Genomic DNA, 57,671 nt, shown 5'->3' with positions numbered 1-57,671 from the left:
CGATGAGCTGGACATCTCAGGTGGCGGTGAAGTGACGGGCGGCCCCGTTCAGAATTTGGCGCTAGTTCACGAAGGGGATGTCGCCTTCGGCATGACAACCATGGGACCGGCCGCCGAAGCTGAAGCTGGCGAGAGTGACCTGGCCCCCGGGATGCCGCTAGACAATGCCTGCGCCATGTTCCCGATGTATGAAACGCCGTTCTCCATCACGGCGCTGAGCGATTCGGACATTACTTCCATCAGCGAAATCCCGGATGGTGCCAGCATTGGCTTCGGTCCCTCGGGCTCGACGTCAGACACTTATTTCCCCGAAATCCTGGAAACTCTGGGTGTCGACTTCGAGCGTCAGAACGGCGGATGGAATGACCTGGGTGGCCAGCTTCAGGATGGCCTGATCGATGTCATCGCGTTTGCCGCCGGTATTCCTATTCCGGCCGTCAGTCAGCTCGAAGTACAAACCGACGTCAACATCATCGAATTCACCGAAGAGGAACAGCAGAAAGTCCTCGAAGAGTTCCCGGTCTCTGAATTCATGATTCCGGCTGACACCTACGAGACCCTCGAGGAAGACGCACGTGCCGTTTCCATGTGGAACTTCGCCATCGCCGGTTGTGATCTGCCGGAAGACTTCGTCTACGAAGTGACCCGCATCACCATGGAAAACAACGACAAGATGCGTGATATCCATCGCAGTGCCGAATTCACGGTTCCCGAGAACGTGAAGTACAACGAAGTGCTGCCTTTCCATCCCGGAGCGGCGCGTTGGTTCAATGAAAACGGCTATGACATCGACGATGACATGATTCGTTGATTCGACCCGCTTCATTGCCCAACACCATGCCCTACCTGGTAGGGCATGGCCGTTTTACCTTTGCCAGTTCATTCCAGGGGTAATGCACCCATGAGCAACACACCCGACAAGGGGACCTCGGCCGATACGGACATCCAGAAAGCGGCCACTGAAACGGTTGCCGAGAATGTCGACGACGAAATCATCGAAGCCAACCGACGGGTTTTCAGCGGTAGGCTTTGGTTCGCGTTCGGCGTCCTGGCCATCCTTTATTCGTCGTTTCACCTCATTTCTCTCAACGTGCTACCGATGGAAACCTGGTCGTTTCGCATCATCCACATTTGTGGCGCGTTGATCCTCGGCTATGGAATCTATGCCGGTACCCGATTTCATACCGACACGCCGCCCCACACGCCCTCTCATTGGCTGAACTGGATGGGATATGCCCTGCTGATTCCTGCCTTTTACACATTAGTGCAGGTCGCCTTGATGAAGCAGACCATCCTCGGTGGAGCGATGCGCATCGAGCCTCACGTCGAGGCTTGGCACTACGGTTATCCACTGATATTGACCACATTGGCCGCCATTGTCCTGTCATGGTTTAACCGCCATGAACGTGCACGCCTACCGGCATCCGACCTGGTTCTCATGCTGTGTGCCCTGTCCAGTGCCGGCTATCTTCTCGTGATCTACAACACCCCCTTACGCATGTCGACCGGGACATCAATGGCGCCAATGGGCATCTCGTATGCAGCCATTGCCGGATCCTTGCTGATTCTGGAATTGACGCGTCGGGTTGCAGGCATGGCATTAATCGTCATCGCCGCCTGTTTTCTGGGCTATGTATTCGTCGGACCGTACCTGCCCGGCTTCCTTGGGTATCCCGGCCTCTCGGTTGGCCGTTTCTTCAGTCAGATTTATACCGACGCAGGGATATTGGGTCCCACGACTGCCGTATCATCGACCTATATCATCCTGTTCATTATCTTCGCTGCGTTTCTGCAAGCGTCCAAGGTTGGCGATTACTTTATCAATTTCGCCTTTGCCGCTGCCGGTCGGGCACGTGGTGGACCAGCCAAGGTCGCGATCTTCGCTTCCGGGCTGATGGGAATGATCAATGGGACCTCGGCAGGCAATGTGGTCTCGACCGGATCACTGACCATCCCGTTGATGAAGAAGGTCGGCTACCCCAGCCGGAGTGCCGGAGCCATCGAAGCGGCTGCCTCGACCGGCGGGCAAATCATGCCGCCTATCATGGGTGCGGGCGCATTCATCATGGCGGAGATTACGGGCATCCCGTATACCGAAATCGCGGTAGCCGCTCTGATTCCCGCCGCGCTGTACTTCGCGTCGGTCTATTTCATGGTCGATTTCGAAGCCGCCTACAAAGGCATGCGTGGCATGCGGAAGGATGAAATCCCGAAATTCCGCCGACTGGTCAAGCAAGTCTATCTCTTCGCACCGATCATCATCCTGATCGCCGCTCTGTTCATGGGATATTCGGTCATTCGGGCCGGTACGCTGGCTACCATTTCGGCCGCTGTGGTCAGTTGGATCTCCCCCAACAAGATGGGCATCCGCGAGATTCTGCGGGCATTGGGGCTCGCCGGTAACATGTCCATCCAGATCATCGCCGTCTGTGCCTGTGCCGGTATCATCGTCGGCGTGATCTCACTGACCGGCGTGGGGGCACGTTTCTCCTCCCTGCTGCTCGGACTGGCGGGATTCAGTCAGTTGCTGGCGCTATTCTTTGCCATGTGCATCAGCATCCTGCTGGGCATGGGGATGCCCACGACAGCGGCCTACGCGGTTGCCGCTTCGGTCGTCGCACCCGGTCTTATCAACATCGGGATCCAACCTCTGGTCGCGCACTTCTTCGTGTTCTATTTCGCTGTCGTCTCGGCCATCACCCCTCCCGTCGCACTGGCCTCCTATGCCGCTTCCGGCATCTCGGGCGCCAATGCCATGGAGACCTCGGTGACGTCCTTCAAGATTGGCCTGGCAGCCTTCATCGTGCCGTTCATGTTCTTCTACAGTCCGGCTATGCTGATGGAAGGTTCATGGCTGCAAATATTGCGTGTTGCTTGCACGGCGATACTGGGTATCGTGTTGCTGGCGGCAGCCGTTCAAGCCTGGTTCTTCGGCCCGGCCAAACCCTGGATGCGTCTGGTCATGCTGGTAGGTGCCATATTCATGATTTATGGCGGCATTTACACGGACCTGGCTGGACTCGCCATTGGGGCAATACTGTTGGTTCTTCAGCGCCGCCCGTCATCGCCAATAGGCAAGATGACGGAAAAACCCTGAAGGGTTTCTTGCTTTATCAAAAAGACCGCCGGCGGAATCTCGCCGGCGGTCTTTTTTCATGCATGCTCGGCTGTCAGGAAGACAAGTCAATGACGCCACAGGCAATACGGCTACCGCCGCCCCCCAGGGCGTCGGGGTCATCGGAATAGTTGTCGCCGCCTGCATGAACCATCAGACTGCGACCGTCCAGGTCGTCAACGGACAGACGCGGTGCCAGTACCGGCGTAACAGCCTCGCCATTGTCATTGACCGTCAACAGCGGCAAATCACCGAGGTGACCGTCCCCATAAGGGCCTTCATGGCTACCTGCCTCATCAGGGTCATAATGCCCCCCGGCAGACAAGGCTGGCGTCATTTCCCCACTGTCGTTTTCACCAGGTTCGCAGCTCGGATTCTCGTGTACATGGAATCCATGACCGCCTGCCGGTAAATCGCTCAGGGAAGGCGTCAACAACAAGCCATGTTCGCTATCCTCGACCTGCACTGTACCGATCGGCTCACCCACACCATCGGCACTCACTTCATGCATTTCGATTTGCTGACTCTGCTCGGCCTGAAGGGTGCTGCTCAACAGCAATGATGCAGCAATGGTACCCAATACCATGACATTTCGTTTCATGATGTCTCTCCTTTCCAGTTCCATGGTGGGAGCACTATTCAGGCTAGACGTTATGCCGCCGATTGACCAAAGACGGATCAGGAGAGATTGTCCAGGACCTTGAGCGTGGCATCGGCCTGGTTGAGCGTATAGAAATGCAAGCCCGGCGCGCCATCATCGAGCAGACGCTGACACAGCCTCGAGATGACCTCCTCGCCGAAGGCACGAATGCTCTCGCTATCATCACCGTAGGCTTCCAACTGTTTGCGAATCCAGCGGGGAATATCGGCACCGCAGGCATCCGAGAAGCGTGCCAGCTTTGTATAATTGGTTATAGGCATGATGCCTGGCACGATGGGCACCTCCACCCCCATGGCTGTCGCCCGCTCGACAAAATGATAATAGGCCTCGGGATTGAAGAAGTACTGAGTGATGGCGACATCGGCCCCGGCCTTGACCTTGCGTACGAAGTTTTCCAGATCCCGCTCGAAACTCGGGGCCTGCGGATGGCTTTCCGGATAGCCGGCAACGGCAATCTCGAAGTGATCGCCGGTCTCCTCACGGATGAACTCCACCAGTTCATTGGCATAGCGCAACTCGCCCGGAACCCCCATTCCCGACGGAAGATCACCACGTAATGCCACCAACTTCCGGATACCGGTCTGGCGATAGTCGGCGAGCAGCTGGCGGAGCGTCGACTTGTCGCTGCCGATGCAGGATAAATGCGGGGCCGTATCGATACCGCATTCCCGTACCGCCTGGACCGTCTGGGTGGTTCTCGCCTGTGTCGAGCCCCCCGCACCATACGTCACCGAAAAGAAACGGGGATCACGCTCGGCCAGGGCATCACGGGTACGCATCAGTTTCTCATGTCCCGCCTCGGTGCTGGGCGGAAAAAATTCGAAACTGATATCAAGCGATGATACATATGAACTCATTGACGCTACTCTCTTCGGTGCCCTATTGCTTGTTCAGGAAACGGACCGACAATACAGCACGGACGTTTACAGGCAGGCATTTTGCCGATTCCCGACCCGAATCACCAATGAAAGTTTCCCCGCCGGATCTTCGATTTTCATCAAGTTGCGATCCTCTCGCGACCTGTCAGTATTATCCGGAACAGGCAAGATCAGCATTTCTTTCAGGGACGAGACGCCATGGCCGAATCCGATTTCAGCACCACGCTTCTGGTACCACTATGGACGCTACTCGCTTTTGTCGGCCTCGGTTGGCTATGCACCAAGCGCCTGTCCATCGACCCTCGTCCCATCGCCACGTTGCTGGTCTATATCATCGCGCCACTGACCTTCTTTCGTAGCCTGACACTCGGGGGGCCGACAGTCGATTATCTACTTTTGACGTTGGGGCTCTTCATCACCGCCAGCCTGATCGGACTACTCACGCAATATCTGACTCGCCACTGGTTTGCCCCGCAGGAAGCCGCCCTGCTGGCTTTTTCCGCGGGCACAGGGAATACCGGCTATTTCGGACTGCCGATTGCCATGGTGTTACTCCCCCCCGAAGGGGTCACCCTCTATCTGTTCAGCCTGCTCGGCATTACACTCTATGAGTTCACCGTTGGCTTCTATATCAGTGCACGCGGCCGCTTCTCGGTTCGTCAGAGCCTGACAAGAATCGTCAGACTGCCCTTGATCTATGCCTTCCTTGCCGCCTTGCTGGCAAGCGCACTGCAGATCGACATACCTGAGGCTGTGCTGGATGGAATGGAAGTCTTTCCATCCACCTACACGCTGCTCGGCATGATGATCATCGGAATGACACTGGGGAATGTTGCCATCCGGCAGTGGGATGCCCGTTTCATTACCGCATGTGTGGCAGCGCGTTTTCTTTTGTGGCCTCTGGTCAGCCTGATTGCAGTGCTGGTTTTGCAGCCGTTCGGTATCAGTGAGCATTTGCAGACCACGCTGCTGCTGTTGGGTGTCGTGCCCATGGCAGCCAATGTCGTCGTCGTGGCCATGGAACTGGAGATTCGTCCCGAGAAGGGCGCGATAGCGGTGCTCGTGACGACACTGGCAGCCCCTTTGGTGGTCCCCATCTACCTTCAGACACTGTCACGGCTGGTGGGATAGCGTGCGGGCATTTTTTGCTTTGCAGCCAGGGCCGGTCGTTCTAGATTGTTAGAGTCTCCGTTCTCTCAGGGGTGCATGCCATGAGACAGTGCCGACAGATTTCCATTTTCACACTCTGCGCTCTCTTCAGCCTGCTGCTCGGGATACCAGCACATGCGCATCATGGCTGGACCGGTGGCGATACCATCGAATTGTCAGGTGAAGTCGTCGACGTCGAACTCGGCAATCCACATGGCGAATTGGTCCTGGATGTCGAAGGCACCGCCTGGACGGTCGAGGTTGGCCAGCCCTGGCGTAACGAAAGAGCCGGGCTGGCAGAGGGTGATCTCGCTACCGGTGTCGAGATCCGGGTCTCGGGAGAGCATTCCGGAGAGCACCTGCTCAAGGCGGAGCAACTGTGGATCGACGACCAGCACTATGTGCTCTATCCGGATCGTATTTGAGTGACAGGATTGCTCGAACTACTGGCGCAAACAACGCTGGCGGAATGGATACGCTTGTCGCGTTGGGGCTACGCCATCGTCAACACCCTGCATGTGTTGGGTATTGCTCTTTTGGTGGGGGCCATCGTACCGCTGGACTTGCGATTGATGGGGTGGCGCCGCGGTATCGAACCCCACGAGCTGGCCGGGTTACTACAACCGATCGCCATCATCGGCCTGGTGGTGGCTATGGCCATGGGGGGACTGCTTTTCCTGGCCGACCCAGTCGATTACGCCGCCATGCCGTTGTTTCAACTCAAACTGGTGTGTATCGGCCTGGCACTGATCAATGCCCTGGTTCTCAACCTCGGCCCCGGTCTCACCGGGGCCTCGGCCGCCTTTCTAGCCAGAGCCGGCACCGCGTCGTTGCTATTATGGCTGGCAACCTTGGGAGCCGGACGTTTTCTGGCCTTCGTTCAGTAACGATACTCGTCGGTCTTGTAGGGACCTTCCAGTGGTACACCGGTATATTCGGACTGATCCGGTGTCATCTTCGTGATCACGCCACCGAACCCTTCCACCATATAGCGGGCCACCTCTTCATCGAGATGCTTGGGAAGCACGGACAGCGTGACCGCTTTCGCCTTCTCCGCTGCCGGCAGATCAGCGAAGCGACGTTCGTACAGGTGAATCTGTGCCAGGACCTGGTTGGCAAAGGAGCCGTCCATGATGCGTGAAGGATGGCCGGTAGCATTCCCCAGGTTGACCAGACGCCCTTCGGACAACAACAGTAGATAATCGTCGCTATCCGGACTGTAGTCTCCCGGCGTGCTGTCCCGATACACCTTGTGGACCTGCGGCTTGATCTCTTCCCAATGCCACTGCTCGCGCATGAAGGCGGTATCGATCTCATTGTCGAAGTGGCCAATGTTGCAGACGACCGCGCCTTTCTTGAGCGTCTGCAACATAGGTGCATCGCAGGCATTGACGTTACCGGTCGTCGTCACGACCAGGTCGATCTTGCCCATCAGGTCGGCATCGATGCTTTCCATCCCCTGATTGATCCCATCACGATAGGGAGAGACCACTTCAAAGCCGTCCATGCAGGCCTGCATTGCACAGATCGGATCGATCTCGGTCACCTTGACGATCATGCCTTCCTGACGCAACGACGCCGCCGACCCCTTGCCGACGTCACCATAACCGACCACCAACGCCTGCTTGCCTGCCATCAGATGATCAAGACCACGCTTGATGGCATCGTTAAGGCTATGGCGGCAGCCGTATTTATTATCGTTTTTGGATTTGGTGACCGCATCATTGACGTTGATAGCCGGCACCTTGAGCGATCCGTCACGCAGCATGTCGTGCAGACGGTGAACCCCGGTCGTGGTTTCTTCGCTGATGCCGTGAATTGCATCGAGCAATTCGGGATGCTTGTCATGCAGCAATTGTGTCAGGTCTCCACCGTCATCGAGCACCATGTTGGGTTTCCAGCCCTCTGGGCCTGATACGGTCTGCTCAATGCACCACCAGAACTCTTCTTCAGTTTCCCCTTTCCAGGCGAACACCGGAATGCCGGCATCGGCGATCGCGGCAGCCGCATGATCCTGAGTCGAGAAGATGTTGCAAGACGACCAGCGCACACTGGCACCGAGCTCGACCAGGGTCTCGATCAGCACGGCTGTCTGGATCGTCATGTGAATGCAGCCGGCAATACGTGCCTCTTTGAGAGGCTGCTGCTGACGATACTTCTCACGAATCTTCATCAACGCCGGCATTTCCGTTTCGGCAATGCGAATCTCGCGACGCCCGAGTTCGGCCAGCGAGATATCGGCCACACGGTAATCCGGGGCCATCGTATCGGCGGAAGCCAATTGACTCATGTTTCCACTCCTGATCAGGAATGGGCGCCGTTATTCATTGATTGAGTCCATTCGAGCCTCGCTCTCGCAACATTGCCATGTCGCCAGAACTGCAGCGCCCCTCGAACGGCCAGTATCGATGCCGTGTATCCACTGCAACCTCATCGATTGCCGATACACCGCCATTCATCTCTCGAGCCGGGGAGCCATCACACTCCCGCAGCATCTTTCAGTGCTTGCACCTTGTCAGTCCGCTCCCACGGGAACGCAGTGAAGGTCTCGGTGTGCTTCTCCCCGTTGACATCGCTCCACGTATAAGTCGTCTCAAACGGCTCCCGGCCGAAGTGACCATACGACGCTGTCAGTTGATACATGGGATGTAACAGATCAAGCATCCGGGTAATGGCATTGGGACGCAGGTCGAAGTGTTCGCGCACCAACTCGATGATGCGGTCATCCCCGACCTTGCCGGTGCCGAAGGTATTGATCGATACCGAGGTCGGCTCGGCGACGCCGATGGCATACGACACCTGAATCTCGCATTTATCGGCAAGCCCTGCGGCCACAATGTTCTTGGCCACGTAACGGCCTGCATAGGTCGCGCTGCGGTCCACTTTCGAGGGGTCCTTGCCCGAGAAGGCGCCGCCTCCGTGGCGCGCCATACCGCCGTACGTATCGACGATGATCTTGCGCCCTGTCAGGCCACAATCACCCACCGGACCGCCGATCACGAACTTGCCGGTCGGGTTGATATGGTATTTGGTGCTCGCCGTCAGCCACTCGGCAGGCAGCACTGTCTCGATGATCTCGCGCTTGACCATGGTGCGCAGCTGGTCCTGGTCGATCGACGGATCATGCTGGGTCGATAGCACTACTGCGTCCACGGCCACCGGCTTGCCGTCGTCGTCATAACGGAAAGTGACCTGACTCTTGGCATCGGGGCGCAACCAGGGCAGCATGCCGTTCTTGCGCAGTTCGGCCTGTCGTTCGACCAGGCGATGCGCATAATGAATCGGCGCCGGCATATAGGACTCGGTTTCATTGGTCGCATAACCGAACATCAACCCTTGATCACCGGCGCCCTGGTCTTCGGGCTTGCTACGGTCGACACCCTGAGCGATGTCGACACTCTGCTTGCCGATCAAGTTGAGCACACCACACGTCTCGCCATCGAAACCGACATCCGATGAAGTATACCCGATATCCCGGATCACCTGACGCACCAACTCTTCGAGGTCGACCCAGGCGCTGGTCGTGATCTCGCCGGCAACGATTGCCACACCGGTCTTGACCAGTGTCTCGCACGCCACGCGCGCCTGCTTGTCACGTGCGATGATGGCATCGAGCACGGCATCGGAAATCTGGTCGGCGATCTTGTCCGGATGACCTTCGGACACGGATTCGGAAGTAAACAGGGAATAATCGCTCATAGCGTTATCGACCGTCTGGCTCTTGCCCGCTAGATGCGGATCAAGAAGGGAACACAAGCGCCTCGACAATCACCACTCGTGGCGCCACGACAGCCCGAGATAGGGTTGGGAGTGGGATTTTACACGCTGCTGGCGCCGGTTCCTAGAATCTCACCTGATTGACCCGAAGAACACGCATCATGATTTGATGCAGAAGGTCAAGTCGGCGACAATAGGCGCTTCGATTCAACGGTGTCGCCGTTTACGCGACACTTCCCAGCCAGAAGATCGTGCCGGCGGGGGTTGCCAGAGCGCCACCGATCGCCGCACTGCTGATATTACGTTTGCTGCAGGCGAGGAGCTACGCAATGCCATCCCGTTTCGAACTGGCCAACGCCATTCGGGCCCTGTCCATGGACGCCGTCCAGAAGGCCAACTCCGGCCACCCCGGTGCCCCCATGGGCATGGCCGACATCGCCGAAGTGCTGTGGAACGATTACCTCCAGCACAACCCCGCCAACCCCGACTGGCCCAACCGCGATCGCTTCGTGCTCTCCAACGGCCATGGCTCGATGCTGCTCTATTCCCTGCTCCACCTGACCGGCTATGGCGTCAGCCTCGAGGACCTGCAGCACTTTCGCCAGCTGCACTCCAGGACACCGGGCCATCCGGAGTTCGGCTACACGCCGGGCGTGGAGACCACTACCGGGCCGCTCGGCCAGGGACTGGCCAATGCCGTCGGCATGGCCATCGCCGAGAAGACCCTGGCGGCCCAGTTCAACCAGCCCGGGCATGCCATCATCGACCATTACACCTACTGTTTCGTCGGCGACGGCTGCCTGATGGAGGGCATTTCCCATGAGGTGAGCTCGCTGGCCGGCACCCTGGGGCTGGGGAAACTGATCACCTTCTACGATGACAACGGCATTTCCATCGATGGCGAGGTCGAGGCCTGGTTCACCGACGATACCGCCAGGCGCTTCGAGGCCTATGGCTGGCATGTGGTGCCGGCAGTGGACGGCCACGATCCGGACGAGGTCAAGGCGGCGATCGAGCTGGCCCGTCAGCATGACGATCGGCCGTCGCTGATCGTCTGCCGGACCGTGATCGGCTTCGGCGCGCCCAACAAGCAGGGCACCGAGGCCTGCCACGGGGCGGCGTTGGGTGACGAGGAGGTGGCGGCGGCCCGCGAGCGGCTCGACTGGCCGCATGCGCCCTTCCATGTTCCGGAGGCGCTGTATCAGGGCTGGGATGCCACGGCCCGCGGCGAGCAGCGTGAAGCCGACTGGCAGGCCCGTTTCGCCCGCTATGCCGAGGCCTATCCCGAGCAGGCCAGAGAGCTGCAACGTCGGCTGGATGGCGAGTTGCCGGTGGACCTGGGCAGCGAAGCGCTGATCGAGGCGACCCAGGCCGACGGCGGCGATACCGCCTCGCGCAAGGCCTCATTGGCCTGCCTCAACACCCTGGGCCCGCAGTTGCCGGAACTGTTCGGCGGCAGTGCCGACCTGGCTCCGTCGAACCTGACCGTCTGGGACGGGGCCAGGGCGATCTCCCGCGAGGACGCTTCGGGCAACTACCTGCACTACGGGGTGCGCGAATTCGGCATGGGGGCCATCACCAACGGCATCGCCCTGCACGGCGGGTTCATTCCCTACGCCGCGACCTTCCTGATCTTCATGGAGTACATGCGCAACTCGGTGCGCATGGCGGCGCTGATGGGCCAGCAGGCCATCTATGTGTTCACCCATGATTCCATCGGGCTCGGCGAGGATGGCCCGACCCACCAGCCGATCGAGCAGCTGGCGACCTTGCGTTCGACCCCCAACCTGTCGACCTGGCGGCCGGCGGATGACGTCGAGACCGCCGCCGCCTGGCATGCCGCGCTCAAGCGCCAGGCCGGCCCGACGGCGCTGGTGCTGTCGCGCCAGGGCCTGCCGCATCAGTCGCGGGACAAGCAGCAGCTGGCCAACATCCTGCGCGGCGGCTACATCCTTCAGGACAGCGAGGGGACCCCCGAATTGATCCTGATCGCCACCGGCTCCGAGGTGGGCCTGGCCATGGATACCGCCGCGGAACTGGCAAGCGCCGGTCGCGCCGTGCGCGTGGTCTCGATGCCGGCCACCGATGTCTTCGATGCCCAGGACGCCGACTACCGCAACAGTGTGCTGCCACCGTCAGTGACCCGGCGCCTGGCCATCGAGGCCGCCCACCCCATGCCCTGGTATCGCTATGTCGGTCCCGAGGGTGACATCATCGCCATGGACACCTTCGGCGAATCCGGCAAGGCCGGGGATCTGTTCGCCCACTTCGGCTTCCGCGTCGACAACGTCGTCGAACGTGCCAGGGCCTTGCTGGACTGAGTGTCCTCTGAATACGGGGCAAATCATAAAAAGGGGGCCTGAATGGCCCCCTTTTTATCGGTCTACGACCGGGTATTACTGCTCAAGGACGAACGGATCTGTATATTGATCCACGTTTTCCGAGGTGATCAGGACGCAATCAAACAGCTGTTTTTCACTAGAAACGCCCGTTTCGCCAGTCCGGATAAACTTGTCCGCTTGTTCGACCGCCGCTTTGGAAAACACGGCAACCGGCTGGAGCACAGTATAATCCAGTTCCCCGGCCTCGACGGCTTCAACCGCATCGGGACTACCGTCGAAACCGCCGACCACGACGTCATCGAGCTTGTCGGCCTTTTTCAACGCCGCAATGGCTCCGAGCGCCATCTCATCGTTACCGCTGATCACGGCATCGATATCGGGATTGGACTGGAGCATGCTTTCCATCTTGTTATTGCCCTCGGTGCGATCCCAATTCGCCACATCCGAGGCAACGCGTTCCAGATCCGGATACTGGCTGAGAACCGTTTCATAGCCATTGGAGCGGGTCGCCGCATTATTGTCGGAAGGAGCGCCTTCGAGTTCAACGTAATCTGCCGAGTCGCCGACAATCTCGACCCACTTCCTGGCGCCTAACGCCGCCCCTTGTGCGTTGTTGGAAACGAGCTGCGCCTCGGCCAAGTCTTGCTGGTTGATCTCCGCATTGACAGTGAAGACAGGAATACCGGCATCGACAGCTTTACGAACGGCACCGATGGAGCCATCCGCATTGGCAGGATCAAGGATGATCGCTTTGGCCTCGTTCGTGATTGCCGTATCGACCTGGTTACTCTCGGTATTGGTGTCCCCTTTGTGGGCACTGACATCCGCTTCATAACCAAGATCTTCAGCGGTTTCCTCGGCTATCTCCCCCTCGGTGAACCAATACGGATTCGAGGTATCGTTGACGATGATGGAGATCAGCCCCTTGTCGTCCTGTGCCATGGCACCGCCGGCAAACAGCGATGCACTTATGGCCAGGGTTGCGATCAACTGGCGCTTTCCGTTCATGAACATAATGGATCACCTTTACTCTTATGATTGTGATGCCGGCTTACCGGCTGCGCTTTCCACGGCAGGAGCCTCCATTGCAGAGGGCGTTGCCTGCTGTGAGGAAGAGGAATCGTCTTGGGAAGAGTCGCCACGTTGCTTCCTTCCACGGTACTGAATACCGTTGAGCAGAACGGCGAGAACGATGACAGCCCCGGTAAATACCGTCTGCCAGTATGAAGAAACGCCGACAATGACCAGCCCGTCCGACAGGAACCCGATCACGAAGGCACCAAGGAGGGTTCCACGTACCGTACCGCGCCCTCCGGTCAAGGCCGCGCCACCGATAACCACGCCGGCGATGGCCGTCAACTCATACGTTGTTCCCGCGGTAGGCCCTGCCGAAGTGAGCTGCGAGGACAACACCAGTCCGGCAATCGCCGCACAGATCCCCGACAGGACGTATACCGACACCTGTACACGCTTGACCGGTACGCCGGAGAGTTCAGCAGCACGCGCATTGCCCCCGGTGGAATAGACCCACCGGCCAAATGGAGTCCGACTAAGCGCCAACAGGCACAAGATCGCGACGACCGCCATGATCAACACGCCCACGGGAATCCCCAGAAGCTTATTGAACCCCAGCCAGTCGAAACCGGTGTTACCGAACTCCGGGCTCCCCCCCAGGTTGTTGTAAGTCAGCCCGTCCGTCATGAGCAACGCCACACCACGAGCCACATAAAGCATACCCAGCGTCGCCACGAACGCCGGCACCTTGAAATAGGCGACCAGCACCCCATTGATCGCCCCCACAAAAGCGCCGAGGGCGCCGGTCAGGATGGCAATCACCCATACAGGGGGATAGAGCACGACGCCGAATATCTCGAGTGGCACACCCTGCAGAAGAAAGCCGGCAAAGACGCCTGCAAAGGCCATCGTCGAACCAACGGACAGATCGATTCCCCCAGTGAGAATGACCAGCAGCATACCAAGGGACAGCAAGGCGAAAATCGACACATGCGACGACATGGTCAGAAAGTTATTCACCGTGAAGTAGGACGGCGACAGTATCGAAAAGACCACGATAATCGCGATCAGGGCGAAGAACGCCCGACCTTCCAGCAAAAGGCGTATCAAATCGAATCTGCCGTTCGCTCCGTTCGTTGCCTGGGAGTTGGCAGCAGCTTGGCTGGTATCAGACATTGTTGTTCACTCCGCTATTGCAAGTGGATCAAGCGACCACGGCTTCGCCTGAGGCAGCCATAATCTCTTCTTTCATCACGTCGGGCCCGAATTCCGCCACGATCCTGCCACGACTCATCACCACGATCCGGTGGGCAATGCTCAAGCATTCACCGACTTCAGACGTCGAAAAAACCACGGACAACCCCCGGGAGGCGCCTTCACTCAATAGCTTGAAGACCTCGGCCTTGGCGCCGACATCGATGCCGCGACTGGGCTCATCGAGCAGGACAGCCTTCGGATGCGTGGCCAGCATCTTGCCAATCACGACTTTCTGCTGGTTGCCCCCGGACAACGAGCTGATCGCCGCCTCCCCACCATCGGTCTTGATGTGGACATTGCTGATGGCCTCGTCGACAACCGCTTGCTCACGCCGTCTTGAGGTCAGAAGCCCCTTGGTGAAGGCACCGATGCTGGCAAGGGACAGGTTCTGGCCAACCGACATCGTCTGAACCAGACCATCACGCTGCCGATCTTCCGGCACCAGCACCAGACCCTTGGCAATACGCTCGGCGATGCTCAGGCGTGAGATATCCTCACCTTCGAGCAGGACTCGGCCATCCGCCGCATCGAGACGTCCGGCCACACTTTCGAGCAGTTCAGTACGTCCCGCTCCCATCAACCCATAGATACAGACGACCTCCCCCGCACGAACATTCAAGGACACCTGATCGACCAGCATACGACCGGGTACGCTGGCATCCGGCACGGTAATGCTGTCTAGCGACAGGGCGACATCGCCCATCGTGTATCCGGAAGGCGGTGACCCCAGATCGAAATTGTCCCCGACCATGTTGCGAACGATCCATTCCAGGTCGATGTCTTTCCGTTCGGCGTAGGCCGTCATGATGCCGTCTCGCAGCACGACGGCATGATCGGTGATCTGCAGCGCTTCTTCGAGGTGATGGGAGATATAGACGATCGAGACGCCACGACTTTTCAAGTCACGTATTACCTTGAACAGAACCTCGACCTCCGTGGCACTAAGTGCCGAGGTCGGCTCGTCCATGATCAGAATGCGGGAATTGACGGAGAGCGCGCGCGCAATCTCGACGATCTGTTGCTGTCCCAGGCGCAAATCCTCCACCGGGGTCAACGGATCAATCGGTTCATCCAGTTCTTCCATCAGCAAACGGGTCTGACGCGTCTCTTCGGCATAGTCAATGCCTGTTGCGTTCCCCAGTTCGCGCCCCATGAAGATATTGTCACGAACGCTCAGGTTGGGAGCGAGACTCAGTTCCTGATGAATGATCGAAATACCCAACCTCTGTGCATCGGTGGTCGAATCAAAACTCACGGGCTGGCCATCGAGAAGAATCTTCCCGGACGTTGGCCGTATCACCCCGGAGAGAATTTTCATCAAGGTCGACTTGCCGGCTCCATTCTCCCCGAACAGAGTGGTGACCTTGCCACGATGCACATCAAAATCGACGGTTTTCAGGGCGTGAACGTTACCGAAGGACTTGGCGATATGGCGTGCCGAAAGTATGGCTTCATCAGTCACCCGTTCTCCGGAAGTCCGTTCCACCTCATGCTCATTTATCATAGGAACACTCCACTCCCGTTCACTGCACGCTCATATCGACAGGCGTGACGAGCCAGTTGTTGGGATTGATCAACTGGAAAACCCCCGTGACTTCAATGGTTTTCCCTGTCAGATCACTGGTGTCGATATCCGCAAGCACTTCCGCCTTCATGGCCTCGTTGAGTGCCGACCCGGCATCCTGATACTCAATTTGATTGGTAAACTGGCCGAACTCGATATCTCCCGGGGCATCGCGCAGATCAGTTCCATTGATCGCGGGGCCTGTTTGCAACCTGACTGTCAGATCCTCAGGCAGCCCATCCACATCTACCTCATAGGCACCGGAGCTTCCCTCGCCCACAACCCCGGTAAAGGTCACCGGCATCACCGGTCCAGCATCGCCAGGTACACCATATTCTTCACCCGCTGCCGCCTGATCTTCAGCAATGGCCGATGCCAAGTCTGGCGCCGCTATAGCGCGCTCCTCGACATCCCGTTGAATCCGGGAAAATTCCTCGTTGGCGTGAAACTGGTCACCCTGGACCTCTGAGCCGGCATCGATCGGTACTACCGTGGTATCCCATGCCATCACGCCCACAAGAATGAGCACTGTTACACCAGTCGCAACCATGCCGAATCGTCTTGGAGGCCGTTGCACTGACCTCATATCGGCGTGTGAACTCATATCGAACGACCTCTTGTTCTTCGCAATTGTTGATGAGTGAATGGATATGCCATGTCAGCCATTAGCTGCCCTGTGCAAGCTAACTCATTCACATATGGGTATGTTGCTCGCAGGCCGATGGCACTCAGGGTGTGTCCGTCAAGGAATCAGGACGATCTTCAGTGACTTGGAACCACTCTTCATCAACTCGAATCCCTCTTCATATTGCTCAAGCGGTAACTGGTGTGTCACCACACCCTCGGTCGGGAAATCGCCATTGCGGATTCCTTCAATGACCAGGGGATAGCAATACGGCCCCAAGTGCGACCCCAGCACATCAAGTTCCTTGCGATCCGAGATAATGCTCCAATCCACCGCGACAGGATCCTTGAATACGCTGAATTCGACGAATCGCCCAAGCTTACGGATCATCGACAACCCTTGCTCCACCGATGACGGGTGGCCGGTCGCTTCGATATAGACATCGCAGCCATATCCTCCGGTCATGTCCTTGATGATCGATACCACATCATCACGGCCAGGATTCAGAGTCATGTCCGCGCCGAATTTCTCGGCCAGAGCCAGGCGATCATCAAAGAGGTCCAGAACGATCAGTTTTTCGGCACCGGCCTTCTTCGCCGCACCGACCATACCCAGCCCTAACGTTCCAGCACCCGAGAGCACCACGACATCCCCCAGTTCGATTTGCGCACGTTGCACGGCATGCAGCGAACAAGCATACGGTTCGATCAGAATCGCTTTTTCCAAAGGCAACTCTTCTGGAACGTGGTAATTGATCGCCTCCTTGGTGAACTTCATGTACTCGGCCATGCCGCCGTTGACATTGTTCTGGAAGCCATAAAGGTCGTGCTTCTCGCACATCCAGTACTGGCCGCGTCCGCAAAAACGGCAGTTCCAGCACGGTACGATCTGTTCAGAGATCACCCGTTCGCCGACCCGGTAGTCCGTGACTTGCGCCCCCACCTTGACGACCCGACCGATAAACTCGTGCCCCGGGATCATCGGTGCCTTGATATACGGCGGTTGGAACTCATCCCCCCAAAAACTGGGCGCACCATCATAGGACTTGATATCACCGGCACAGATACCGCAGCCCTCGACCTTGATCAGTATTTCCTGCTCATCGATCTCGGGCACTGGCACTTCCTCGTAGCGGTAGTCGCCAGGAGCGTAAGCGACAACGGCATTCATCGTTTTGGGAATCGTTGCGTCCGGGGAGGATGACTGAGTGAGGGTGTCGTTCATGAGAGCCTCCATTGAGCTGGCGTCGTCTTATCATTTGATCTGTTATTGCTCAAATGAATTAACGCTTTTCAGTATAGTCAGGTCAATGAGTTTGGCCCCATTTTTGACTTATACTTTAGGAGCACTTTTTATCTTGTTGAAAAATATAAACATTCCCATACAAGCCGACTTTACCAAGACGGCCGTAGTAAATAACGGGCTTGCAAAGCAATGTTCATAAAAACATGCATATGAACATATGTTCACATAGGCTATTGATGGACATTCGGTAGACGGCAATGCGCTCAGCCATCGATGGCCGGGGTCGCCTCATCCAGCCGCAGTATCGTGTGCGCATTAGTGACACTTGTCGCAAGCGTGTCAATGACACCGGTACGCAGTGCCCCAAGGATACCCGCAGCCTTGGTATTCTCGCTGGCAATGGCGATGACATCGGGAATTCGCGCCAGGTCGCCGATTGTCAAACCGATGACCCGTCCCTGCATCGGCGTTTCCGAAGGCCTTCCATGCAGGTCGATGAAGTCATATCCCATCATGTCCCCCACCGTACCGGACAAGCGGGCTTCCGCAATCTCTTGAGGCGAAAACCACCCCATTCGCACCATATTGCTGTCTTCGCTGAGATCGCCCACCCCAATCAGCGCGACATCGGCACGGCGAGCCCGGTCGAGGGTCTGCCGCACGGTGGGATTCTCATACATGGAATCCCGCAACTCAGGGTTCTGCACCAAAGCCGGGGCATACAAGGTTTCGCTATCTCCACCAAACTTCATGGCCAGGCGTCTGCAGATATGGTCGGGATTCATGTACTCTCCCGCACGTAGCGACCCCCCTATCGCGCAAACGAACGAGCACTTGCGCTCGCCTTGCTCAAAAACATTGTCCGCGACCGCCCCGACATTACGCCCCATACCGATAGCGACAATCGATCCATCGTGCAGCGATCGCGACAAATGATCGGCAACCAGGCTCGCCACCCCGGAACGCTGAACATCCGGGTCGGCATGATCGAGCGAGATCAATGCACGCCTGACACCGAATCGACGTATCAGCTCCTGTTCGATCTCCGCGCTGACAGACGGATGCTGCCGGACACGGACATCGACGATACCTTCGGCATGAGCGCGTTTGAGCAGACGCCCTACTTTGACCCGAGAGACGCCCAGTCGATTGGCAATCACTTCCTGGGTTTCACCTTCCACGTAATATAACGTGGCGATCTCTGTCATCAGCGCGATATCGGCATTCTCAGCGCGCTCACTCATGGTATAAGCCTCATGCGGTCAGTTATTGGACGACCAGCACAAGATACCACAGCGATCAGGCGAACCCTCACCGATCAGACGCTCGGCGGATCGCGAAAGAACTGTCGCTCGTAGTCCGCGATACGCGCCACTTTCTCAGTGGAACCACCGCCACCAAAATCGGCCCCAAGGAATGCCGTGACGATACTTTTCGCGAGTTCAGGCCCGACAACACGCGCCCCTAATGCCACGATCTGGGCATCGTTACTTGACCGGGCCTTGGCCGCCGAATAGGTATCGTGCGCCTGAGCCGCCCGTATTCCCGGCACCTTATTGGCAGAGATCGCCACTCCGATGCCCGTGCCGCAAACCAATACACCACGCTCAACCTCACCCGCACCAACGGCATTCGCGACACGAACCGCCACATCGGGATAGAGCACAGGCTCGGCATTGTAGGTACCAAAGTCCACCGCCTCGAAGCCCAGGGAGCGCACGTGCTCGATCAGCAGTTCCTTCAGCGCGAATGCCGCCTCATCTCCTCCCAGGGCGACACGCACTTTCTGGGCAGCCTTGGTTGGATCCGACATGGATAGGCCTCCTGTATAGTTTGTCGTTGACCCTATGCCAACGATGCGTCGATGTTCAAAATATCACTATTCGATCATTTGTAAACCAAGAAAATATGCATCCACTCACTTCATCATGCGCTGCATTAACGAACATAATCCTGAAAACAACAATAAATATCATTTAATTCAGATAGTTAATGAGAAATCGTGAACAAGACAGTCTGACAGGGAGACCAAAGTCGCATCCCGACACCTTGTCTTCCCCTTGACATTATGGAGACAGGCGCTTAAACATCTGATCAACACTCGATCATTTATAGATCAAGCCCATACCAACCCTCTGCCCTAGCACTGACAGCGTTACCACCCCATTACCCAACGATGGGTCGGCACGCCGGAGGACACAGGACAACAATCCATAAGCGGTGAGGAATACGCCATGCAACGCATAATCAATGATCCCGATAACGTAGTGGATGATGCAGTTCGCGGTTACCTGCGAGCATCGCCCAATCTGTATGCAGCAACCGATCATCCCCGGGTACTCAAATATGCCATTGAAACGCCGGCTAAAGTCGGTGTCGTGACCGGCGGGGGCTCAGGACATGAGCCTGCCTTTCTGGGATATGTCGGCGACGGATTGTGTGATGCCGTCGCGATTGGCGAGATATTTTCTTCTCCCACTGCTGACGCTTTTCTTGAAGCATTTCGTGCTGCCGACCGAGGCCAAGGGGTGGCCTGTCTGTACGGCAACTACGCAGGCGACAACATGAATGTGAAGATGGCTCGCCAGATGGCTGAGATGGAGGGCATCCAGGTCAAGACGGTGATTGCCCGCGATGATGTTGCCTCGGCGCCTGCAGACCAACGCGAAAAACGCCGAGGCGTGGCCGGTGAAATCATGATGTGGAAGGTGGGAGGGGCTGCCGCTGCCCGCTACGACGACCTTGATGAGGTGATTCGCCTGGCACAGAAGGCAGTCGATGCCTGCTCGAGTATCGGTGTGGGATTGAGCAGTTGCACCATTCCGGCCAATGGTAAGCCCAACTTCACCATTGAGCCAGGTCATATGGAGCTAGGCATTGGTCATCACGGTGAGCCAGGTATCGAAGTGGTCCCACTGCCCAACGCCGAAGCCATGGCCCAGGCCATGTGCGACCCCATCCTCGCGGATCAGGACTTTACCGGCAGTGATGTTGCGGTGCTGATCTCAGGACTGGGGGCCACACCAGTCATGGAGCTCAACCTGCTGTACTCCCATGTCGCTGACCGCCTCGAGACCGAAGGTATCACGGTTCATCGCGCTGATATCGGCAACTACTTCACATCGCTGGAAATGATGGGAGCCACGCTGACTGTGATGAAGCTGGATGAGGAACTCAAGCCCCTCGTCGATGCACCGGCCCAGTCACTGGCGCTCACACGCTAACGACGGCAATCGTCGATCAACATGCAGGAGTCAAAACAATGCAGTTCCTGGACACATCCTACGGTTCCGAGATCCTCAGCGAGCTGGTCGAGGTCATCCTCGACAACCGCGACTACCTGAGCGAAGTCGATGGTTCGATTGGCGATGGCGATCACGGCATCAACATGGCCAAAGGCTTCAGGCTCTTCAACGAATCCATCCAGGGCCAATCCTTGAGCCTCTCCAAAGCCCTCACCACATTGGCCAACACATTGATGGGCTCGATCGGCGGCTCCATGGGGCCTCTTTACGGCAGCCTGTTTCTCGGTATGGGAAATGCCGCCAAGGACCGCGACGAGCTCGATGCCGGCGCATTCGGCGATATGCTCTCTGCCGGGCTGACGTCCCTTCAGAGTATCAGCGATGCCAACGTCGGCGATAAGTGTCTACTGGACACCCTGGTCCCTGCAGTCAATGACTATCGGCATGCCGTCGACAATGGCCAAGGGTTCGCCAGCGCGTTGCAATCGCTACGCGATGGCGCCAAACGCGGTTGTGAATCGACTCGAGAGCTCGAGGCGAAGATCGGACGTGCATCCCGTCTCGGAGAGCGCTCCAAGGGACACCTGGATGCCGGCGCCGTCTCCTGCCAGCTATTGCTGGTACGCCTCGCCGACAGCACGGAACGTCACCTCGATAAAGCCGCCGCCTGACGTGGCCTGCTGACCGGCCGACCTTGTCCATTGCATATCTACCAAGCCCGGGAGGTGAGCTAACACCTCCATGGGCACTGATAATTCATTGTTAAGCGGATTTCCCATGACATCACGACTCGATGCACTCAGGCAGCACTCTCTCGTCGTTGCCGACACCGGCGACCTGGACGCCATTGAGCGCTACCGCCCCCAGGATGCCACCACCAATCCTTCACTTCTGCTCAAAGCGTTTGACCTGCCCGGTTACCAATCATTGATCGACGAGACCCTGGCTGCCGTCGCCGCCGAAGGAGGAGACAGCGAACGAGCCGTGGACCGATTGGCCGTGGCGATGGGAACGGAGATTGCCCATCGTGTCCCCGGACGCGTCTCGACCGAAGTGGCCGCCCGACTCTCGTTCGACAAGCAGGCCAGCATCGCCAAGGCCCATGAGCTGATCGAGCTCTACGACTATCACGGCATCGGACGCGATAGAGTGCTGATCAAACTGGCATCCACCTGGGAGGGCATTCGCGCCGCCGAGGTGCTGGAACGCGAGGGCATCAACTGCAACCTGACGCTGCTGTTCAGCGACGCTCAAGCCCAGGCCTGTTTCGATGCCGGTGTCTTTCTTGTTTCCCCGTTCGTCGGCCGAGTCACCGACTGGTACAAGAACGCGACGGGGCAGGAGTTCAGTGCAGAGGTCGACCCCGGTGTGCAGTTCGTTCGCGGTGTCTGCCAACGTGTCAACCAGGGTGGGTTTTCCACTGTCGTGATGGGTGCCAGCTTCCGCACGACCGGCCAAGTCCTGGCACTGGCAGGCTGTCCTCGGTTAACCATCTCCCCGGCACTGCTCGAGGAGCTCGACGGCATGGAAGGCGACGTCACGCCGCATATCAGCATGGACAAGAGCGGAGGTGGCCGACCAGCACCCCTGGCCGAAGCCGAATTCCGTTGGGGACACAATGGTGATGCCATGGCCAACGACAAGCTGGCCGAAGGCATCCGTCGCTTCGATGAGGATCAACAAACGCTGGAGGCGCGCATTGCCGAGCGCCTCGATGCTCGACATTGATCGGAGGTTTCGAGATGCCGTCACGTTTTCAACTGGCCAACGCCATTCGGGCCCTGTCCATGGATGCCGTCCAGAAGGCCAACTCCGGCCACCCCGGTGCCCCCATGGGCATGGCCGACATCGCCGAAGTGCTGTGGAACGATTACCTCCAGCACAACCCCGCCAACCCCGACTGGCCCAACCGCGATCGCTTCGTGCTCTCCAACGGCCATGGCTCGATGCTGCTCTATTCCCTGCTCCACCTGACCGGCTATGGCGTCAGCCTCGAGGACCTGCAGCACTTTCGCCAGCTGCACTCCAGGACACCGGGCCATCCGGAGTTCGGCTACACGCCGGGCGTGGAGACCACTACCGGGCCGCTCGGCCAGGGACTGGCCAATGCCGTCGGCATGGCCATCGCCGAGAAGACCCTGGCGGCCCAGTTCAACCAGCCCGGGCATGCCATCATCGACCATTACACCTACTGTTTCGTCGGCGACGGCTGCCTGATGGAGGGCATTTCCCATGAGGTGAGCTCGCTGGCCGGCACCCTGGGGCTGGGGAAACTGATCACCTTCTACGATGACAACGGCATTTCCATCGATGGCGAGGTCGAGGCCTGGTTCACCGACGATACCGCCAGGCGCTTCGAGGCCTATGGCTGGCATGTGGTGCCGGCAGTGGACGGCCACGATCCGGACGAGGTCAAGGCGGCGATCGAGCTGGCCCGTCAGCATGACGATCGGCCGTCGCTGATCGTCTGCCGGACCGTGATCGGCTTCGGCGCGCCCAACAAGCAGGGCACCGAGGCCTGCCACGGGGCGGCGTTGGGTGACGAGGAGGTGGCGGCGGCCCGCGAGCGGCTCGACTGGCCGCATGCGCCCTTCCATGTTCCGGAGGCGCTGTATCAGGGCTGGGATGCCACGGCCCGCGGCGAGCAGCGTGAAGCCGACTGGCAGGCCCGTTTCGCCCGCTATGCCGAGGCCTATCCCGAGCAGGCCAGAGAGCTGCAACGTCGGCTGGATGGCGAGTTGCCGGTGGACCTGGGCAGCGAAGCGCTGATCGAGGCGACCCAGGCCGACGGCGGCGATACCGCCTCGCGCAAGGCCTCATTGGCCTGCCTCAACACCCTGGGCCCGCAGTTGCCGGAACTGTTCGGCGGCAGTGCCGACCTGGCTCCGTCGAACCTGACCGTCTGGGACGGGGCCAGGGCGATCTCCCGCGAGGACGCTTCGGGCAACTACCTGCACTACGGGGTGCGCGAATTCGGCATGGGGGCCATCACCAACGGCATCGCCCTGCACGGCGGGTTCATTCCCTACGCCGCGACCTTCCTGATCTTCATGGAGTACATGCGCAACTCGGTGCGCATGGCGGCGCTGATGGGCCAGCAGGCCATCTATGTGTTCACCCATGATTCCATCGGGCTCGGCGAGGATGGCCCGACCCACCAGCCGATCGAGCAGCTGGCGACCTTGCGTTCGACCCCCAACCTGTCGACCTGGCGGCCGGCGGATGACGTCGAGACCGCCGCCGCCTGGCATGCCGCGCTCAAGCGCCAGGCCGGGCCGACCGCCCTGGTGCTGTCGCGACAGGGCCTGCCGCATCAGTCGCGGGACAAGCAGCAGCTGGCCAACATCCTGCGCGGCGGCTACATCCTTCAGGACAGCGAGGGGACCCCCGAATTGATCCTGATCGCCACCGGCTCCGAGGTGGGCCTGGCCATGGATGCCGCTGCGGAACTGGCAAGCGCCGGTCGCGCCGTGCGCGTGGTCTCGATGCCGGCCACCGATGTCTTCGACGCCCAGGACGCCGACTACCGCAACAGTGTGCTGCCACCGTCAGTGACCCGGCGCCTGGCCATCGAGGCCGCCCACCCCATGCCCTGGTATCGCTATGTCGGTCCCGAGGGTGACATCATCGCCATGGACACCTTCGGCGAATCCGGCAAGGCCGGGGACCTGTTCGCCCACTTCGGCTTCCGCGTCGACAATGTCGTCGAACGCGCCAAAGCGTTACTGAGCTGAGCGCCGCACCCAGCCGAAAAAAACGGCCCCAGCCATTAGCTGGGGCCGTGAACCATCGACATCCCGCCGACAGTCGTGGCGAAGGAACGCATTCAGGCAATCGTGACCTGCGGGTCGAGATAGACATCCTGAATGGCATGCAGCAGTTCGATGCCTTCTGCCATGGGCTTCTGGAACGCCTTGCGTCCGGAAATCAGTCCCATGCCGCCGGCGCGCTTGTTGATCACTGCCGTGCGCACGGCCTGCGCCAGATCGTTGGCCCCCGAGGACGCTCCCCCTGAATTGATCATACCGGCACGCCCCATGTAGCAGCTCGCGACCTGATAGCGTGTCAAGTCGATGGGGTGCTCCGACGTCAATTCACTATAGACCTTGTCATGGGTATGGCCGAAACCGATGGCACGATAGCCGTTGTTGGTCTCGGCCTGCTTCTGCTTGACGATATCGGCCTTGATCGTTGCGGCCAGATGGATGGCCTGGCCGGTCAGGTCAGCGGCGACATGATAGTCGGTCCCTTCGTGCTTGAACTGAGGGTTGCGCAAATAAGCCCACAAGACCGTCACCATACCGAGTTGATGCGCGCGCTCGAACGCTTCACTGATCTCGGTGATCTGGCGTCGACTCTCGGGCGAGCCGAAATAGATGGTTGCCCCGACGGCGACACACCCCATCTCATGCGCCTGTTCGACCTGAGCGAACAGCGTCTGATCGTACATCGACGGCAGCGTCAGACTCTCGTTGTGGTTGAGCTTGAGCAACATCGGGATCTTGTGGGCATAGCGACGAGCGACCGAGCCCAGGACGCCCAGCGTCGAAGCGACGGCATTACAGCCACCCTCGATGGCCAGCTCAACGATATTGGCGGGATCGAAATACTGCGGATTGGGCGCAAACGAGGCGCCCGCCGAATGTTCAACGCCCTGATCCACCGGCAGGATACCCAGATACCCCGTTCCACCAAGCCGGCCATGGTCGAACAGGACCTGCATGTTACGCAGCACTTGTGGGCTGCGATCGCTATCGACCATGACCCGGTCCACGAAGTCGGCCCCCGGAATATGAATCTGCTCCTTGGGAATTCCCCGGCAGGTGTGACCGAGCAGGCTATCCGCCTCTCCGCCCAGCAGCGCGGCAATATCCGTCATCGTCATGTCCTCTGTTGCAAACGCCTCTAGGGTGAACCTTTCATCCTAGAGCATGCTGCTTTGCAGGCAATAGCCAATACGCGCAAAAAACGGTACTCCCCGGAACGAACCCGGAGAGTACCGCGGCTCAGGGCGGGTATCACGCCGCCTGAATCTCGATACGTCGGCGGCGATGGGTTTCCTTCTTGGGTAGTCGAACGTTGAGCACCCCATTCTCGAGTCGCGCTTCAATCGCCTCACTATCGATTTCATGACTCAACGTGAAGCGACGTGCAAAGCGCTGTCCACGCAACTCGGCATAGATCGCCGACATCCCTTCAGGCATGTCGAGACTGATCTCGCCTTCAATGCTCAGGACGTTGTTATCGACTTCGAGTTGCAGTCCGTCGTGGGGAACGCCCGGCATATCGGCGACCACATACAGTGCATTGTCCTCTTCATAGATATCCACTGCCGGCCACAGCGTGACTGTCTGACGACTCTCGGTGGATACATCGCGACGAGAGCTGTCATGCTTGACGACATCGTTCATGGTCAATCACCTCCTCATCTCAACAGAGGGCTCATCATCTTGCTCCATGAGAGTCAGGCTGCCTGAATCTCGACCCGACGCGGCTTGAGCTCAGCACGCTTGGGCAGATGAATGCGGAACACGCCGTTACTGAATTGCGCCTCGGCACGATCGGGATCCAGCCCTTCAGGCAAGGCGATGGTTCGTGAGAACTCGCCACTGGCCCTTTCACGCCGATAGTGTGAACGCGCCTTCTCCCCGGCGTCATCCTCATCCTGAGTGCCGCGCTTACCCTGCAGGGTCAAGACATTGTCCTGAATGCTGATTTCCAGATCGCCAGCCGTCAGGCCGGCGCCGAAGACATAGACATGCACGGCGTCATCGGTCCGCCCGACATTGATCAAGGGAAAACTGCCTCGCGGAACAGAACGGATATCGGCAGCGCCGGTATCGGGAAACAGACTATCGAACAGTTGCTGGAACCAGTCAGGCTGGTACTGATGGGTATCAAAACGCTTGAGATCTCCGAACATATCGAACACCTCCTCACGCTAGGTTGTATCGGAGTCACCGGGCCGAGCGGCCCACCCCGGATACGCTGTCGATACTGACAGGTTTTCCGTATTCTGCAAAATGGGGACATCGACGAATATTTCAAGGGGACGAAATCATCATGCCGGTATTGCGCGGTTTCCTCTGGCTACTGGGTTTCCTGCTTCTCGGTGAAAGCGTGGTCGTGCTGGGCCAGATCCCGGTCTCGGGCGGTGTCGCCGGCATGCTACTGATGACGGCCTGGCTGCTGCAGCGCGGTTGCCTCAACCCGGATATCGCTGCCGCCAGCCAACCCCTGATCCAGATGCTGGCCATGCTGATCATGCCGGGCGTGGTCGGCGTCTTCTTCATCGTCGATGACTTCGCCGGCCAGTGGCTGGCTGTCGGCGTGGCACTGATCGCAGGTACGCTGCTCAGTGTCCTGACGACGTTCTGGCTCATGTGTCGCTTCATGCCACGCAATGGAGATCAGGATGACTGAGACTGTCATCGACCTGCGCGACCATTTGCTCGCCTCACCATTGCTGGCAATCACGGTGACGTTGGCAGCTTATCTTGCAGGCATGAGGATTTTCGAGCGCCTGGGTCGTCCAGGATGGTGCCCAGCGGTATTGGTCGCCGCCCTGCTCGTCGCGACTTCTCTGGCATTACTCGGCATCAGCTATGACGAGTATCGCCAGGGGGCTGCCTGGCTGATGTTGCTGCTGGGCCCGGCAACCGTGGCACTGGGCATACCACTCTACCAACAACGTCATCACATTCAGGCACTGTGGAAACCCATTCTGCTGAGCCTGCCGCCCGCCGCCATGCTCGCATCGCTCTATTCCGTCGCCCTCGCCTGGATACTAGGCGCTCGCCCTGATGTCATGGCATCTCTTGCCCCCAAGTCCGTCACTGCGCCGATCGCCATCGGTATTACGGAGCAGTTGGGCGGGTCGGTTGCGCTGATGATGGGCGGACTGTTGATCACGGGTGTCATGACGACGCTCACCGTCGGCCCCCTGGCGGCATGGCTGGGTATCAAGGACCCACGTATCATCGGCTTCGTACTGGGCGTCAATGGGCATGCCATTGGCACGGTACGCGCCTTTGAACTCGGCTCTACCGCCGGTGCCTTCGCCTCCCTGGGCATGAGCCTGACGGGAATCCTGACAGCTCTCCTGTTACCTCTGGCATGGCAATTGCTGGGCTTATAGCCGGTAAATGCGGTAGAATCTCCGCCTCCCGAATTTCTGAATTCAGTTGGGCACCCATGGCCTATCGCATCGCCATCAACGGTTATGGCCGCATCGGTCAAAGCATCCTGCGCGCCTTGCACGAGCGGCAAGACGGTGACACGTCTCCCTCGCTCGAAGTCGTGGCAATCAACGAGCTTTCCGACCTGGACACGATTGCCTACCTGACACGCTACGATACGACGCACGGGCGCTTTCCCGGCCACGTGTCAGCCGAAGACGGTCACCTGATCATCAACGACCAGCCGATTCGCGTGATCAATCGCCCCGACCCGGCGGATCTCCCCTGGGAGGAACTCGACGTGGACCTGGTTCTGGAGTGCTCCGGCAGTTTCAAGGACCGGTCCACCGCCGAACGCCATCTGGCAGCCGGGGCCCGGCGGCTGCTCTTCTCGCAGCCTGCCGAAAGCGATGTCGACGCCACCATCGTGTGCGGTATCAACGATCACGAACTTGAGGCCTCCCACCGCATCGTCTCGGCAGCATCCTGCACAACCAACTGTCTGGTACCGATTCTAACGGTACTCGACGAGGCTCTGGGCATCGAACACGGCGTCACCACCACCATTCACTCGGCCATGAATGATCAGCCCGTCATCGATGCCTATCACCAGACCGACCTGCGTCTGACACGTTCGGCCATGCAGTCTATCGTCCCGGTCGATACCGGGCTGGCTCGGGGGATCAATCGCCTGATGCCACAACTCAGCGACCGCTTCCAGTGCTTGCACGTTCGAGTTCCGACGATCAATGTCTCGGCCATGGATATGGCGATCTGCGTCAAACACGACACGACGGCTGACGAAGTCAATCACTTGCTGGCCACCGCCTGCCGCGAGCGACTGGCCGGATTGATTGGCTACACCGAGGAACCGACCGCCTCGGTCGACTTCAACCATGATCCACGCTCCGGTATCGTGGATGCCACTCAAACGCGGGTCGCCGGTCAGCGCCTGATCAAGATGCTCTGCTGGTTCGACAATGAGTGGGGCTTTGCCAATCGCATGATCGATGTGACGCGACGACTCGCTCGGCTGGCCCCCGAAGCCATCTCTCACTCCGGTTTGCCAACGCGAGGACGTGCCCGATGAATGTACGCAAGATGACCGATATTCCCCTCGCCGGTCAGCGAGTCCTGATCCGCGAGGACCTCAACGTTCCCGTCAAGAATGGAAGCGTAACCAGTGACGCCCGCTTGCGGGCCTGCTTGCCGACAATCAACGCAGCGGTCGAGGCCGGCGCCAAGGTCATACTCATGAGCCATCTCGGGCGACCGACAGAAGGCGAGCCGGCAGACGAGTTCACATTGGCGCCGGTCGCCCGGCACCTTGGCGAACTGCTGGGGCAACCGGTCCGCCTCGAGCGTGACTATCTCGACACGCCGGTCGCGGTTGCGGCGGGCGAAGTCGTCCTGCTCGAAAACGTCCGCTACAACAGGGGCGAAAAGAAGGATGACGAGACACTGGCCAGGCAGTATGCCGCGCTGTGTGACATCTATGTCATGGATGCCTTCGGTACCGCTCATCGCGCCCAGGCATCTACTCATGGCGTCGCCCGCTTTGCCCCGATCGCTTGTGCCGGCCCCCTGCTGGCCGCGGAACTGGAAGCCCTGGAAAAGGCACTGGCCACTCCGGCCCGACCCATGATCGCCATCGTCGGTGGATCCAAGGTCTCCACCAAGCTCGAAGTGCTCAACGCCTTGTCCGAGAAGTGTGACCAACTGATTGTGGGCGGTGGCATCGCCAACACCTTCATTGCGGCGGCTGGTTACAATGTCGGCAAATCCTTGTACGAAGCCGACCTGGTCGACCAGGCCTTGGCTCTGATGGAGAAGGTCGAAATTCCGTTGCCTGACGACGTCGTGGTGGCCACCGAGTTCTCCGAGACCGCCACCGCCGTCGTCAAACCCGTCGACAAGGTCGCGGACGATGAGATGATCCTCGATATTGGTCCGCTGACCGCCGAACGCTTCGGCGGCTTGCTCAAGGATGCCGGCACTATCCTGTGGAACGGGCCGGTCGGTGTCTTCGAAATCGATCAGTTCGGTCAAGGCACCGAGGCCCTGTCCCAAGCGATCGCTGACAGCAGCGGATTTTCCATCGCCGGTGGTGGAGACACGCTGGCGGCGATCGATAAATACGGAGTTGCCGATCAGGTCTCCTATATTTCTACCGGCGGCGGAGCGTTCCTGGAGTACGTGGAGGGCAAGACGCTACCTGCCGTGGCGGCACTGGAGGCCGCCGCCCAATAAACCGACGACACCGTCATGACTTTCAATCCCGGCGCGGCCCAAGGGTCGCGCCGTTTCACGCAAATGGGTAAGTGAACCAATGGCACTGATCAGCATGCGCCAGTTGCTGGACCACGCCGCCGAACAGGGATACGGCGTACCAGCATTCAACGTCAACAATCTCGAACAGATGCGTGCCATCATGGAAGCCGCCGATGCCACCGATTCTCCGGTGATCGTGCAAGCATCGGCCGGTGCACGCAAATATGCCGGCGCGCCTTTCCTGCGCCACCTGATTCTGGCGGCCGTGGAGGAATTCCCCCACATCCCGGTCGTCATGCACCAGGACCACGGGACCAGCCCAGCGGTATGCCAGCGCTCCATCCAACTCGGGTTCTCCTCGGTCATGATGGATGGCTCCCTGCGGGAAGACGGCAAGACACCGGCCAGTTACGAGTACAATGTCGATGTCACCCGGCGCGCTGTCGAAATGGCCCACGCCTGTGGCGTGTCCGTCGAGGGCGAGCTTGGTTGCCTGGGTAGTCTGGAAACCGGCGAGGCCGGAGAAGAGGATGGCGTCGGCGCTGATGGCAAGCTGTCCCACGACCAGTTGCTGACCGATCCCGAAGAAGCCGCCGAGTTCGTCAAAGCTACGCATGTCGATGCGCTGGCCATTGCCATCGGTACCAGCCACGGCGCGTATAAATTCACGCGCCCACCGACCGGCGATATCCTCTCCATCCAGCGAATCAAGGAGATTCACGAACGCATCCCCAACACCCACCTGGTGATGCACGGGTCGTCTTCGGTGCCCCAAGAGTGGCTGGACATCATCAACGAATACGGTGGCGCCATTCCCGAGACCTATGGCGTACCGGTCGACGAGATTGTCGAAGGCATCAGGCATGGCGTGCGCAAGGTGAATGTCGATACTGACTTGCGCCTGGCCTCCACCGGCGCGACCCGCCGCTTCCTGGCCAACAATCCGGCGGAATTCGATCCCCGCAAGTTCCTCAAGGAAACCATGACGGCCATGCGCGAATTGTGCATTGCGCGTTATGAAGCATTCGGCACGGCCGGCAATGCCAGCAAGATCAAGCCGATCAACCTGGAAAACATGTATCAGCGCTACGACAGCGGTGAACTGGATCCGCGAGTCAACTGATCGCTCGATGCGGCCACGGGGTGAGCGTGCCCCGTGGCCTCCGTGCCGCCCTCACGTTGCGACCACCCTCACGTCCATGCCTTCGGCCTGCAACGCGTCAATGATGTCACGGTCCACCTGATCGTCAGTCAGGATCATGTCGAACTCACTGAGATCCGCTAATCGATTCAACGCACTGGACCCGAATTTCTGGCTATTGACGAGTAGAATGCGTCGGTCCGCTGCCTCCATCAGCGCCCGCTTGACCTTCACGACCTCCTGATCCTGAAGGTAGGCCGTCGTGCCATGAATGGCCGATACTGACATCAGCACCGTATTGGCCCGCAGATGGCCAATGGACTGTTCACACAGCAACCCCAGAAACGCATTGAAGCGGGGCCGATAATCCCCCCCCAGGCCAATGACCTGAATTCCCTGGGTATCCTTCAACGTCTCAATGACCCCAAAACCATTACTGATGACCGTCAGAGGATTGATGGCGATCAAATGGCGCGCCACATACGTTGCCGTCGTCGAATCATCCAGCATGATGGCCTCGCCGGGCTGGACGAACTCGGCGGCCGCCCTGGCCAACTCGTTCTTTTCCCTGTCCGCGATACGCAATCGAAACTGGAAATTACTTTCCACGACATTGGTCGAGCGTGTCGTGACACCACCGTATTGCTTATGAACCAGTCCCTGCTTGACCAGGGTATCGAGATCCCGGTGTACCGTCATCCGGCTCACACCGAACGCACTGGCCAGCTCATCAACCTGTGCCGTACCAGCTTGAATGATGAAATCGAGCATGGCCCTGCGGCGCTGCTTCACCCCTTGCCGAGCCCCCTGCACACCCACATGCGTGTTCGATGACTCCCCTCCATCGTTGTGCATAACGACATCTCCCTTGGTCAGCGCCATGGTCCCACACCATGAGTCGATGGACGAACCACTTCAGCCTGCCTGCGTCGGCTTCCAGTAACCGGGAAACACATCACACGAAAACCGCTAAAATAACACAAAAAACGACTTTCACACTTCATGCTCCGGCTGTCGAGTTTCTAAAATGTTGCTTCATTATCAATAAGTAAAACAAGGAAAGATAGGCTATTGCCGCCAAAGTCTAACATCACATATAGCACAATAGTGTTATTTTGCTCTTCCAAAATGTGATTTATCGCGCGATATCACGTTACAGGATCACAGTCAGGTACAACGACAATGACACCGACCTACCTACTTGGCATCGACAGTGGCTCGACCGTCACCAAGGCAGCAATCTTCGATATGGAAGGTAATACCCGGGCCATCGGGCGTGCCCAGGTTTCTCCACGACACCCTCAGCCTCACCGGGTCGAGCGCGACATGGAGGAAACATGGTCAGCCGTTGCGGAAGCCATCCGCCATGCGCTGTCGAATGCCGACATATCCAATACGCAGATTGCCGCGATCGGGATCACCGCTCATGGAGACGGCCTTTACTTGCTGGATACGGACACCCGTCCCCTGGGCCCTGCCATCATGTCGCTCGACAGTCGCGCACGAGACCTCGTCGCCACCTGGAAGTCCCAGGGGCTGGAGCAGGATGCCCTGTCACTTACCGGCCAGTTCCCCTTTCCTTATGCACCGACGGCACTGTTGGGTTGGATACAGCGAAACCAGCCGGAGCGTTTCTCTCGTATCGGTTCAATCCTGGCATGCAAGGACTGGCTGAGGTTCTGCCTGACCGGAGAGTTGGCTGCCGATTTCACCGAATCCAGCACCGGGTTCACCAATGTATCGACTCAACGCTATAGCCGGGAGGCACTGCGCCTCTTTGGTCTGGAATCGCTCGACCATGCGTTACCGACGATGCGACTCCCGACCGATATCGCCGGGCGAGTCACCCGGAAAGCCGCCGCGGCGACCGGCCTCAAAGCGGGAACACCGGTAGTCGCCGGGCTCCACGATGTTACCGCCAGTGCCGTAGGCCTGGGGCATATCGACAATGGCGACCTGACCATCACATCAGGCACCTTCAGCATCAACGAGGTCTTTTCCGACCAGCCCCGTCCCGATCAGCGCTGGGCTACACGTAATGGCCTGGAACCCGGGCAATGGTTGAGCATGGCTATCTCACCCGCCTCATCGAGCAATGTCGACTGGTTCCTGCAACAGTGTTGTACGCTTGAATCGAAGACCTCGCCCCAGATCCTGCAGTATCTCGAGAGCGACCTGGACGCCGCTTTCGAGGATGACTCGCGAATCGTCTACCACCCCTTCCTGTTCGGCTCACCTTACGAGGAGCCAGCCAGTGCCGCCTTCTTCGGCATCCAGGGCTGGCATACACGTGCACACCTCGTCAGGGCCATTCTCGAAGGCGTGGTCTTCAACCACCGGGTTCACGTCGATGCTCTGGCAACACGTTTTGCCATCAACGAGTGTCGTGTCACAGGCGGAGGAGCCCATACGCCACGCATGGCACAACTCTTTGCGGACACATTGAATCGCCCGGTAACGATCACCGGCACCCAGGAAGCGGCTGCGCTGGGTGCCGCACTCTGTGCCGGTGTGGGGATCGGCGTTTATGGATCTCTTCAGGACGCCACCCAGAGCTGCCACCCCGTCACCACCTATCGGCCGTTACCGACTATCCGGCAAACCAGGGATGCCGCGTTTGCCCGTTATCAACAGTTAGTCACGCAGATGGCACCGTTATGGGACATGCTGGACACCCCGGCGTAACACCCCACGCTTTTCTGCTTACGCATGTAGCCGCATGCCCCGACCAGGAGACGTTCCAATGACTCCCTCCCGACAACGCTGGGTTGACGCACTCAAAAGCCGCAAGCACTGCTCTGTACTCATTGTCGGTGCCGGCATCAATGGCGCCGGCCTATTTCGGGAACTGGCCCTACAGGACATCGACGTCACGTTGATCGATCGCAATGATTTCTGTGCCGGTGCCAGCGCCGCGCCCTCGAGACTGATCCATGGCGGATTGAAATACCTGGAAACCGGGGAATTTCGTCTGGTTGCCGAATCGGCTCTGGAGCGAAACCTGCTGCTTCGCAACGCGCCACACTACGTCAAACCATTGAGAACGGCCGTGCCGATCCGCAGTTGGTTCGGCGGTATCCTTCCCTCGGTAAAACGTTTTTTGGGCAGGCCTGCCAAACTACACGATCGCGGCCTCCTCATTACCGAACTCGGCATGGCATTGTACGATTTCTTCGGTCGCCATCATCGCAGCATGCCTCGCCACCACATGGCGTTGAAGCGCAAGACCCGGGCGCGGTTCCCGGATATTCGACCCGACATCATCGCCACCGCGACCTACTATGACGCGACTGTCACGCAACCCGAACGGCTCAACTATGAGTTGATCGCGGATGCCCTGCGGGAAAGTGACCAGGCTGTAGCGCTCAATTACATGGCGCTGGAAAGTCGCCAGGCCAATACCATTACGCTTCGCGATACTCTGTCGGGTGACAGGCACCACCTGGAGGCGGATATCGTGATCAACGCCGGCGGAGCCTGGATCGATCGCATCAACCACGCACTCGGCCATCCCACCCACTATATCGGTGGTACCAAGGGGTCACACCTGATCCTCGAACATCCGGACCTTGCCCGACAGCTCGATGGCGGCATGGTGTATTTCGGTACCGAAGATGGCCGCATCTGTCTGGCATACCCCTTCCTGGGAAATGTCCTGATAGGCTCCACCGACCTTCCCTGCGACGACCCGGATACGGCCTCTTGTGATGAAGACGAGCTCGAGTACATGCTCAACGCGGTTCAGGAATTGTTTCCCACCCTGACAATCGAGCGGTCGCAGGTCAGGTATCGCTATAGTGGTGTACGCCCCCTACCCGCCAGTGATGCCGATAACCCTGGTGAGGTCAGCCGTGACCACTCCATACAAGAAGATGATCTGGATGGGGGACCGACGGTACTGTCCCTCATCGGCGGGAAATGGACGACCTTCCGTGGTTTTTCGGAGGAAGTGGGCAATCGGGTACTGACACTGCAGCATCGTCAACGCACATGCACAACAAGAGATCGCCCGATCGGCGGCGGCCGACAATTTCCCTCAGTAGACAGCCAGTATGGCTGGTGCAAGCGATTAGCCGACGCCAATGACATTGCCCTGGACCGTGCCAGGACGCTATTGCAGCGTTACGGTACCCAGGCCGAGTCGGTCGCTTCATGGTGCCACCGACATCCGGATCGTGCCTTGCAGAGCTTGCCGGATTACACCGAACAGGAACTGATCCACCTCTGCGAGCAGGAGTGTGTCGGTACGCTGGCGGATATCCTCTTCCGTCGCCTTCCGATTGCCTTGTCAGGCCGTCTGACAGCCGAGGTCATTCACGAGGTAGCCGATGTGATGGCACGACACCTGGGCTGGTCCGAGGAATATCGCAATGACGTCGGTGAAAGGACGCTGGCACTCGCCGCCCAGCATCACGGCATCTCCAGACGGCCGCCTGCCACCTATCGCCAAACGACCCAATCGGTTTCCTAGCCCGGGAGCTGGCACATGCCTTTTGATACGACCTCTTGCCCCCGATTCAGGCTGGGAGTCAGCCTGAAAATGTATTTTGGTTATCAGCACACACTGTCATGGTGCCGTCAGATCGCGGACATCGCAGTCAGGCATGACGCCATCCACCATCGAATGGCGGAGCTGTTTGTCATGCCCAGCTATCCGACACTACCTGTCGCGCACGATATTTTTGCGTCGACCCATGTTGCCATCGGGGCTCAAGACCTCAGTATCCATGAGCATGGCGCCTTTACCGGCGAGGTCGGCGCCCCCATGCTGGCTGAGCTGGGATGTGCCTACGTGGAAATCGGTCATGCCGAACGCCGCCGCCATTTCGGGGAGACCGAGGACAGCATCGCTGTCAAGACAGCCAATGCGATCAGGAGCGGATTAACTCCCGTGTTATGCATTGGTGAATCGGAGGCCGGCGATGTCGAATCGGCCTCCCGAGCGTGTATCGAGCAATTCGAGTCAGCTGTCAGCAAGTCACCCACGCCATTATCCGAGTCTGCCATGATCCTGGCCTATGAACCTCACTGGGCCATCGGCTCTTCTCAGCCTGCGCCTCATCATCACATCGCCGGCGTGTGTCACCGACTTCGCCAACATGTTGTCGACCTGAGCGGCGTCAGTGTCATCTACGGGGGCAGCGCAGGTCCCGGTTTACTCACCTCGATACACGCCCATAGTGACGGATTGTTCCTGGGGCGGTTCGTTCATGAACCATCAGCACTGACGACCATCCTCGATGAAGTGCTCGCAATCCACGAACGTCTGCCCCGAACCCGGTAATCCGAGGCGCCATCTCAATTCCGACACCACCGCTGGCACTTCTCTTGCATTCTCCAGAAGCGAGTAGACCCATTCGGGCTACCGACACTGACTCGTTTGAGGAGCATCCCGATGACCAAGAACGACATGCGAGACGCCATACTGGAAGCGAAGGCCTCCAAGGGGCTTTCCTGGGAACACATCGCCGAACGGGTCGGCTGTGCGCCGGTATTCGTGTGCGCGACCTGTCTCGGCGAACACAGCATGACACAGGATCAGGCCGAGAAACTGACAAGCGTGCTGGGCCTCAACGCTGAGGTCGCGACCGCATTGACGGAGATCCCGACCAAAGCGCTTCAAGGCGAGGCACTGATGAACGACCCGTTGATCTACCGCCTCAAGGAAATCAACCTGGTCTACGGTGAAACGATCAAGCAACTCATCCAGGAAAAGTTCGGCGACGGCATCATGAGCGCCATAGACTTCACCATGGATATCGATCGGATCGAGGACCCTGATGGGGATCGTGTGCAACTCACGATGAGCGGCAAGTTCCTGCCCTACAAACGCTGGTAAATGATTCCCTGGCGGGCACCGTGTCAGAACATCGCCCCACATTAGGGCTTACTGATGGCCTATTGCACCGCCATGGGTAATTTACCCCCTCTGCAACGTGGCGTTGCACTCCTGCAGGCCATGGCTGAAACGGCCAGCCATGGCTCTTTCACGCTATTTCACCGTGTCTGGCACGCAACCTGCTTACCTAGGCTTGAGCGTGCCGCCATCTCCGGCACGGCATCCCGTCGCATCTCCGGGCTCTCTGGACCACGCCGAGAGCCCCGGGTGAATCAAGCAGTGTGGTAAGGAGTGACCATGTCATACCTTCAGCCGTCCGAATTCGTCACCAAGATGGTCGACGCCGGTGAATCCAAGATTTTCATGGGGACCCGTGACGTCATCATCCGTGGCTACATGGCAGGGGCGATTCTCGCTCTGGCCGTCGTGTTCGCCGTGACCATCACCGTACAGACCGGCAGTGCCATCCTGGGTGCCGCCTTGTTCCCGGTCGGCTTCTCGATACTTTACCTGATGGGTTTCGACCTTCTCACCGGCGTGTTCGTTCTCACACCGCTGGCGTGGCTGGACAAGCGACCCGGCGTCACCATTCCCAGAATACTGGCGAACTGGGGCAAGGTCGGCCTGGGCAACTTCCTCGGCGCCATGACTGTCGCGATCATCATGGCGGTCAATTTCACCATGGGTTTCAATGTGGACGTCAGCGAGGTCGGCCAGGCCGTTGCCACCACCGGCGAATCCCGCACGGTCGGCTACAAGGAGCACGGTTTCGGTGGATGGCTCACGCTGTTCATCCGCGGAGCACTATGCAACTGGATGGTCTCACTGGGTGTTGTCGGTGCGCTGATCTCGACCACGGTTCCCGGCAAGGTCATTGCGATGTGGATGCCGATCATGGTGTTCTTCTTCCTCGGCTTCGAGCATTCCGTGGTGAACATGTTCCTGTTCCCGCTGGGGCTGATGCTGGGTGGTGAGTTCTCCATCGGTGACTACATCTTCTGGAACGAGATCCCGACCGTAGTCGGCAATCTCATCGGCGGACTCGCGCTCACCGGACTGACTCTCTACTCTACGCATGTGCGGACTCAGCCCAAACGCCAATTGACCTGAGACATTCACGCGTCGCAATCACTGACAGGCGCCGGAAAGCATTTCCGGCGCCTTTGGCTGTTGTAATCTCACGGAGGAGCGGGAACAGTCACATCCACGCTCTCACCGGCTATCCGGATGCACGAGGCATTCATGGCACCGCTTTCCGTCTCGATCGGCCAGTACTCGAACAAAGGCTGCAAGCCCATCAACCAGGATTTCTACGGCGCCTATATCCCCCAGGAACCCCAGTTGAGTTCGAAAGGCATCGCTATTGCCCTGGCCGATGGCATCAGCAGCAGCGATGTCAGTCAGATTGCCAGTGAAACGGCGGTGAGAAGCTTCCTGGACGACTATTACTGCACTTCCGAGGCCTGGTCGGTCAAGAAATCCGCACAGCGCGTCCTGATGGCCACCAATTCCTGGTTATACGCCAAGACCCGACAGAGTCGGTACCGTGACGACATGGATAGAGGCTATGTCTGTACTTTGAGTGCCGCTGTCATCAAGTCCACCACTGCCCACCTATTCCATGTCGGCGATGCGCGCATTTACCGTCTCGTCAATGGTGCGCTGGAACAGTTGACCGATGACCATCGTGTCTGGGTATCACGACATAGTAGTCATCTCAGCAACGCACTGGGTATCGACGAACAACTCGAGATCGACTATCAGGCACTGCCACTCGAGGGGGGCGACACGTTCCTGTTCGTGACCGACGGCATTCATGAGTATGCCAATGCCCGCTTCATGGCGAATGCCATCGAAGACCATCGGGACGATCTGGACGAAGGCGCCCGAATCATCGCACAGGAAGCCTTCGATCAGGGCAGTACCGATAATCTCACGGCCCAGATCATCCGGGTCGACAGTCTGCCGGTCCGGAATGCCGAAGAGACGCAACAATGGCTCGGCGGTCTCCCGTTCCCTCCCGAGCTCGAGCCGCGCATGACGTTCGATGGCTACGAAATCATGCGTCGGATTCATGTCAGCAGTCGCAGCCATGTGTTTCTGGCGAAGGATATCGAGACCCAGGAGAGCGTCGCCCTCAAGACGCCGGCCAGCGACCTGCAACAGGATCCGGTGTTACTGGAGCGTTTCCTGACGGAAGAGTGGATCGCGCGACGCATCAACAGCCCCTATGTCGTCAGCCCCTGTCAGCCGACACGTCAGCGACGCTACCTGTATGCCGTCACGGAATTCATCGAAGGGAAGACATTGACTCAATGGATGCGCGACCATCCTCAGCCGACGCTGGAAGAAGCAAGATCCATCATCGAGCAGATCGGCAAGGGATTACAGGCCTTCCATCGTCAGGAGATGATCCATCAGGATCTGCGACCGGATAATGTGCTCATCGATCATACCGGCACGATCAAACTGATCGACTTCGGCGCTGCTCGGGTTGCCGGCATTGCCGAAAGCCGGGTCGAGCATGACAACAGCGGACGCCTCGGTACCGCCCAGTACTCCGCGCCGGAGTATTTCATCGGCGATAGCGGCTCTGTGCAATCGGATATCTTCTCGCTCGGCGTCATTGCTTACCAGATGCTCTCCGGCAGGCTTCCCTATGGTACTCGAGTGGCCCAGACCCGCACCCGGCACGCACAGCACAAACTGCATTACGGCTCGGTCACCCAGTATCATCATGATTGCCCCGCCTGGATCGATGGCGTTCTCAAGAAGGCGCTTCACCCCAGTCCCCACCGGCGTTATGAAGCCATCTCGGAGTTCCTGTACGACCTTCGCCATCCCAGACAGGAATTCCTGAACGAAGGCGGTATACCCCTGATTGACCGTCACCCGCAAGGTTTCTGGAAAGGCCTGTCGTTGTTGCTGGCTATCGTCGTGGTGATATTGGCGATCCTGCTTTTGCAACAGTACTGACGAAACGTTCGTCGAGGTGCCAAAAAAGCCGCCCCCCCGGAGAGGTTGAGGGGGCGGCGAGGCTCGATGGGAGAGCCGAGAATGAGGAAGTGCATCAGAGAGAGATCAACTTACCACTCGGAGTCGTCGTCATCACCTTCTTCTTCCCACTCTTCCTCTTCATCCTCGTCTTCAGTCTCCCACTCCTCTTCTTCGTCTTCCTCTTCCCACTCAGAAGTTTCAGACTCTTGCTCCTCGTCTTCCTCTTCCCATTCGGAAGTTTCAGACTCCTGCTCCTCGTTCTCGAACTCAGTACTGGAGTCCGCGGAAGTATCGTTCTCCATGGAAGATTCTTCCTGAGTCGCTTCCGGATCGTACTCGTCGTCACCGCCAGCCATGGCGAGCGGACTTGCCAGCATACCGAAAGAGACACCGAGGACGCCTACCTTCTTGAGGAATTCCTTGGACATCATAGTGTGATACCTCCACTTGCGTTGGTTGAGCTCCGAGAACTCGAAGCGTCAAAGCGACTGTGCCATCACGAAAAGTTAGCTAATGAAGTCGCCTGCTTGTGAATGCACCCTACCCAAAGCACCCGGCGTGCCAACTCTGCCAAAAAAACAAATAAACTATTTTAAAATCAGGATGTTAAAAAAATAACCAAGATCAAAAGACAGTGCGTTTTTCCCTATCGAGAGTGGTGACATTTGACACATGGGTCACACCTGCCCCGTCTCACCGAGTCGTCAATGAGACACATCGCCCCCGTGTCATGTCATTGCGCCGCCCTCCGCCTTGCGATAGCCAGCCGGTAATACGACGCACGTCGAATAGGACTGTCGATCACGACACGGCTATAATGGGAACGGTCCCATTGATCATACAACGATGTCATGACGGTCGACGCCTCAATACCGCCTCAAGCCACGATACGCCAGGTCGCCGCAGATGCCGGCGTCTCCAAGACCAGCGTCTCCCGTTACTTCGGCGGCGAGCGTGAGCGGCTGTCGGTCGGCATGCAGCAACGTATTCAGGCGTCCGCCGAACGACTTGGATACCGACCCAATCAGATGGCGCGGGGTCTGAAGGGAGGACATTCACGGCTGATCGGCATGGTGATGGCCGACATTCGCAATCCATTCTCGATCGACGTCATGCATGGCGCCGAACAAGCCTGTCGGGAGCACGGGTTATCCCTCGTCGTCTGCAATACCGACAACGATCCCGCACAGGAGCGAGAACATCTGGCGTTATTGACGTCATACCGGGTGGAAGGTCTGATCATCAATGCCGCCGGCCATCCCAGCCGGGAATTGTCCGCCCTGGCCGACCGGGGAACGCCTCTGGTACTACTGGATCGCACTCTGAGCGACTACGATGCCGATGTCGTGGCCCTGGATAACCGCCAGGCCATCGATGCCGCGCTCAACCACTTGCAAACTCAAGGCTATCGCCATCTGCTCTATGTCAGCGAACCTCCCAGCCAAGCCAGTTCGCGACAGACGAGACTGGAACGTTTTCACCAACAGCTCGAGACACACCAGTTGAGCGGTACGACCGTGACATTGGATCTCATCGATGAAACGCAGCGACTCGATAACGCCATCGACGACTTCCTGGCCGATGCCACCCACTCAGACAGCCCAAAGGCGATATTGTGCGGCAACGGCAATATCACCCTGGCCGTGGCCCGCACGCTCGTTCGCCATGGGGTCGAACTGGGAAACGTTGGCTTGATGGGAATCGATGAGCTGCCCTGGGCGGAACTGGTGGGACCGGGCATCACAACCCTTGCCCAACCGACGGACCTCATCGGTCGGGCTGCCATCGATACGCTACTGCAACGCCGCGAGGACAAAGACGGCACCCTACCGTCACGGCATATTCTCTATCATGGCCGCCTCAATGCCCGTGGTTCCACGCAACGTCACGAGCGATGACACGATCACTTCTCTTCAATACGTCAACATGAGTCAACACAATGGCCACGTTCCCACATGATTCAAGCACGGCCCCTGAGCTCCTCTCTTTCGGTGAGGCCATGACCCTGTTCATCGCCGACCGACCAGGAGACATGACCGACATCGAGACCTTTCAGCGACGCATCGCCGGTGCCGATACCAATGTCGCCATCGGTCTCGCCAGACTAGGCTTCCATGTCGGCTGGGTGAGTCGTGTCGGCGACGACAGCTTCGGCCAGTACCTTCGGAAAACGCTCGAGGGCGAAGGACTCGACTGTCGCCATCTCATCAACGACAGCGAGCATCCCACGGGACTGGTATTCAAGGAGCGCGCCTCAGGCGGTGTCGACCCTCGGGTCGAATACTTCCGTCGCGGCAGCGCAGCCAGTCACCTTTCGCCCGACGATGCCACATCTATCGAATTCACGGCCGCCAGACACCTGCATGCCACAGGCATCCCGCCGGCCGTCTCCGCGAGCTGCCGTCAGCTGTCCTGGCACATGCTGGAACGGGCCAGAGAAGCCGGTGCCAGCATTTCGTTCGACCCCAACCTGAGACCGAGCCTATGGGACAGTGAACGCGACATGTGTGACACCCTGAATGCGATGGCGGCCAAGGCCGACTGGGTGCTTCCCGGCCTCGCCGAAGGCCAACGCCTGACCGGGCTGACCTCAGCGGAAGAGATCGCCGATTTTTATCTCTCCCAAGGCGCCCAGGCCGTCATCATCAAACTCGGGCCGGAAGGCAGTTACTACCGTGGTAAGCTGAACGGCCGGGAGAGTGAATTCACGGTTCCCGGGTTTCCGGTCACGGATGTCGTCGATACGGTAGGCGCCGGCGATGGCTTTGCCGTAGGCGTCATCAGTGCGCTCCTCGACGGATTGTCACCGCATGCCGCCGTGCGCCGTGGCAATTTGATCGGTGCCCAAGCCATCCAGGTGGTCGGCGATATGGAAGGCCTGCCGGACCGCCACCACCTTACCCGATTGGAAGCGGAACTCCCCGCTCTCGACTGAAGGAGAGACTGCATGACCAAACGCATCGTTGCCTTTCGCCGGCTCAAAGAGGCACAACTCGACCAGTTGCGCCGTGAATGCCATGTCGACTACTTCGAACGTCTCGACAGTGCCGATGATCCCGATTTTCGCCAGGCACTCAGTCAGGCCCACGGCTTGGTCGGTGCCGGTCTGAAGATCACACCGGAAATGCTTGATGACGCCCCTCACCTGGAAGCGATTGCCAGTATCTCGGTGGGTTATGACAACTATCCGGTGGATGAACTGACACGCCGTGGCATCCTGCTGTGCAACACCCCGGACGTACTGACGGAAACCACTGCCGACACCGGGTTCCTGCTGATCATGGCGACCGCCCGCCGCGCCGTGGAGCTGGCGGAATTCATCAAACAGGGAGAGTGGCGCGAGAGCATCGGCGAGGCACAATTCGGCAGTGATATCCATGGCAAGACATTGGGTATGGTCGGCATGGGCCGTATCGGGGCTGCCATCGCACGTCGCGGCGCCCTCGGCTTCGGCATGAAAGTACTGTACTCCAACGCCTCGCCGAAACCCGCCCTGGATGCAGAACTCGGTGCGGAACACCGCGACATGGAAACACTGTTACAAGAGTCGGACTTCGTCTGTGTCACCGTGCCACTGACGGCCGAGACCGAACACTTGATCGGCGAACGCGAGTTCGCCCTGATGAAATCCTCAGGCATCTTCATCAACATTGCCCGCGGCAAGGTCGTCGACGAAGCCGCCCTGATCGCGGCCCTGCAAGACAGCAGCATCCATGCCGCCGGACTGGATGTCTTCGAACAGGAACCCTTGCCGAACGACTCTCCTCTCCCGCATATGTCGAATGTGGTTGCCCTGCCTCACATCGGATCGGCGACTCACGAAACCCGTACCGCCATGGCACAACGTGCCGTCGACAATATCCTCCTGGCCTTGAAAGGCGAACGTCCCATCAGCCTTGTCAACGAAGGCGTCTGGAAGGAGTGATCGTTCTTCCATCCTCGGGGGCTGACGCCCCCGTTTAGACTAAAGACGAGTTGGTATCGGCGGTGTGTTCTTCTAGATTTGGATCAATCCAAAAAACAATACGACGCCGACCCGAGATGGAACCGACATGGCACACGACGACACCTCATCCCAGCGCGACAACAGCAGTGTGACGCTTCAGGACATTGCCGCTCATGCCGGCGTCTCGCGATCCACGGTGTCGTTGGTGCTGCGCGAAAGCCCACTGGTCGCCGAGCATACACGTGACAAAGTGCGTCAATCGATCAAGGCGCTGGGATACGTCTACAATCGTGGCGCGGCCGCCTTGCGCAGCAGTCGGACCTCCACACTGGGCGTCGTAGTCTATGACATTGCCAACCCGTTCTTCGGCGCCATGGTCGCGGGGATCGATGCGGCGCTGAATCGCGAAGGCTATGTTTCCTTTCTCGCCAACAGCGAAGACTCCTGCGAACGCCAGCGGCGTTTCCTGGAACGCATGCGCGAGCATCGTGTCGACGGCATTCTGCTGTGTCCGGCCGAGGCGACCGATCCTGGGCTTATCGACACGCTCGCTGACTGGCGTATGCCCTGCATCCAGGTGCTGCGCCATGTGGGACACCCGCCTTTCGATTATGCCGGTACCGATTTCCACCTCGGCGTCTGCCAGGCCATGAACCATCTGGTGGCCCTGGGCCATGAGCGTATCGCCTTTCTAGGCGGCCACGCGGAACATTCAGCCACCCGCGAACGCTGGCACGGATACCGGGAATCTCTCTCCCGTCATGGACTCACCTATCAGCGTTTACTGCGAGCGACCGTGACCCGGCGTGACGGTTTCGACCTGATACAACGGTTGATGTCGGAAACGCCACCTCCCAGTGCTGTTGTTTGCCACAACGACCTGGTGGCCTTCGGCGCGATTCTGGGTTTGAAACGCCTGGGACTGGAGCCAGGCGTGGATTGCGCCGTCATCGGTACCGACGATGTGGAAGAGGCCGAACTGGGTGACCCGGCGCTGACCAGTGTCGCCACACATCCTTATGCCATCGGCGAGGAAGCTGCTCGCTTGGCGCTGCGGCGCATCGCCAATCCCGACGGGGCGCGGGAGCAAGTCGTACTATCGCCCCGACTGCGGGTGCGCCAATCCTGCGGAGCCCAACCGCGGCAAGCAGCGTTCCCGGAAACTCCGACGCCTGACCGACAACAATACACTCCGGCCTAGCGTCGCTCGTCACTCACCAGCGCCGACGTCCCATGCGGGACTCGGCAGTGACAACAACAAGGGGGGTCATGATGACTCAACAATGGATCGATCCAACAACAATCCGCCGCCTCTCTCGGGGAGTAATCGCCAGTGCCGTATTGGTCGGTACCCTGGGTGCCACCGTTAATGCCCAGGCGCTCGAGCTGCGTTTCGGCCATGGTGGCACAGAGGATACGGCCTATCATCTGGGCGCCCAGAAATTCCAGGAACTGCTCGACGAAAAAAGCGATGGCGAAATCAGCGTCGAGATCCTCGGCAATTCCGTGTTAGGCCACGAAACGGAAATGTTCGAGCAGCAAATGGCCGGTGCCCTGGATGTCTCGATCATCAATCCCGGACTGATCACTGACTTCTCGCCCACAGCCAACGTCTTCTCGATTCCTTTCCTGTATCGGGACGAAGATCATTGGCAAACGGTGCTCGACGGTGAGGTGGGTCGCGAGATCGCCGACCGCATCAGCGATGAGACGGACGTACGCATTCTCGCGTTCTACGGGGGCGGTAAACGCCAGATCGTCAGTACCGAGCCATTGGAAAGCCTTGACGACCTGGAAGGCATGAAGCTCCGTACCAACCCCACAAAACCACTGATCACGGCCTGGGAAGCCCTGGGCGCCGACCCGACGGTCATGGAGTGGGAGGAGATCTATACCGGCTTGCAGGTGGGGGCTATTGACGGTCTGCTCAACGAAGCCGAATGGATCCATCGGATGCGCTTCCACGAAGTGGCGCCACACATTGGTCTCTCCGAACATGACATTACCGTGCGACTACTCACGCTGTCGGAAGCGACCTGGGAGCGCCTGACCGATGAGCAGCGCGAGATGGTCACCGATGCCGCTCAGGAGTCCGCCAGCTATGCGCGCGACGTTCAGTTGGAGCAGGATGCAGAAGCTCTGGACCTGCTGGTCGAAGAGGGCGCTACCCTGCATGAATTGGACCGTGAGCGCATGCAGGAGCTCGTCGAAGAGCCACTGCAGGAAGTCATCGAAGAGATGGACCTCACCGAGCTGCACGAGATGATCATCAACGCCGAGTGAAACCGGCGCATGTCCCGGTTCGGAACGAGCCGGGACATGATGACATGACGTTTTGATACGCCAATGTTTCATTACTGACAGGTATCCGCCATGAACCGACTGCTCCATGGCCTGGCCCATCTTAACCGGACACTGGAACGCCTCCTCCATGTGATCCTGCTGGCACTGGTGTTCGGCTTCACCTTGCTGATCATCTACCAGGTCATCAGCCGTAACCTGCCATTCATGCCACCACTCTACTGGACCGAAGAATTCAGCCGCTTCGCCTTCCAATGGATGGTCATGCTCGGTGCGGCGGTCGGTGTGCTACATGCCGATCACTTTGTACTGGAAGCGTTTCCCCGCGGGTCGCGTGCTGACTTGGCAACCCGGGTCATTCGCGATCTCGCTTGCCTGGCGATCGGTGTAATCTTCGTCGGTTACGGCCAGGAATTCGCCGTTTCCGGCCTGCGCCGCAATGCGACCGCTTCCGGGCTATCGATGGTGTTCGTCTATTCGGCCTTCGCTGTCAGCGGCCTCTTCATGATCCTGTTCAGTCTCCAGCGTTTGCTGCACTCCGCCTTGCACGGCCTGGACGAGATGGAAAAGGCCCTCAACACGCCGAATGACATCGAGTCGCTCGACGTCGAGGAATCCGATCATTCGCCGATCGACACGCTCGACAACAATCCGACATCAACTCAGAGGGATCGTCACTGATGATGCCATCGGACTGGATGTTTTTGTTGCCCTGGCTGCTATTCGGCCTTCTCGGTGTTCTGATCATTGTCGGCGTTCCCATCGCCATGGCACTGATCCTTACCGCCTTCAGCATGATCGTTCTCGATCCCAGGCTCACCTTCTGGGTCCTGTTCCAGCGCATGTACAACGGCATGGACTCCTTCGTGCTGCTGGCCGTGCCGCTGTTTCTGCTGGCGGGCAACCTGATGAATGCGGCACGCATCACCGACCGCCTGATCACCCTGTGCATGTTGCTGGTCGGCCATTTCAAGGGAGCTCTCGCCCACGTCAATGTCATGGTCAGCATGCTGTTTGCTGGTGTGTCGGGTTCCTCGACCGCCGACAGCGCGGGGGTGGGTACGGTGCTGATTCCAGCCATGAAGCGTGAGGGCTATCCCACCAATTTCGCCGTTGCCGTCACCGCCGCCTCCTCCGTGATGGGCATTATCATCCCGCCATCGATCAACATGATCGTCTGGGGTGCACTCACCAATACCTCCATCGCCGGACTGTTTCTTGGCGGCATCCTGCCCGGGATCATGATCGGTGTGGCCCAACTGCTCTTGAACCTGGCCTATGTTCGCCGATATCAGGTTCCCGTACGCAAACGGGCGACGTTCGGCGAACTGATGCATTCCGGCAAGGACGGCCTGCTCGCGGCAGGCATTCCGGTCGTCATCATCGGCGGTATCACTCTCGGGATCGTCACCCCCACTGAAGCAGCCATGATCGCCGTGCTCTATGCGCTGGTACTCGGTTTTCTCGTCTACCGGGAGCTCGAGTTCGGTGATGTGCTGAATGCTTCCACCGCCACCGTCAGGCTCTGCTCACTGTCATTATTCAGCTTGGTGGGTGCGGCGATATTCGGATACCTGATCAGCTTCTACCAGATACCGCCGAAACTGATGGCTGGCGTCAATATCACCGATCCAGTGGTGCTCTTGCTGATCATGACAGTCGTGATGCTGATCATCGGCACCTTCATGGATTCTCTGCCGGCCATGGCAATCATGGCACCGATCTTCCAGCCATTGGCCATGCAGGCGGGAATTCATCCGGTACAGTTTGGCGTCATCGGGGTCATGGCCCTGGGATTGGGCCTGATCACGCCGCCTTACGGACTCTGCCTGATGATTTCTGCAAAAATCGGTGGTATCCCGTTGCTCAAGGCCATGGCGACCACCATGCTCTACCTCGCTGTGATGATCGGCGTGATTCTGCTGCTGATCCTCTATCCCTCCTTGATCCTGGCGATTCCCCGCACCCTGGTGCCGGATTTCGTCTGACCTCTACCTCGGCGCCGGTTCCTGCTATGCTGGACCGGCGCGATTACAGCCACCCAATCACGAGGTCCTCATGACGGCATCCCTATGCCTGCTGTTCGATTCCGACGGCACCCTGGTCGATAGTGAAATCCTGCTCGCTCAAGTCATGGCGGACGTGCTACCCGATTACGGGCTACCCTTCACGGCCGCAGAGTATATGCATGACTTCCGCGGGGTACGCTTCCTGGATATCGTGCGGACATTGGAACAGCGGCATGGCGAGATTGGTGAGACACAGTGCCTCGACCTGGAAGAGGCGATGCGCAGCCGGATGGAAACCCGCATGCGGGCCGAACTCCGGGCAATCGAAGGCATGCCGGCGGCGCTGAACGCCTTGAGCGCCTACCCCCGAGCCGTCGTCTCCAACGGACCCGATCGGAAGATCCGCTGTGCCATGGAAAGCACTGGACTGGCCTCACACTTCGGCGAACGGCTGTTCAGTGCCTATGCCCTCGAGGTCTGGAAGCCCGACCCGAGGTTATTCCACATCGCCGCGGAAGCCATGGGCTATCCGCCCGAGCGATGCGTCGTCGTCGATGATGCCGCCGTGGGCGTGGCTGCGGGGCTAGAAGCCGGCATGCACGTGATCCACCTCAACCGTTTTCCAGATGAGGAAACCACCCCCGATGGCGCCATCGCCATCAACCATGCCAGCGAGTTACCCGCAGTTATCGAACAACTCGTACGCCAAACGCCTGCACTGGCTTGACGCCTCACAGGGCCACAATGGGCTCCGGCAGTCCCGGGCTGGTGACACGCATCGAAAACAAGCTGCCTGCCAGCGGATAACGGGCCAGCCCCGCCTCATCAAGGTGTTGAGTAGCGGTGGTCACATACAGCGTTTTCAGGTCACTCCCGCCAAAAGCCACCATGGTGGGATCCGGGCATGGCAGCGAGTAACTCTGCAGCCACCGTCCGTCCTCGGCAAACTTGGCCACCTGGGCGCCACCGTACAGGGCACACCAGTAGTTGCCCTCGCTATCTACGGCCGCGCCATCAGGAACACCCGGCAAGTCATGCGCATCCAGGTCCACCCACGGTTCCGGCTCTCCCATGCCACCCGTGGATGCATCGAAGGCGTACCGCATGATGCGCCGTGTCGGTGAATCGGTGTGATATAACCAGCGGCGATCCGGACTGAATGCGAGTCCATTGGCGATCGTGACATCGGACCGACACGGAACCAACCGGCCGTCTTCGAGACAATAGAGCGTGGCGGAGGGCTTGGACTCATCCACGGCCAGTGTGCCGACCCATAAGCGCCCGGCAGGATCACAGCGGCCGTCATTGAAGCGATTGCCCTCCCCGTCGTGCCATTCAGGGTTCTCGACGACCGGCTCACGTCGACTCCCGAGCGGGAACGTCAACCGTTCGATGCCCGGTGACAGAGCAGCCAGCAATCCGTCTTCACACAGCGCAATGCAACCGATCTTCGCATCGAAATCGATCCCCGCCGGTAGCGTGTCACTGGCCGGCTGCCAGGCATAAATTCGGCCACGGTTGATATCCACCCAATATAACGTCTGTCGCTCTACCGACCAGACGGGGCTCTCGCCCAGGCTCATCTGCAAATTGACCGCTACGTCAAAGCCACTCTCCGCCATTGTCCTTCTCCCGCTCGATTGCCTTCTCCCGGTTTCGCACATCGGGCTTGTCGATTATGGCGCAAGCGCCCTGTCTCGAACCAGCGCCGGGTACGACACCCGACGCCGGCGCGGCCTTTACTCATACGCCATCTCTTCCAACTCCTTGCCGTTGGTTTCCCTGACGAACCTGATGACGAAGAGAATGGACAGCACGGCACACACCGCATACAAACCATAGGCACCGGCCAACCCGATCGACGCCAGCAGGATCGGGAACGTCATGGTAATGCCGAAGTTAGAGAGCCACTGGAACAATCCCGCAATCGCCAGACCCGAGCCGCGCAACTGGTTCGGGAACATCTCGCCCAGCATGACCCACATCACCGGTCCCCAGGACATGTTGAAGCAGAGTACGTACGCATTGGCGGCCAATAGCGCCGTCACACCCATGCCACTCGGCAGCTGCGGTTTGCCATCAACCATGCTGGCCGTCGAGAAAGCCAGGGCCATGATCAGCAGCGTCAGGGCCATGCCGACCGAACCGGCCCACAACAGCGGCTTGCGGCCGATCCTATCGATCAACGTGATGGCGATCAGACAGGCACCGATACTGACCGCACCACTGACCACATTGATCAGGAGCGCATCGCCCTCGGTAAAGCCGACGGCCTGCCACAATACCGCCCCGTAGTAGAAGACGACATTGATCCCCACCAGTTGCTGGAACACGGCCAGACCGATCCCGACCCAGACGATGCCATGTACCTTGCCGGTTGCTTTGTCGACGACATCGCGCAGGCTGGGCTGGTGATCCCGCGCCAGCGAGGTCTTGATCTCGTTCAGCTTGGTCATCGCCTCCTCTGCGGGAAGCAGCGTATCAAGCACACGTCGCGCCCGATCTTCCTTGCCACGGCTGATGAGGAAACGTGGACTCTCCGGAATGAACAGTAGAGCCACCAGGAAAACGGCAGCGGGCAGGATCTCCACCCAGAACATCCAGCGCCAGGCAGCCGCACCCAGCCACAACACGGTCTGCGATGACCCTGCAACATTCGCCAGCACATAGTTACTGAGAAAGGCCACGAACAGTCCGGAAATGATCGCCACCTGCTGAATGGTTGCCAGCCTCCCGCGGTACGCCGCCGGCGCCGCTTCACTGATATAGGCCGGTGCCATGACGCTGGCAGCACCCACGGCCATGCCGCCCAGAATGCGATAAATGACGAACTCCAGTGAGTCACTGGAGATACCCGAGCCCCAGGCGCTCACCAGGAAAAACACCGCTGCCACGATCAGCAAGGTACGGCGTCCGTATCGATCTGCCAGCCGACCGGCGAAGAATGCGCCGACCGCACACCCCAGCAGCATGGACGCGACGTTGAAGCCGGTACCGACACTATCGGAGTCGAACGACTCCTGAAGGCCATCCACCGTGCCGTTGATCACACCACTGTCGAAACCGAACAGGAAACCGCCGATCGCGGCTATACAGCAAATGATAAAGACATAAGTCGACTGCTTTAATTTGGCACCTTCGTGCATGCTCCACTCTCCATTATTGGCATTGTTATCCGTTCTTATTGGTCAATGAATGATTATGATGCCGACAGGACTATCCCCACCCGGCATCGACCCAGTAGTTGTGACCGGTACAGACAGCCCCATCGTCGGATGCCAGGAACAGCACCATGCTGGCGACATGGTGAGGTTGGATACGGGTCTTGAGGGCCTGGGCTTCGACGATCTCCGCCTCACCCTCAGGGCTGTACCACTTCGATTGACGAGGAGTCTTGACATTGCCGGGCACGACACAGTTGACCCGGATGTTGTCTTCACCCAGTTCACGCGCCAGTGCCCGGGTCATCCCCTCGATGCCGGCCTTGGAGGTTTCGTACAACGCGAGATTTTCCAGACCAAGATGCCAACTGATGGAACCGAAATTGATGACGGCGCCACCCCCCCGAGATTTCATCCCCGGAGCGACCGCCTGCGTCGCGAACAACACATGGCGCAGATTCACGGCAATGCGGTTGTCCCAGTAGTCGGGGGTAATGTCCATCAAGGCATGACGATCATCATTGGCCGCGTTGTTGACCAGTACATCGACGGGGGCGAGTTGTCGGAATACCGCGGCCAGGGCATCGAGGTCGGTCAGGTCGCACTCATGGAACGTCGGCTTGCCGTCCAGGCGATCGACCAACGCCTGGGCATCGTCCTTGAGGATATCGATGAAATGAACGTCCGCCTCCTGATTGACGAACGCCTCCACCAGGCCAGCGCCAATCCCCGAACCGCCTCCAGTGATCACCACTCGCTTGCCCGCCAAACTCGGGTAAATCGCCGAGCCCATAGCACCACCTCCACTTAGTACAGTATTTTTACTAAGTCGAGTATCAAGCATGATCCCGGCACTGACCATTAAACTTAGGTATCATCCGATTCATTGGCTTTCCATGGACAAATCATCAACAGAAAGAAGGGATAACGTCACGTCATCATTAGTTCATTGAAATAATGAAATGCACTTGGCAAGCGGCCCCCTCCCAGGTCGATTCCGGGCACTGGGGGTGTCATAATTTTCATACCGTCTCGATATCCGCCAACATGCAGGACGACGCACACTTCGATGCCAAATTCCGCCAAACAGCACAACGCAGGGGATCTTCGGTTCCTCAAACGACTCAACCGCAGCGCCATTCTGGAAATGGTTCGCCGTACCCCCGGCATGACGCGTGCCGATATCGCGACGGAAGCCCGACTCACCAAGGCCACTGTCGGGACCGGTGTTCAGTCGTTGCTCGAAAGGGGATGGCTGGAAGAAGGCGAGCTCAAGAAAAGCAGCGGTGGCCGCCCGGGACGCGCGCTCTACCTCAATGACGGCTACTATGCGCTTATCGGGGCCGAAGTCGGCGTTCACGGCTTGCGAATGGTGGCCTGCTCACTGAACGGCCACATACTGGATCAACATCATGAGCACCTGCCTCCCACCACACCGGAGGTCACCGCACAACACTTGGCCGAGTGCCTGCAGAGACTGTTGGCAGGACCCGATGTCGCCGAACGTCACTGCCTGGGATTAGGTGTGGCGGTCCCGGGCCCGATCGCCCCGGGGCAAACCGTGCTGCGTCTGGCCCCCAACCTCGGCTGGCGGGACGTCCCCTTCCTTGACCTGCTTCGTCAGCACTTGCCGACACTGGAAGGTATCTGGCTGATGGACAACGAGGCCAAGGCTGCCGCCTTCGGAGAACTCTACTTCCGGACCGGCGAGATTCCCGACTCACTGCTCTATGTCAGTGCAGGGACAGGCATCGGCAGCGGTCTGGTCGAAGGCAACCCCTGGCCCGTCGTCACCCGGGGGTTACAAGGACTTGCCGGAGAAATCGGTCATACCATCCTGCAGCCCGGCGGGCTCTATTGCCATTGCGGCAACCGCGGTTGTGCCGAAACCCTTGTCAGCGGCTGGACACTCCGGGCGGCCCTGGGCATTGCCGAAGAAGACGATCTTTACGAGGCTCTCCAGCCCCGTCTACAGGATGATGATGTACAACACACGCTCAAGCGAGCGGGGCAGGCGCTCGGTACTCTGCTGCTCAACCTTCACCACACCCAGAATCCCTCGGAAATCGTGCTGGGCGGCTCATTGACACGGCTCGGGCCGGCATTCCTGGAGCCGGCCCTCGACTACTTCGATGCCAGCCAGAATCGTCTTCTGGGCATATCGCAACGCATTCCACTGCGCATCATTGACGACAGCACCTTCGTCGCCGCTCGCGGTGCCGCCGCGCAGGTACTGGCCCATGCAATTCATGATCCGGATGCCTTCGGCACCAAGCTCTCGCCATCCGCCGCGGAGGTCAGTTCGTAAGCGCTCGCACCGCCAACTCCACGCCCCGCAGTTCAGCCAACCCTTTCAGGCGACCGTAGAGCGGGTACCCGGGCGCGGTATCGCGGTGCTGATCGTCGAGAATATGGTGACCATGATCAGGGCGTAACGGCAGGCGTGCTCCGCCCTCCCGCTCGCGCCGTCGCTCTTCGGCCACCAGCGCTTGAATCACGCCGACCATATCGACATCGCCGGACAAGTGCCCCGCTTCATGGAAGGAGCGCGACTCCGGCGACTCACGCTGGGTCGAGCGCAAGTGCGCGAAATGGATATGAGGACCGAAGCGGTAAGCCATCTCGATCAGGTCGTTCGACTCGATGACTCCATAGGAACCGGTACAGAACGTCAGGCCATTGGCCGGACTGGGCACGGCATCGAGCAGCCACTGCGCATCGGACGCCGATGACACGACGCGAGGCAAGCCGAAGAGTGGCCGGGGAGGGTCATCGGGATGAATGGCCAGCCGAATGCCCTGTTCTTCGGCCACGGGCACGATAGCTTCCAGAAAGAGGCGCAGATGCTCACGCAGTCGCTCGGCACCGATCGCCTCATAGCCGGCCAACACCTCGGCGAATCGCGCCAGCGTATAGTGCTCCTCGGCGCCGGGCAGTCCGGCAATGATCGTATTGACCAGCCGCTGGCGAGCCAACTCATCGAGTCCATCCAGATAACGCCGCGCGGCTTCCTTTTCGGTGTCGTCGTACTCTCGTTCAGCCCCCGGACGCTTGAGCAGGAAGAGATCGAAGGCCGCATAGGCGAGATGGTCGAAGCGCAACGCCTGCCCGCCTTCAGGCAGATGCCAGGCCAGGTCGGTCCGGGTCCAGTCGAGCACCGGCATGAAGTTATAGCAGACGGTATCGATACCACAGGCGGCCAGGTTTCGTAGCGTCTGCTGATAGTGGGCGATACGGGTGGCGTAATCGCCCTGGCGCTTCTTGATATCTTCGTGCACCGGCACGCTTTCGACCACGGACCAGCTCAATCCGCTGGCTTCGATCATGTGCTTGCGCTCGGCAATCGCCTCGACCGGCCAGACGTCGCCATTGGGAATCTCGTGTAACGCCGTCACGATCCCGGTGGCACCGGTCTGGCGAATCTCATCGAGCGAGATGGAATCACGGGGTCCGAACCAACGCCAGGTATGCTCCATGATGTCTCCTAGGCTGACGGGATGCGTTGCAGGGCGTTGTTCAGCCCCGATATCGTCAAAGTGCGATAGGCAGCGGCGACCGAGTCGGCGAAGCCGGGCCAGCGTGCCAGTCGGGGAGGAAACACGGCCTCCACGGCCAGAAATGCGGCGACCAGCGACTCGGTATCGTCGCCGTGCGTCTCATGCAGACTGGCAAAGGTGACCGCCAAGGGATCGTCCACCTCATGCACCTTGCCATTCAGGTTACGACCTGCCGTATAGCGGATCCAGGCAGCGACACCCAGTGTCGTACAAGGCACGTCGGCACCCGCCTCGAGGCGAGCTAGTGCACCATGCAGCCAGCGTTGGGGCAATTTCTGGGAACCATCCATGGCGATCTGTTGCAGACGATGACGCAGGCTGTCATTGGCAAAGCGTTCGAGCAACGAGTCCGTATAGGCGGCCAGATCCGTCCCCGCCGGCATCTGTAGGGTCGGTGCGGCCTCGTTCATCATGTACTGGCGCAGCAGCGCGACCAAGGCGTCGCGATTGACGGCATCGAATACCGTCTCGATACCGTCGAGCGCCCCCAGATAGGCCAGCAGCGAATGGCTCCCATTGAGCATCCGCAACTTCATGGTTTCGAAGGGCGCCACCTCATCGACCATCTCCACGCCGTCGGCTTCCCACGCCGGACGCCCCTGCGGAAAGTCGTCCTCGATGACCCATTGAGCGAATGCCTCCCCGACCACGGCGTTGGGGTCCTCGATTCCCAAGCGCTCGAGGCGCTCGGCATCGGCGTCCGTCATGGCCGGTACGATACGGTCGACCATGCTGCCGGGAAATGCCACGTAACGGTCGATCCACTCGGCCAGGTCGGCATCGTGCATGGCCGCCAGTTGAACGACCGCAGCACGAGTACGCCGACCATTGTCGGGCATGTTGTCGCAACTCAGGACGGTGAACGGGGCCAGGCCGGCGGCACGCCGGCGGGCCAGCGCGGCGACCAGTATGCCCGGTGCCGTACGCGGCTGTTCAGGAGACACGATATCGGCCGCGATCAGCGGATCATCATCCAGCAAGCGCCCCTCGGCCGGGCTCAGGAAATAGCCCTTTTCCGTCACCGTCAGCGTCACGATGCGCACATTCGCATCACTCATCCGCGTCAATAGCGAATTCAGATCCCGACCCCATTCACCCGACGCGTCGCGGCCGGTGAACAGCGTGTCCTCGATGACGCCGATTTCTCGGAGCGTCACGTTCTCGCTGTCGGCATATTCAGCCACATGATAACGATAGCCGGCGGTCCTGAGACGGTCGACCAACCCGACATTGCCCCTCAGGTTGGCGCTACAGATGCCCCATTCGCCGTCACCGGTGCGTTGACGATAACGCTCGAGGTAGACCGTCTGATGGGCCCGATGAAACGCCCCCAAACCCAAGTGCACGATACCGATATCACCGGACGGCCCGGCCGCCTCGTGATAGCTCACATGAACGCCGGGCTCGTTGTCGCTTGCCATGTCGTCACTCTCCCAGAATCAGGTTCGGCAGCCACAAGGAAAAGGCTGGCACATAAGACACCAGTAGCAACACCGCCAGGTTGCAGATCAGAAACGGTACGATGGCGTGGGCGACCTTGAGCATGGGCAGGTTGCCGATGCCGGAGACCACGAAAAGACACACGCCCACCGGTGGCGTGGTCAATCCAATCATCAGATTGAGTACGGCCATCACCGCAAAATGTACTGGATCCATGCCGACACCGGTCGCCACCCCCATCAGGGCGGGGAACAGGATGATCAAGGCGGCAATCGTTTCCATGAAAGTGCCGACGAACAACAGGATCAGGTTGAGGATCAGGATGACCACGATCGGATTGTCACTGACCGTCAGAATGAGATCCGCCAGCATCTGCGGCACCTGCTGGGTGGTCATGATCCAGCCGAACAGGTTGGCCAAGCCGACCAGCAACAGCAGAGCGGATGACGTCAGTACGGTATCGAGCAGGATCGACGGCAGCTTGCGCCAGCTCAACCCCTTGTAGACATACATGCCCACGACCAGCGCATAGAGACTGGCCACGATCGACGCTTCGGTGGGCGTGAAAAAGCCGCCGATAATGCCGTACAGAATGATCGCCGTCATCATCAGTGCCCAGAAGGCGGTGCGCCCCTCACGCAGCAGATGACGAAGTGTCGGTTTCTGCTCCTTGGGATAGCCGCGTCGCACCGCCAGCAGATAGACCGTCACCATCATCGCCAGGCCCAATAACAGCCCGGGGATGGCTCCGGCCAGGAACATGCGGCCGACCGACACGCCCGTCAGCGAGCCGGCGATGATCATCGGTACACTGGGAGGAATGATCGGCCCGATGGTCGACGACGCCGCGGTCACTGCGGCCGAGAAAGGCTTGTCATAGCCGGCTTTCGACATCCCCGGAATCATCACCGAGCCGATACTGGCCGCATCGGCCACGGCGGTACCGGATATGCCACCGAAGATCATCGACCCGCCAACGTTGGCCAGCCCCAGTCCACCTCGAATATGACCGACGACGG

The 57,671-nt window shown here is 59.1% G+C and carries 52 protein-coding genes and 1 riboswitch (2 of these 53 cut by a window edge); of the genes, 30 read left to right on the top strand and 22 right to left on the bottom strand.

All coding sequences use genetic code 11. The features are described from left to right. Both BLW01_RS16100 and BLW01_RS16095 read left to right on the top strand, forming a co-directional pair. Positions 1-811, top strand: the 3' portion of a protein-coding gene (locus tag BLW01_RS16100; RefSeq protein ID WP_092571559.1) for a TAXI family TRAP transporter solute-binding subunit. 170 nt of this gene lie to the left of the window's left edge; 811 of the gene's 981 nt are visible here — the last part of the coding sequence; its start codon lies off the left edge, out of view; its stop codon occupies positions 809-811. A gap of 90 nt (positions 812-901) precedes the next feature. Beyond that, entirely contained in the window at positions 902-3,097 is a 2,196-nt protein-coding gene (locus BLW01_RS16095) for a TRAP transporter permease (protein ID WP_092571557.1), read from the top strand. A 73-nt stretch (positions 3,098-3,170) separates the two neighbouring features. On the opposite strand, the gene sodC is transcribed toward BLW01_RS16095, so the two are convergent. Both sodC and metF read right to left on the bottom strand, forming a co-directional pair. Then, positions 3,171-3,716: a superoxide dismutase family protein gene (gene sodC / locus BLW01_RS16090; RefSeq protein WP_092571555.1), complete on the bottom strand. Its 546-nt coding sequence runs from the start codon at positions 3,714-3,716 to the stop codon at positions 3,171-3,173. 77 nt (positions 3,717-3,793) lie between these two features. Continuing rightward, on the bottom strand, positions 3,794-4,633 hold the full coding sequence (metF, locus tag BLW01_RS16085; RefSeq protein WP_092571554.1) for a methylenetetrahydrofolate reductase [NAD(P)H]: 840 nt from the start codon (positions 4,631-4,633) through the stop codon (positions 3,794-3,796). Between the two features lie 219 nt (positions 4,634-4,852). On the opposite strand from metF, the gene BLW01_RS16080 reads away from it, so the two are divergent. The 3 genes from BLW01_RS16080 to BLW01_RS16070 all read left to right on the top strand — a co-directional run bounded on the left by BLW01_RS16080 (position 4,853) and on the right by BLW01_RS16070 (position 6,690). Then, positions 4,853-5,785 (top strand): AEC family transporter, encoded by a 933-nt coding sequence (locus BLW01_RS16080; RefSeq protein ID WP_092571552.1) that lies wholly within the window; start codon positions 4,853-4,855, stop codon positions 5,783-5,785. Positions 5,786-5,865: 80 nt separating this feature from the next. Continuing rightward, complete coding sequence (locus tag BLW01_RS16075; RefSeq protein WP_229806540.1) at positions 5,866-6,228, top strand: DUF6152 family protein; 363 nt, start codon at positions 5,866-5,868, stop codon at positions 6,226-6,228. Then, positions 6,229-6,690 (top strand): hypothetical protein, encoded by a 462-nt coding sequence (locus BLW01_RS16070; protein ID WP_092571550.1) that lies wholly within the window; start codon positions 6,229-6,231, stop codon positions 6,688-6,690. It abuts the gene before it with no gap. Here BLW01_RS16070 and ahcY read toward each other — a convergent pair. Together ahcY and metK are read right to left on the bottom strand one after the other, a co-directional pair. Further along, on the bottom strand, positions 6,684-8,093 hold the full coding sequence (ahcY, locus tag BLW01_RS16065) for an adenosylhomocysteinase (RefSeq protein ID WP_092571548.1): 1,410 nt from the start codon (positions 8,091-8,093) through the stop codon (positions 6,684-6,686). The genes BLW01_RS16070 and ahcY overlap by 7 nt on opposite strands. 15 nt (positions 8,094-8,108) lie before the next feature. Then, positions 8,109-8,202, bottom strand: a riboswitch (S-adenosyl-L-homocysteine riboswitch). A 79-nt stretch (positions 8,203-8,281) separates the two neighbouring features. Continuing rightward, positions 8,282-9,502 (bottom strand): methionine adenosyltransferase, encoded by a 1,221-nt coding sequence (metK, locus tag BLW01_RS16060; protein WP_092571546.1) that lies wholly within the window; start codon positions 9,500-9,502, stop codon positions 8,282-8,284. A 347-nt stretch (positions 9,503-9,849) separates the two neighbouring features. Between metK and tkt (BLW01_RS16055) the strand changes: the two genes are divergently transcribed. Then, a complete protein-coding gene (tkt, locus tag BLW01_RS16055; RefSeq protein WP_092571544.1) occupies positions 9,850-11,841 on the top strand; it encodes a transketolase in 1,992 nt (663 codons plus the stop codon). Between the two features lie 75 nt (positions 11,842-11,916). On the opposite strand, the gene BLW01_RS16050 is transcribed toward tkt (BLW01_RS16055), so the two are convergent. The 7 genes from BLW01_RS16050 to rpiB form a co-directional block, all read right to left on the bottom strand. Continuing rightward, positions 11,917-12,876 carry a D-ribose ABC transporter substrate-binding protein gene (locus BLW01_RS16050; RefSeq protein ID WP_092571543.1) on the bottom strand — a complete coding sequence of 320 codons (960 nt, stop codon included), beginning with the start codon at positions 12,874-12,876 and terminating at the stop codon, positions 11,917-11,919. Positions 12,877-12,894: 18 nt separating this feature from the next. Next, positions 12,895-14,052: an ABC transporter permease gene (locus BLW01_RS16045; RefSeq protein ID WP_092571541.1), complete on the bottom strand. Its 1,158-nt coding sequence runs from the start codon at positions 14,050-14,052 to the stop codon at positions 12,895-12,897. Between the two features lie 28 nt (positions 14,053-14,080). Further along, on the bottom strand, positions 14,081-15,637 hold the full coding sequence (locus tag BLW01_RS16040; protein WP_092571539.1) for a sugar ABC transporter ATP-binding protein: 1,557 nt from the start codon (positions 15,635-15,637) through the stop codon (positions 14,081-14,083). A 19-nt stretch (positions 15,638-15,656) separates the two neighbouring features. Further along, on the bottom strand, positions 15,657-16,226 hold the full coding sequence (locus tag BLW01_RS16035; protein WP_229806542.1) for a DUF2291 family protein: 570 nt from the start codon (positions 16,224-16,226) through the stop codon (positions 15,657-15,659). Between the two features lie 213 nt (positions 16,227-16,439). Continuing rightward, on the bottom strand, positions 16,440-17,546 hold the full coding sequence (locus BLW01_RS16030; protein WP_092571535.1) for an MDR/zinc-dependent alcohol dehydrogenase-like family protein: 1,107 nt from the start codon (positions 17,544-17,546) through the stop codon (positions 16,440-16,442). A 284-nt stretch (positions 17,547-17,830) separates the two neighbouring features. After that, the gene (locus BLW01_RS16025; protein WP_092571532.1) at positions 17,831-18,811 is read right to left on the bottom strand and encodes a sugar-binding transcriptional regulator; all 981 of its coding nucleotides are present in this window, start codon (positions 18,809-18,811) and stop codon (positions 17,831-17,833) included. A gap of 74 nt (positions 18,812-18,885) precedes the next feature. Beyond that, positions 18,886-19,380 (bottom strand): ribose 5-phosphate isomerase B, encoded by a 495-nt coding sequence (gene rpiB / locus BLW01_RS16020; RefSeq protein ID WP_092571531.1) that lies wholly within the window; start codon positions 19,378-19,380, stop codon positions 18,886-18,888. A gap of 421 nt (positions 19,381-19,801) precedes the next feature. Between rpiB and BLW01_RS16015 the strand changes: the two genes are divergently transcribed. The 4 genes from BLW01_RS16015 (at position 19,802) to tkt (BLW01_RS16000) (ending at position 24,546) form a co-directional block, all read left to right on the top strand. Next, positions 19,802-20,791: a dihydroxyacetone kinase subunit DhaK gene (locus tag BLW01_RS16015; RefSeq protein ID WP_092571529.1), complete on the top strand. Its 990-nt coding sequence runs from the start codon at positions 19,802-19,804 to the stop codon at positions 20,789-20,791. 38 nt (positions 20,792-20,829) lie between these two features. Next, on the top strand, positions 20,830-21,483 hold the full coding sequence (gene dhaL, locus BLW01_RS16010; RefSeq protein WP_092571527.1) for a dihydroxyacetone kinase subunit DhaL: 654 nt from the start codon (positions 20,830-20,832) through the stop codon (positions 21,481-21,483). Positions 21,484-21,589: 106 nt separating this feature from the next. Next, positions 21,590-22,540, top strand: a complete 951-nt coding sequence (gene tal, locus BLW01_RS16005) for a transaldolase (RefSeq protein ID WP_092571525.1) — start codon at positions 21,590-21,592, stop codon at positions 22,538-22,540. 14 nt (positions 22,541-22,554) lie between these two features. Next, positions 22,555-24,546, top strand: a complete 1,992-nt coding sequence (gene tkt / locus BLW01_RS16000) for a transketolase (RefSeq protein ID WP_092571589.1) — start codon at positions 22,555-22,557, stop codon at positions 24,544-24,546. Between the two features lie 92 nt (positions 24,547-24,638). Here tkt (BLW01_RS16000) and BLW01_RS15995 read toward each other — a convergent pair whose 3' ends face one another. The 3 genes from BLW01_RS15995 to BLW01_RS15985 all read right to left on the bottom strand — a co-directional run bounded on the left by BLW01_RS15995 (position 24,639) and on the right by BLW01_RS15985 (position 26,735). Beyond that, entirely contained in the window at positions 24,639-25,691 is a 1,053-nt protein-coding gene (locus BLW01_RS15995) for a class I fructose-bisphosphate aldolase (protein WP_092571523.1), read from the bottom strand. A gap of 139 nt (positions 25,692-25,830) precedes the next feature. Then, on the bottom strand, positions 25,831-26,223 hold the full coding sequence (locus tag BLW01_RS15990; protein ID WP_092571521.1) for an Hsp20/alpha crystallin family protein: 393 nt from the start codon (positions 26,221-26,223) through the stop codon (positions 25,831-25,833). A 53-nt stretch (positions 26,224-26,276) separates the two neighbouring features. Beyond that, positions 26,277-26,735, bottom strand: coding sequence for an Hsp20/alpha crystallin family protein (locus tag BLW01_RS15985; protein WP_092571519.1), 459 nt, complete (start codon positions 26,733-26,735; stop codon positions 26,277-26,279). Positions 26,736-26,875: 140 nt separating this feature from the next. Here BLW01_RS15985 and BLW01_RS15980 point away from each other — a divergent pair, with 140 nt between their 5' ends. From BLW01_RS15980 to fba, 5 genes are all read left to right on the top strand, one after another. After that, complete coding sequence (locus BLW01_RS15980; RefSeq protein WP_092571517.1) at positions 26,876-27,235, top strand: CidA/LrgA family protein; 360 nt, start codon at positions 26,876-26,878, stop codon at positions 27,233-27,235. After that, entirely contained in the window at positions 27,228-27,950 is a 723-nt protein-coding gene (locus BLW01_RS15975) for an LrgB family protein (protein ID WP_092571515.1), read from the top strand. Before BLW01_RS15980 ends, BLW01_RS15975 begins: the two co-directional genes overlap by 8 nt. A gap of 56 nt (positions 27,951-28,006) precedes the next feature. After that, positions 28,007-29,080, top strand: coding sequence for a type I glyceraldehyde-3-phosphate dehydrogenase (locus BLW01_RS15970; protein ID WP_092571514.1), 1,074 nt, complete (start codon positions 28,007-28,009; stop codon positions 29,078-29,080). Beyond that, entirely contained in the window at positions 29,077-30,240 is a 1,164-nt protein-coding gene (locus BLW01_RS15965; RefSeq protein WP_092571512.1) for a phosphoglycerate kinase, read from the top strand. Before BLW01_RS15970 ends, BLW01_RS15965 begins: the two co-directional genes overlap by 4 nt. 79 nt (positions 30,241-30,319) lie before the next feature. Continuing rightward, a complete protein-coding gene (gene fba, locus BLW01_RS15960) occupies positions 30,320-31,384 on the top strand; it encodes a class II fructose-bisphosphate aldolase (RefSeq protein WP_092571510.1) in 1,065 nt (354 codons plus the stop codon). Between the two features lie 51 nt (positions 31,385-31,435). Here the strand turns inward: fba and BLW01_RS15955 are convergent, their stop codons facing one another. Beyond that, the gene (locus BLW01_RS15955) at positions 31,436-32,257 is read right to left on the bottom strand and encodes a DeoR/GlpR family DNA-binding transcription regulator (RefSeq protein ID WP_175529872.1); all 822 of its coding nucleotides are present in this window, start codon (positions 32,255-32,257) and stop codon (positions 31,436-31,438) included. Positions 32,258-32,584: 327 nt separating this feature from the next. Between BLW01_RS15955 and BLW01_RS15950 the strand changes: the two genes are divergently transcribed. From BLW01_RS15950 to BLW01_RS15925, 6 genes are all read left to right on the top strand, one after another. Then, positions 32,585-34,087, top strand: a complete 1,503-nt coding sequence (locus BLW01_RS15950; RefSeq protein WP_092571506.1) for an FGGY-family carbohydrate kinase — start codon at positions 32,585-32,587, stop codon at positions 34,085-34,087. A gap of 58 nt (positions 34,088-34,145) precedes the next feature. Next, entirely contained in the window at positions 34,146-35,873 is a 1,728-nt protein-coding gene (locus tag BLW01_RS15945; protein WP_175529871.1) for a glycerol-3-phosphate dehydrogenase/oxidase, read from the top strand. Positions 35,874-35,888: 15 nt separating this feature from the next. Next, the gene (locus tag BLW01_RS15940; RefSeq protein WP_092571502.1) at positions 35,889-36,686 is read left to right on the top strand and encodes a triose-phosphate isomerase family protein; all 798 of its coding nucleotides are present in this window, start codon (positions 35,889-35,891) and stop codon (positions 36,684-36,686) included. Positions 36,687-36,797: 111 nt separating this feature from the next. Next, positions 36,798-37,241 carry a cyanase gene (cynS, locus tag BLW01_RS15935; RefSeq protein WP_092571500.1) on the top strand — a complete coding sequence of 148 codons (444 nt, stop codon included), beginning with the start codon at positions 36,798-36,800 and terminating at the stop codon, positions 37,239-37,241. 297 nt (positions 37,242-37,538) lie between these two features. Then, positions 37,539-38,351, top strand: a complete 813-nt coding sequence (locus BLW01_RS15930; RefSeq protein WP_092571498.1) for a formate/nitrite transporter family protein — start codon at positions 37,539-37,541, stop codon at positions 38,349-38,351. A gap of 132 nt (positions 38,352-38,483) precedes the next feature. Beyond that, positions 38,484-40,217, top strand: a complete 1,734-nt coding sequence (locus tag BLW01_RS15925; protein WP_092571496.1) for a bifunctional protein-serine/threonine kinase/phosphatase — start codon at positions 38,484-38,486, stop codon at positions 40,215-40,217. Between the two features lie 110 nt (positions 40,218-40,327). On the opposite strand, the gene BLW01_RS15920 is transcribed toward BLW01_RS15925, so the two are convergent. Continuing rightward, the gene (locus BLW01_RS15920; protein ID WP_229806532.1) at positions 40,328-40,669 is read right to left on the bottom strand and encodes a hypothetical protein; all 342 of its coding nucleotides are present in this window, start codon (positions 40,667-40,669) and stop codon (positions 40,328-40,330) included. Between the two features lie 420 nt (positions 40,670-41,089). Between BLW01_RS15920 and BLW01_RS15915 the strand changes: the two genes are divergently transcribed. From BLW01_RS15915 to BLW01_RS15880, 8 genes are all read left to right on the top strand, one after another. Beyond that, positions 41,090-42,136: a LacI family DNA-binding transcriptional regulator gene (locus BLW01_RS15915; protein WP_092571494.1), complete on the top strand. Its 1,047-nt coding sequence runs from the start codon at positions 41,090-41,092 to the stop codon at positions 42,134-42,136. A 41-nt stretch (positions 42,137-42,177) separates the two neighbouring features. Next, positions 42,178-43,173 (top strand): sugar kinase, encoded by a 996-nt coding sequence (locus BLW01_RS15910; protein WP_092571492.1) that lies wholly within the window; start codon positions 42,178-42,180, stop codon positions 43,171-43,173. Between the two features lie 12 nt (positions 43,174-43,185). Continuing rightward, positions 43,186-44,163 (top strand): 2-hydroxyacid dehydrogenase, encoded by a 978-nt coding sequence (locus BLW01_RS15905; RefSeq protein ID WP_092571490.1) that lies wholly within the window; start codon positions 43,186-43,188, stop codon positions 44,161-44,163. A 127-nt stretch (positions 44,164-44,290) separates the two neighbouring features. Then, on the top strand, positions 44,291-45,385 hold the full coding sequence (locus tag BLW01_RS15900) for a LacI family DNA-binding transcriptional regulator (RefSeq protein WP_092571488.1): 1,095 nt from the start codon (positions 44,291-44,293) through the stop codon (positions 45,383-45,385). Between the two features lie 68 nt (positions 45,386-45,453). After that, positions 45,454-46,467 carry a TRAP transporter substrate-binding protein gene (locus BLW01_RS15895; protein WP_229806530.1) on the top strand — a complete coding sequence of 338 codons (1,014 nt, stop codon included), beginning with the start codon at positions 45,454-45,456 and terminating at the stop codon, positions 46,465-46,467. A 90-nt stretch (positions 46,468-46,557) separates the two neighbouring features. Then, positions 46,558-47,166, top strand: a complete 609-nt coding sequence (locus BLW01_RS15890) for a TRAP transporter small permease (RefSeq protein ID WP_092571485.1) — start codon at positions 46,558-46,560, stop codon at positions 47,164-47,166. Then, positions 47,166-48,473 carry a TRAP transporter large permease gene (locus BLW01_RS15885; protein WP_092571483.1) on the top strand — a complete coding sequence of 436 codons (1,308 nt, stop codon included), beginning with the start codon at positions 47,166-47,168 and terminating at the stop codon, positions 48,471-48,473. Before BLW01_RS15890 ends, BLW01_RS15885 begins: the two co-directional genes overlap by 1 nt. Before the next feature lie 70 nt (positions 48,474-48,543). After that, complete coding sequence (locus BLW01_RS15880; protein WP_092571481.1) at positions 48,544-49,221, top strand: HAD-IA family hydrolase; 678 nt, start codon at positions 48,544-48,546, stop codon at positions 49,219-49,221. A gap of 4 nt (positions 49,222-49,225) precedes the next feature. Here BLW01_RS15880 and BLW01_RS15875 read toward each other — a convergent pair whose 3' ends face one another. The 3 genes from BLW01_RS15875 to xylB all read right to left on the bottom strand — a co-directional run bounded on the left by BLW01_RS15875 (position 49,226) and on the right by xylB (position 52,448). Next, positions 49,226-50,116, bottom strand: a complete 891-nt coding sequence (locus tag BLW01_RS15875) for an SMP-30/gluconolactonase/LRE family protein (RefSeq protein WP_092571479.1) — start codon at positions 50,114-50,116, stop codon at positions 49,226-49,228. A gap of 117 nt (positions 50,117-50,233) precedes the next feature. Continuing rightward, a complete protein-coding gene (locus BLW01_RS15870; RefSeq protein ID WP_092571477.1) occupies positions 50,234-51,640 on the bottom strand; it encodes a sugar porter family MFS transporter in 1,407 nt (468 codons plus the stop codon). Between the two features lie 70 nt (positions 51,641-51,710). Continuing rightward, the gene (xylB, locus tag BLW01_RS15865; protein ID WP_092571476.1) at positions 51,711-52,448 is read right to left on the bottom strand and encodes a D-xylose 1-dehydrogenase; all 738 of its coding nucleotides are present in this window, start codon (positions 52,446-52,448) and stop codon (positions 51,711-51,713) included. A gap of 276 nt (positions 52,449-52,724) precedes the next feature. On the opposite strand from xylB, the gene BLW01_RS15860 reads away from it, so the two are divergent. Further along, a complete protein-coding gene (locus BLW01_RS15860; protein WP_092571474.1) occupies positions 52,725-53,963 on the top strand; it encodes an ROK family transcriptional regulator in 1,239 nt (412 codons plus the stop codon). Here BLW01_RS15860 and uxuA read toward each other — a convergent pair. The 3 genes in view from uxuA to BLW01_RS15845 are tightly spaced (at most 8 nt apart) and all read right to left on the bottom strand, a layout consistent with a single transcriptional unit that may run on beyond the window. Continuing rightward, positions 53,953-55,131: a mannonate dehydratase gene (gene uxuA / locus BLW01_RS15855; protein WP_092571472.1), complete on the bottom strand. Its 1,179-nt coding sequence runs from the start codon at positions 55,129-55,131 to the stop codon at positions 53,953-53,955. The two genes, BLW01_RS15860 and uxuA, sit on opposite strands and share 11 nt — an antisense overlap. A gap of 8 nt (positions 55,132-55,139) precedes the next feature. Then, the gene (locus BLW01_RS15850) at positions 55,140-56,633 is read right to left on the bottom strand and encodes a mannitol dehydrogenase family protein (protein WP_092571470.1); all 1,494 of its coding nucleotides are present in this window, start codon (positions 56,631-56,633) and stop codon (positions 55,140-55,142) included. 4 nt (positions 56,634-56,637) lie between these two features. Further along, positions 56,638-57,671: the 3' portion of a TRAP transporter large permease gene (locus tag BLW01_RS15845; protein WP_092571468.1), read on the bottom strand. It continues 247 nt past the right edge of the window; 1,034 of the gene's 1,281 nt are visible here — the last part of the coding sequence; its start codon lies beyond the right edge, outside the window — the gene reads right to left on this strand; its stop codon occupies positions 56,638-56,640.

The sequence above is a fragment of the Aidingimonas halophila genome (assembly GCF_900106955.1).
GTDB lineage: Bacteria > Pseudomonadota > Gammaproteobacteria > Pseudomonadales > Halomonadaceae > Aidingimonas > Aidingimonas halophila.
The sequence above is the reverse complement of the archived record's forward strand: the minus strand, read 5'-3'. Positions and strand labels throughout refer to the sequence as shown.

What these genes read in the sequence shown, in the direction of transcription:
- BLW01_RS16095 (WP_092571557.1), top strand. Translation starts at nt 902, where the DNA reads ATGAGCAACACACCCGACAAGGGGACCTCGGCCGATACGGACATCCAG.
- sodC (WP_092571555.1), bottom strand. Translation starts at nt 3,716, where the DNA reads ATGAAACGAAATGTCATGGTATTGGGTACCATTGCTGCATCATTGCTG.
- metF (WP_092571554.1), bottom strand. Translation starts at nt 4,633, where the DNA reads ATGAGTTCATATGTATCATCGCTTGATATCAGTTTCGAATTTTTTCCG.
- BLW01_RS16080 (WP_092571552.1), top strand. Translation starts at nt 4,853, where the DNA reads ATGGCCGAATCCGATTTCAGCACCACGCTTCTGGTACCACTATGGACG.
- BLW01_RS16075 (WP_229806540.1), top strand. Translation starts at nt 5,866, where the DNA reads ATGAGACAGTGCCGACAGATTTCCATTTTCACACTCTGCGCTCTCTTC.
- ahcY (WP_092571548.1), bottom strand. Translation starts at nt 8,093, where the DNA reads ATGAGTCAATTGGCTTCCGCCGATACGATGGCCCCGGATTACCGTGTG.
- metK (WP_092571546.1), bottom strand. Translation starts at nt 9,502, where the DNA reads ATGAGCGATTATTCCCTGTTTACTTCCGAATCCGTGTCCGAAGGTCAT.
- tkt (WP_092571544.1), top strand. Translation starts at nt 9,850, where the DNA reads ATGCCATCCCGTTTCGAACTGGCCAACGCCATTCGGGCCCTGTCCATG.
- BLW01_RS16050 (WP_092571543.1), bottom strand. Translation starts at nt 12,876, where the DNA reads ATGTTCATGAACGGAAAGCGCCAGTTGATCGCAACCCTGGCCATAAGT.
- BLW01_RS16045 (WP_092571541.1), bottom strand. Translation starts at nt 14,052, where the DNA reads ATGTCTGATACCAGCCAAGCTGCTGCCAACTCCCAGGCAACGAACGGA.
- BLW01_RS16040 (WP_092571539.1), bottom strand. Translation starts at nt 15,637, where the DNA reads ATGATAAATGAGCATGAGGTGGAACGGACTTCCGGAGAACGGGTGACT.
- BLW01_RS16030 (WP_092571535.1), bottom strand. Translation starts at nt 17,546, where the DNA reads ATGAACGACACCCTCACTCAGTCATCCTCCCCGGACGCAACGATTCCC.
- BLW01_RS16025 (WP_092571532.1), bottom strand. Translation starts at nt 18,811, where the DNA reads ATGAGTGAGCGCGCTGAGAATGCCGATATCGCGCTGATGACAGAGATC.
- rpiB (WP_092571531.1), bottom strand. Translation starts at nt 19,380, where the DNA reads ATGTCGGATCCAACCAAGGCTGCCCAGAAAGTGCGTGTCGCCCTGGGA.
- BLW01_RS16015 (WP_092571529.1), top strand. Translation starts at nt 19,802, where the DNA reads ATGCAACGCATAATCAATGATCCCGATAACGTAGTGGATGATGCAGTT.
- dhaL (WP_092571527.1), top strand. Translation starts at nt 20,830, where the DNA reads ATGCAGTTCCTGGACACATCCTACGGTTCCGAGATCCTCAGCGAGCTG.
- tal (WP_092571525.1), top strand. Translation starts at nt 21,590, where the DNA reads ATGACATCACGACTCGATGCACTCAGGCAGCACTCTCTCGTCGTTGCC.
- tkt (WP_092571589.1), top strand. Translation starts at nt 22,555, where the DNA reads ATGCCGTCACGTTTTCAACTGGCCAACGCCATTCGGGCCCTGTCCATG.
- BLW01_RS15995 (WP_092571523.1), bottom strand. Translation starts at nt 25,691, where the DNA reads ATGACGGATATTGCCGCGCTGCTGGGCGGAGAGGCGGATAGCCTGCTC.
- BLW01_RS15990 (WP_092571521.1), bottom strand. Translation starts at nt 26,223, where the DNA reads ATGAACGATGTCGTCAAGCATGACAGCTCTCGTCGCGATGTATCCACC.
- BLW01_RS15985 (WP_092571519.1), bottom strand. Translation starts at nt 26,735, where the DNA reads ATGTTCGGAGATCTCAAGCGTTTTGATACCCATCAGTACCAGCCTGAC.
- BLW01_RS15980 (WP_092571517.1), top strand. Translation starts at nt 26,876, where the DNA reads ATGCCGGTATTGCGCGGTTTCCTCTGGCTACTGGGTTTCCTGCTTCTC.
- BLW01_RS15975 (WP_092571515.1), top strand. Translation starts at nt 27,228, where the DNA reads ATGACTGAGACTGTCATCGACCTGCGCGACCATTTGCTCGCCTCACCA.
- BLW01_RS15970 (WP_092571514.1), top strand. Translation starts at nt 28,007, where the DNA reads ATGGCCTATCGCATCGCCATCAACGGTTATGGCCGCATCGGTCAAAGC.
- BLW01_RS15965 (WP_092571512.1), top strand. Translation starts at nt 29,077, where the DNA reads ATGAATGTACGCAAGATGACCGATATTCCCCTCGCCGGTCAGCGAGTC.
- fba (WP_092571510.1), top strand. Translation starts at nt 30,320, where the DNA reads ATGGCACTGATCAGCATGCGCCAGTTGCTGGACCACGCCGCCGAACAG.
- BLW01_RS15955 (WP_175529872.1), bottom strand. Translation starts at nt 32,257, where the DNA reads ATGCACAACGATGGAGGGGAGTCATCGAACACGCATGTGGGTGTGCAG.
- BLW01_RS15950 (WP_092571506.1), top strand. Translation starts at nt 32,585, where the DNA reads ATGACACCGACCTACCTACTTGGCATCGACAGTGGCTCGACCGTCACC.
- BLW01_RS15945 (WP_175529871.1), top strand. Translation starts at nt 34,146, where the DNA reads ATGACTCCCTCCCGACAACGCTGGGTTGACGCACTCAAAAGCCGCAAG.
- BLW01_RS15940 (WP_092571502.1), top strand. Translation starts at nt 35,889, where the DNA reads ATGCCTTTTGATACGACCTCTTGCCCCCGATTCAGGCTGGGAGTCAGC.
- cynS (WP_092571500.1), top strand. Translation starts at nt 36,798, where the DNA reads ATGACCAAGAACGACATGCGAGACGCCATACTGGAAGCGAAGGCCTCC.
- BLW01_RS15930 (WP_092571498.1), top strand. Translation starts at nt 37,539, where the DNA reads ATGTCATACCTTCAGCCGTCCGAATTCGTCACCAAGATGGTCGACGCC.
- BLW01_RS15925 (WP_092571496.1), top strand. Translation starts at nt 38,484, where the DNA reads ATGGCACCGCTTTCCGTCTCGATCGGCCAGTACTCGAACAAAGGCTGC.
- BLW01_RS15920 (WP_229806532.1), bottom strand. Translation starts at nt 40,669, where the DNA reads ATGATGTCCAAGGAATTCCTCAAGAAGGTAGGCGTCCTCGGTGTCTCT.
- BLW01_RS15915 (WP_092571494.1), top strand. Translation starts at nt 41,090, where the DNA reads ATGACGGTCGACGCCTCAATACCGCCTCAAGCCACGATACGCCAGGTC.
- BLW01_RS15910 (WP_092571492.1), top strand. Translation starts at nt 42,178, where the DNA reads ATGGCCACGTTCCCACATGATTCAAGCACGGCCCCTGAGCTCCTCTCT.
- BLW01_RS15905 (WP_092571490.1), top strand. Translation starts at nt 43,186, where the DNA reads ATGACCAAACGCATCGTTGCCTTTCGCCGGCTCAAAGAGGCACAACTC.
- BLW01_RS15900 (WP_092571488.1), top strand. Translation starts at nt 44,291, where the DNA reads ATGGCACACGACGACACCTCATCCCAGCGCGACAACAGCAGTGTGACG.
- BLW01_RS15895 (WP_229806530.1), top strand. Translation starts at nt 45,454, where the DNA reads ATGATGACTCAACAATGGATCGATCCAACAACAATCCGCCGCCTCTCT.
- BLW01_RS15890 (WP_092571485.1), top strand. Translation starts at nt 46,558, where the DNA reads ATGAACCGACTGCTCCATGGCCTGGCCCATCTTAACCGGACACTGGAA.
- BLW01_RS15885 (WP_092571483.1), top strand. Translation starts at nt 47,166, where the DNA reads ATGATGCCATCGGACTGGATGTTTTTGTTGCCCTGGCTGCTATTCGGC.
- BLW01_RS15880 (WP_092571481.1), top strand. Translation starts at nt 48,544, where the DNA reads ATGACGGCATCCCTATGCCTGCTGTTCGATTCCGACGGCACCCTGGTC.
- BLW01_RS15875 (WP_092571479.1), bottom strand. Translation starts at nt 50,116, where the DNA reads ATGGCGGAGAGTGGCTTTGACGTAGCGGTCAATTTGCAGATGAGCCTG.
- BLW01_RS15870 (WP_092571477.1), bottom strand. Translation starts at nt 51,640, where the DNA reads ATGCACGAAGGTGCCAAATTAAAGCAGTCGACTTATGTCTTTATCATT.
- xylB (WP_092571476.1), bottom strand. Translation starts at nt 52,448, where the DNA reads ATGGGCTCGGCGATTTACCCGAGTTTGGCGGGCAAGCGAGTGGTGATC.
- BLW01_RS15860 (WP_092571474.1), top strand. Translation starts at nt 52,725, where the DNA reads ATGCCAAATTCCGCCAAACAGCACAACGCAGGGGATCTTCGGTTCCTC.
- uxuA (WP_092571472.1), bottom strand. Translation starts at nt 55,131, where the DNA reads ATGGAGCATACCTGGCGTTGGTTCGGACCCCGTGATTCCATCTCGCTC.
- BLW01_RS15850 (WP_092571470.1), bottom strand. Translation starts at nt 56,633, where the DNA reads ATGGCAAGCGACAACGAGCCCGGCGTTCATGTGAGCTATCACGAGGCG.